Annotated in this window: 53 protein-coding genes, 1 tRNA gene and 1 pseudogene (2 of these 55 running past the window's edge); 31 read left to right on the forward strand and 24 right to left on the reverse strand. The window is 55.2% G+C overall.

Translation table 11 applies throughout. The features are described from left to right. On the forward strand, positions 1-150 hold the 3' end of the coding sequence (locus tag DSD31_RS03635; protein ID WP_113990833.1) for an ABC transporter permease. Its footprint begins 663 nt before the window's first position; 150 of the gene's 813 nt are visible here — the last part of the coding sequence; its start codon lies off the left edge, out of view; it ends in the stop codon at positions 148-150. Beyond that, entirely contained in the window at positions 137-760 is a 624-nt protein-coding gene (locus DSD31_RS03640; protein ID WP_015585706.1) for an ABC transporter ATP-binding protein, read from the forward strand. Before DSD31_RS03635 ends, DSD31_RS03640 begins: the two co-directional genes overlap by 14 nt. 29 nt (positions 761-789) lie before the next feature. Here DSD31_RS03640 and yghB read toward each other — a convergent pair whose 3' ends face one another. Together yghB and metC are read right to left on the reverse strand one after the other, a co-directional pair. Beyond that, the gene (yghB, locus tag DSD31_RS03645; RefSeq protein WP_004867712.1) at positions 790-1,449 is read right to left on the reverse strand and encodes a DedA family general envelope maintenance protein YghB; all 660 of its coding nucleotides are present in this window, start codon (positions 1,447-1,449) and stop codon (positions 790-792) included. A gap of 130 nt (positions 1,450-1,579) precedes the next feature. Continuing rightward, complete coding sequence (gene metC / locus DSD31_RS03650; protein WP_004867707.1) at positions 1,580-2,767, reverse strand: cystathionine beta-lyase; 1,188 nt, start codon at positions 2,765-2,767, stop codon at positions 1,580-1,582. A 250-nt stretch (positions 2,768-3,017) separates the two neighbouring features. Between metC and exbB the strand changes: the two genes are divergently transcribed. The 3 genes from exbB (at position 3,018) to DSD31_RS03670 (ending at position 4,812) form a co-directional block, all read left to right on the forward strand. Beyond that, positions 3,018-3,749: a tol-pal system-associated acyl-CoA thioesterase gene (exbB, locus tag DSD31_RS03660; protein WP_004867704.1), complete on the forward strand. Its 732-nt coding sequence runs from the start codon at positions 3,018-3,020 to the stop codon at positions 3,747-3,749. A 6-nt stretch (positions 3,750-3,755) separates the two neighbouring features. Then, positions 3,756-4,181 carry a TonB system transport protein ExbD gene (exbD, locus tag DSD31_RS03665; RefSeq protein WP_004867700.1) on the forward strand — a complete coding sequence of 142 codons (426 nt, stop codon included), beginning with the start codon at positions 3,756-3,758 and terminating at the stop codon, positions 4,179-4,181. Between the two features lie 136 nt (positions 4,182-4,317). Continuing rightward, entirely contained in the window at positions 4,318-4,812 is a 495-nt protein-coding gene (locus DSD31_RS03670; RefSeq protein ID WP_004867699.1) for a TIGR00645 family protein, read from the forward strand. Between the two features lie 39 nt (positions 4,813-4,851). Here the strand turns inward: DSD31_RS03670 and mgrA are convergent, their stop codons facing one another. Then, positions 4,852-5,892 (reverse strand): L-glyceraldehyde 3-phosphate reductase, encoded by a 1,041-nt coding sequence (gene mgrA, locus DSD31_RS03675; RefSeq protein WP_015585708.1) that lies wholly within the window; start codon positions 5,890-5,892, stop codon positions 4,852-4,854. A 147-nt stretch (positions 5,893-6,039) separates the two neighbouring features. On the opposite strand from mgrA, the gene yghX reads away from it, so the two are divergent. Together yghX and DSD31_RS03685 are read left to right on the forward strand one after the other, a co-directional pair. Further along, positions 6,040-6,927, forward strand: coding sequence for a YghX family hydrolase (gene yghX / locus DSD31_RS03680; RefSeq protein ID WP_113991375.1), 888 nt, complete (start codon positions 6,040-6,042; stop codon positions 6,925-6,927). 79 nt (positions 6,928-7,006) lie between these two features. Then, the gene (locus tag DSD31_RS03685; RefSeq protein ID WP_004867692.1) at positions 7,007-7,294 is read left to right on the forward strand and encodes a DUF2623 family protein; all 288 of its coding nucleotides are present in this window, start codon (positions 7,007-7,009) and stop codon (positions 7,292-7,294) included. A 34-nt stretch (positions 7,295-7,328) separates the two neighbouring features. On the opposite strand, the gene yghU is transcribed toward DSD31_RS03685, so the two are convergent. Both yghU and DSD31_RS03695 read right to left on the reverse strand, forming a co-directional pair. Further along, positions 7,329-8,195: a glutathione-dependent disulfide-bond oxidoreductase gene (gene yghU / locus DSD31_RS03690; protein ID WP_004867689.1), complete on the reverse strand. Its 867-nt coding sequence runs from the start codon at positions 8,193-8,195 to the stop codon at positions 7,329-7,331. Positions 8,196-8,311: 116 nt separating this feature from the next. After that, positions 8,312-8,872, reverse strand: coding sequence for a DsbA family protein (locus DSD31_RS03695; protein WP_113990834.1), 561 nt, complete (start codon positions 8,870-8,872; stop codon positions 8,312-8,314). Between the two features lie 95 nt (positions 8,873-8,967). Here DSD31_RS03695 and DSD31_RS26595 point away from each other — a divergent pair, with 95 nt between their 5' ends. The 3 genes from DSD31_RS26595 to DSD31_RS03705 all read left to right on the forward strand — a co-directional run bounded on the left by DSD31_RS26595 (position 8,968) and on the right by DSD31_RS03705 (position 12,304). Continuing rightward, positions 8,968-9,075 carry a hypothetical protein gene (locus DSD31_RS26595; protein ID WP_308411950.1) on the forward strand — a complete coding sequence of 36 codons (108 nt, stop codon included), beginning with the start codon at positions 8,968-8,970 and terminating at the stop codon, positions 9,073-9,075. A gap of 75 nt (positions 9,076-9,150) precedes the next feature. After that, positions 9,151-11,022 (forward strand): bifunctional glutathionylspermidine amidase/synthase, encoded by a 1,872-nt coding sequence (gss, locus tag DSD31_RS03700; RefSeq protein WP_004867682.1) that lies wholly within the window; start codon positions 9,151-9,153, stop codon positions 11,020-11,022. Positions 11,023-11,122: 100 nt separating this feature from the next. After that, positions 11,123-12,304, forward strand: a complete 1,182-nt coding sequence (locus tag DSD31_RS03705; protein ID WP_004867678.1) for an aminotransferase-like domain-containing protein — start codon at positions 11,123-11,125, stop codon at positions 12,302-12,304. A gap of 163 nt (positions 12,305-12,467) precedes the next feature. On the opposite strand, the gene DSD31_RS03710 is transcribed toward DSD31_RS03705, so the two are convergent. The 4 genes from DSD31_RS03710 to DSD31_RS03725 form a co-directional block, all read right to left on the reverse strand. Next, on the reverse strand, positions 12,468-12,656 hold the full coding sequence (locus DSD31_RS03710) for a hypothetical protein (RefSeq protein ID WP_113990835.1): 189 nt from the start codon (positions 12,654-12,656) through the stop codon (positions 12,468-12,470). A 182-nt stretch (positions 12,657-12,838) separates the two neighbouring features. Beyond that, on the reverse strand, positions 12,839-13,171 hold the full coding sequence (locus DSD31_RS03715; protein ID WP_004867671.1) for a hypothetical protein: 333 nt from the start codon (positions 13,169-13,171) through the stop codon (positions 12,839-12,841). A 134-nt stretch (positions 13,172-13,305) separates the two neighbouring features. Next, a complete protein-coding gene (locus tag DSD31_RS03720) occupies positions 13,306-14,688 on the reverse strand; it encodes an aspartate aminotransferase family protein (protein WP_113990836.1) in 1,383 nt (460 codons plus the stop codon). Positions 14,689-14,736: 48 nt separating this feature from the next. Next, a complete protein-coding gene (locus tag DSD31_RS03725) occupies positions 14,737-16,227 on the reverse strand; it encodes an aldehyde dehydrogenase (protein ID WP_113991376.1) in 1,491 nt (496 codons plus the stop codon). 538 nt (positions 16,228-16,765) lie between these two features. Between DSD31_RS03725 and DSD31_RS03730 the strand changes: the two genes are divergently transcribed. The 5 genes from DSD31_RS03730 (at position 16,766) to argE (ending at position 21,585) form a co-directional block, all read left to right on the forward strand. Further along, positions 16,766-17,695: a LysR family transcriptional regulator gene (locus DSD31_RS03730; protein WP_032718254.1), complete on the forward strand. Its 930-nt coding sequence runs from the start codon at positions 16,766-16,768 to the stop codon at positions 17,693-17,695. A gap of 344 nt (positions 17,696-18,039) precedes the next feature. Then, entirely contained in the window at positions 18,040-19,305 is a 1,266-nt protein-coding gene (locus tag DSD31_RS03735; protein ID WP_004867662.1) for a flavin-containing monooxygenase, read from the forward strand. Between the two features lie 29 nt (positions 19,306-19,334). After that, the gene (locus tag DSD31_RS03740; protein ID WP_004867660.1) at positions 19,335-19,757 is read left to right on the forward strand and encodes a RidA family protein; all 423 of its coding nucleotides are present in this window, start codon (positions 19,335-19,337) and stop codon (positions 19,755-19,757) included. A 9-nt stretch (positions 19,758-19,766) separates the two neighbouring features. Then, entirely contained in the window at positions 19,767-20,441 is a 675-nt protein-coding gene (locus DSD31_RS03745) for a DUF1028 domain-containing protein (RefSeq protein WP_004867657.1), read from the forward strand. Then, entirely contained in the window at positions 20,434-21,585 is a 1,152-nt protein-coding gene (argE, locus tag DSD31_RS03750) for an acetylornithine deacetylase (protein ID WP_004867651.1), read from the forward strand. The genes DSD31_RS03745 and argE overlap by 8 nt, the downstream gene beginning before the upstream one ends. A 181-nt stretch (positions 21,586-21,766) precedes the next feature. On the opposite strand, the gene DSD31_RS03755 is transcribed toward argE, so the two are convergent. Further along, a complete protein-coding gene (locus DSD31_RS03755) occupies positions 21,767-23,170 on the reverse strand; it encodes a purine-cytosine permease family protein (protein WP_004867649.1) in 1,404 nt (467 codons plus the stop codon). Positions 23,171-23,847: 677 nt separating this feature from the next. Beyond that, positions 23,848-24,450: a short chain dehydrogenase gene (locus DSD31_RS03760; protein ID WP_044349558.1), complete on the reverse strand. Its 603-nt coding sequence runs from the start codon at positions 24,448-24,450 to the stop codon at positions 23,848-23,850. Positions 24,451-24,549: 99 nt separating this feature from the next. On the opposite strand from DSD31_RS03760, the gene DSD31_RS03765 reads away from it, so the two are divergent. Beyond that, positions 24,550-25,440: a LysR family transcriptional regulator gene (locus DSD31_RS03765; RefSeq protein ID WP_048023358.1), complete on the forward strand. Its 891-nt coding sequence runs from the start codon at positions 24,550-24,552 to the stop codon at positions 25,438-25,440. 216 nt (positions 25,441-25,656) lie between these two features. Here the strand turns inward: DSD31_RS03765 and DSD31_RS03770 are convergent, their stop codons facing one another. Together DSD31_RS03770 and DSD31_RS03775 are read right to left on the reverse strand one after the other, a co-directional pair. Further along, entirely contained in the window at positions 25,657-26,802 is a 1,146-nt protein-coding gene (locus tag DSD31_RS03770; protein ID WP_015585718.1) for a trans-sulfuration enzyme family protein, read from the reverse strand. Between the two features lie 9 nt (positions 26,803-26,811). Further along, positions 26,812-28,188, reverse strand: a complete 1,377-nt coding sequence (locus DSD31_RS03775) for a pyridoxal-phosphate dependent enzyme (protein WP_160873388.1) — start codon at positions 28,186-28,188, stop codon at positions 26,812-26,814. 539 nt (positions 28,189-28,727) lie between these two features. Between DSD31_RS03775 and DSD31_RS03785 the strand changes: the two genes are divergently transcribed. The 3 genes from DSD31_RS03785 to DSD31_RS03795 are packed head-to-tail and all read left to right on the forward strand — an operon-like array spanning position 28,728 to position 30,939. Continuing rightward, positions 28,728-29,384 carry an amino acid ABC transporter permease gene (locus DSD31_RS03785; RefSeq protein WP_004867630.1) on the forward strand — a complete coding sequence of 219 codons (657 nt, stop codon included), beginning with the start codon at positions 28,728-28,730 and terminating at the stop codon, positions 29,382-29,384. After that, the gene (locus DSD31_RS03790) at positions 29,362-30,129 is read left to right on the forward strand and encodes an amino acid ABC transporter ATP-binding protein (protein ID WP_004867626.1); all 768 of its coding nucleotides are present in this window, start codon (positions 29,362-29,364) and stop codon (positions 30,127-30,129) included. Before DSD31_RS03785 ends, DSD31_RS03790 begins: the two co-directional genes overlap by 23 nt. 36 nt (positions 30,130-30,165) lie before the next feature. Further along, positions 30,166-30,939 carry an amino acid ABC transporter substrate-binding protein gene (locus DSD31_RS03795; RefSeq protein ID WP_113990837.1) on the forward strand — a complete coding sequence of 258 codons (774 nt, stop codon included), beginning with the start codon at positions 30,166-30,168 and terminating at the stop codon, positions 30,937-30,939. A gap of 9 nt (positions 30,940-30,948) precedes the next feature. Here the strand turns inward: DSD31_RS03795 and DSD31_RS03800 are convergent, their stop codons facing one another. Next, on the reverse strand, positions 30,949-31,809 hold the full coding sequence (locus DSD31_RS03800; RefSeq protein WP_113990838.1) for an AraC family transcriptional regulator: 861 nt from the start codon (positions 31,807-31,809) through the stop codon (positions 30,949-30,951). A 229-nt stretch (positions 31,810-32,038) separates the two neighbouring features. Between DSD31_RS03800 and DSD31_RS03805 the strand changes: the two genes are divergently transcribed. From DSD31_RS03805 to DSD31_RS03820, 4 genes are read left to right on the forward strand one after another with little or no spacing between them, the layout of a single operon-like run. Next, positions 32,039-33,877, forward strand: coding sequence for a DUF2264 domain-containing protein (locus tag DSD31_RS03805; protein ID WP_088883663.1), 1,839 nt, complete (start codon positions 32,039-32,041; stop codon positions 33,875-33,877). Then, positions 33,874-35,154: an oligosaccharide MFS transporter gene (locus DSD31_RS03810; RefSeq protein WP_015585721.1), complete on the forward strand. Its 1,281-nt coding sequence runs from the start codon at positions 33,874-33,876 to the stop codon at positions 35,152-35,154. Before DSD31_RS03805 ends, DSD31_RS03810 begins: the two co-directional genes overlap by 4 nt. Before the next feature lie 13 nt (positions 35,155-35,167). Then, positions 35,168-36,358 (forward strand): glycoside hydrolase family 88 protein, encoded by a 1,191-nt coding sequence (locus tag DSD31_RS03815; protein WP_044349572.1) that lies wholly within the window; start codon positions 35,168-35,170, stop codon positions 36,356-36,358. Between the two features lie 22 nt (positions 36,359-36,380). Further along, entirely contained in the window at positions 36,381-36,938 is a 558-nt protein-coding gene (locus DSD31_RS03820; RefSeq protein ID WP_015585722.1) for a DJ-1/PfpI family protein, read from the forward strand. Between the two features lie 124 nt (positions 36,939-37,062). Here the strand turns inward: DSD31_RS03820 and DSD31_RS03825 are convergent, their stop codons facing one another. The 6 genes and pseudogenes from DSD31_RS03825 to DSD31_RS03850 all read right to left on the reverse strand — a co-directional run bounded on the left by DSD31_RS03825 (position 37,063) and on the right by DSD31_RS03850 (position 43,099). Then, positions 37,063-38,073 carry a fimbrial protein gene (locus DSD31_RS03825; RefSeq protein ID WP_015585723.1) on the reverse strand — a complete coding sequence of 337 codons (1,011 nt, stop codon included), beginning with the start codon at positions 38,071-38,073 and terminating at the stop codon, positions 37,063-37,065. After that, positions 38,073-38,591, reverse strand: a complete 519-nt coding sequence (locus tag DSD31_RS03830) for a fimbrial protein (protein WP_044349574.1) — start codon at positions 38,589-38,591, stop codon at positions 38,073-38,075. The genes DSD31_RS03825 and DSD31_RS03830 overlap by 1 nt, the downstream gene beginning before the upstream one ends. Then, positions 38,582-41,116 (reverse strand): fimbria/pilus outer membrane usher protein, encoded by a 2,535-nt coding sequence (locus DSD31_RS03835; RefSeq protein WP_113990839.1) that lies wholly within the window; start codon positions 41,114-41,116, stop codon positions 38,582-38,584. The genes DSD31_RS03830 and DSD31_RS03835 overlap by 10 nt, the downstream gene beginning before the upstream one ends. Before the next feature lie 12 nt (positions 41,117-41,128). Beyond that, positions 41,129-41,808 (reverse strand): annotated as a pseudogene (locus DSD31_RS03840) (fimbrial biogenesis chaperone). A gap of 52 nt (positions 41,809-41,860) precedes the next feature. Next, positions 41,861-42,445 (reverse strand): fimbrial protein, encoded by a 585-nt coding sequence (locus DSD31_RS03845; protein WP_004867599.1) that lies wholly within the window; start codon positions 42,443-42,445, stop codon positions 41,861-41,863. Between the two features lie 51 nt (positions 42,446-42,496). Next, a complete protein-coding gene (locus DSD31_RS03850; protein WP_004867594.1) occupies positions 42,497-43,099 on the reverse strand; it encodes a helix-turn-helix domain-containing protein in 603 nt (200 codons plus the stop codon). Positions 43,100-44,406: 1,307 nt separating this feature from the next. Between DSD31_RS03850 and DSD31_RS26375 the strand changes: the two genes are divergently transcribed. The 5 genes from DSD31_RS26375 to DSD31_RS03875 are packed head-to-tail and all read left to right on the forward strand — an operon-like array spanning position 44,407 to position 48,925. Beyond that, complete coding sequence (locus DSD31_RS26375) at positions 44,407-44,733, forward strand: hypothetical protein (RefSeq protein WP_071359776.1); 327 nt, start codon at positions 44,407-44,409, stop codon at positions 44,731-44,733. Between the two features lie 44 nt (positions 44,734-44,777). Beyond that, a complete protein-coding gene (locus tag DSD31_RS03860) occupies positions 44,778-45,338 on the forward strand; it encodes a TorD/DmsD family molecular chaperone (RefSeq protein ID WP_048023375.1) in 561 nt (186 codons plus the stop codon). Continuing rightward, positions 45,328-47,604, forward strand: a complete 2,277-nt coding sequence (locus DSD31_RS03865; protein WP_075808223.1) for a molybdopterin-dependent oxidoreductase — start codon at positions 45,328-45,330, stop codon at positions 47,602-47,604. Before DSD31_RS03860 ends, DSD31_RS03865 begins: the two co-directional genes overlap by 11 nt. After that, positions 47,601-48,158, forward strand: coding sequence for a 4Fe-4S dicluster domain-containing protein (locus DSD31_RS03870; protein WP_048023379.1), 558 nt, complete (start codon positions 47,601-47,603; stop codon positions 48,156-48,158). The genes DSD31_RS03865 and DSD31_RS03870 overlap by 4 nt, the downstream gene beginning before the upstream one ends. Continuing rightward, the gene (locus DSD31_RS03875) at positions 48,158-48,925 is read left to right on the forward strand and encodes a dimethyl sulfoxide reductase anchor subunit family protein (RefSeq protein ID WP_048023381.1); all 768 of its coding nucleotides are present in this window, start codon (positions 48,158-48,160) and stop codon (positions 48,923-48,925) included. The genes DSD31_RS03870 and DSD31_RS03875 overlap by 1 nt, the downstream gene beginning before the upstream one ends. A gap of 255 nt (positions 48,926-49,180) precedes the next feature. On the opposite strand, the gene DSD31_RS03880 is transcribed toward DSD31_RS03875, so the two are convergent. Both DSD31_RS03880 and DSD31_RS03885 read right to left on the reverse strand, forming a co-directional pair. Further along, positions 49,181-49,256: transfer RNA gene (locus tag DSD31_RS03880), tRNA-Phe, on the reverse strand. Positions 49,257-49,361: 105 nt separating this feature from the next. Next, complete coding sequence (locus DSD31_RS03885) at positions 49,362-50,075, reverse strand: DUF554 domain-containing protein (RefSeq protein ID WP_069476430.1); 714 nt, start codon at positions 50,073-50,075, stop codon at positions 49,362-49,364. Positions 50,076-50,512: 437 nt separating this feature from the next. Here DSD31_RS03885 and DSD31_RS03895 point away from each other — a divergent pair, with 437 nt between their 5' ends. After that, entirely contained in the window at positions 50,513-52,669 is a 2,157-nt protein-coding gene (locus DSD31_RS03895; RefSeq protein ID WP_004867574.1) for an ornithine decarboxylase, read from the forward strand. 46 nt (positions 52,670-52,715) lie between these two features. Here the strand turns inward: DSD31_RS03895 and DSD31_RS03900 are convergent, their stop codons facing one another. Continuing rightward, on the reverse strand, positions 52,716-53,408 hold the full coding sequence (locus DSD31_RS03900; RefSeq protein ID WP_015585738.1) for a response regulator: 693 nt from the start codon (positions 53,406-53,408) through the stop codon (positions 52,716-52,718). After that, positions 53,398-55,041, reverse strand: a complete 1,644-nt coding sequence (locus tag DSD31_RS03905) for an ATP-binding protein (RefSeq protein ID WP_113990840.1) — start codon at positions 55,039-55,041, stop codon at positions 53,398-53,400. The genes DSD31_RS03900 and DSD31_RS03905 overlap by 11 nt, the downstream gene beginning before the upstream one ends. Positions 55,042-55,388: 347 nt before the next feature. Here DSD31_RS03905 and DSD31_RS03910 point away from each other — a divergent pair, with 347 nt between their 5' ends. Continuing rightward, positions 55,389-56,750, forward strand: coding sequence for a 2-hydroxycarboxylate transporter family protein (locus DSD31_RS03910; protein ID WP_104896466.1), 1,362 nt, complete (start codon positions 55,389-55,391; stop codon positions 56,748-56,750). Positions 56,751-56,767: 17 nt separating this feature from the next. Next, a protein-coding gene (locus DSD31_RS03915; protein WP_004867566.1) for a fumarylacetoacetate hydrolase family protein crosses the window boundary here: on the forward strand, positions 56,768-56,988 show its 5' portion. Its footprint extends 643 nt past the window's final position; the window shows 221 of its 864 coding nt (coding positions 1-221); its start codon is at positions 56,768-56,770; its stop codon lies off the right edge, out of view.

Below are 56,988 nucleotides of genomic sequence, written 5' to 3' on the forward strand. Positions count from 1 at the left end.
CCCATGGCGGTGTACCTGAATATTGCCAGCGGCGATTTTTCACTGGCGATAGGCTGCTCGCTGCTGCTGATTGCGCTGGCAGGGCTGTTGCTGGTGATTCTGCACCGGATCCAACGACTCTATAAAGCGAGAGAGTATGTTGCGCGTTGAAAATGTCACCACGCGGATTTTGCAGGGGATAAGCTTCCGCGTGCCGGAGGGACGCTGTGTGGCGATCGCCGGGCCGTCCGGGAGCGGCAAGACCACCATGCTGAACGCGATTGCCGGAGCGCTTCCTTATCAGGGAACGATTTATCTTGCCGGCCAGCGCCTTGACGACCTGCCGCCATGGCAAAGGCCGTGCCGCTATCTCAACCAGCGTCTTTACCTTTTTCCTTACCTGACGGTTCGCGGCAACCTCGCGCTGGCGCAGTACGCGGCGGGCCTTCCGCGGGTCAAGAAGGAGCAGATGGATCTGCTGGAAGAGATGGGCATCGCTCACCTGGCGGAGCGCTATCCGCGGCAGATTTCCGGCGGGGAGCAGCAGCGGGCGGCGCTCTCCAGGGCGCTGATCTCCCGCCCCAGGCTGCTGCTGCTGGACGAGCCTTTCTCAAGCCTCGATCGCGGGACCCGTGTCCGGCTATGGGAAGCGGTGCGTTCTCTGCGACGCCATGCGGTGACGGTGGTGCTGGTGACGCACGAACCGGAAGAAGCGGCGGCGCTGGCTGACAGGCGGCTGGTGTTACTCAACGGCAGGCTGGTTAGCGAGGGGGGAGAATAAGGGAGGGCCCCTCCCTTATTTATGCTTTATTACGCGCTGCAGAACTTTTTCTTAATGACCACTACCAGGGTACCCACCAGCCCGGCCACCAGCAGCGCGATTGGCAGAATCATCAGGCAGGTCATGACCTGGTCTTCATGTCGCTTCACAAACGGGATCATGCTGAGCGCATAGCCCAGACCGGTAACCACGCCGACCCACAGCAGCGCGCTGAGCCAGTTGAAGAACTGAAAGCGGCGGTTGGAGAGCCCGGAAATGCCGGCCATCGTTGGCAGCAGGGTGCGCACGAAGGCGAGGAAACGACCGGCCAGCAGCGCCAGAAGACCATGTTTATCAAACATACAGGTCGCACGTTGATGGTACTTCTGCGGCAGATGGGCGAGCCAGCCTTTAACGGTTTCGGTATTGCCAAGCCAGCGTCCCTGCAGATAGCTCAGCCAGCAGCCGAGGCTGGCAGCGGCGGTAAGGATGGCAAGAGTCGGCACAAAGTCCATGACGCCTTTGGCTATGAGCGCACCGGCGAGCAGCAGCAGGCTGTCCCCGGGTAAAAATGACGCGGGCAGCAGACCGTTTTCCAGAAACAATGTCATGAACATGACCAGATATACAACGCCCACGACCTGGGGGTTTGCCAGCGCGGCAAAATCATGTTGCCACAGGGCGGCGACAATCTCTTGAATGACAACCATGGACTTTCCTAAGTGGTACCGTATTTTTGACTAGTGTACTCCTGAAGAGCCCCGAACACCTTGATCTCGGGCGCAACAAAAGCGGCCGCCTTACGCAGAACGTCCGCTATTGTTGCCACTCGCTGCCACTTTACACGATACGGGAGAAGCCTGCCGCTAAATCCGCCAGCAGATCGTCAACATTTTCTAAACCGATATGGACGCGAATCAGCGTGCCGCTGAAATCGACTTCAGCTTCCGGACGAATTGAGGCGATTTGTTCCGGCTGGTTAGCCAGAATCAGCGATTCAAAACCGCCCCAGGAGTAGGCCATGCTGAACAAGCTGAAGTTGTCGAGGTATGCAGCAAGCTCGGCGTCGGTCAGACGTTTATTGAGGACAAAAGAGAACAGGCCGCTGCTGCCGGTAAAATCGCGCTGCCAGAACTCGTGGCCTTTGCTGCCCGGTAGCGCAGGGTGATTGACGCGCGCGACCTGCGGATGTTGCGCCAGCCATTCGGCGATACGCAGGCTGCTTTCATGATGCTGACGCAGGCGCACGCCAAGGGTGCGCAGGCCGCGGCTGGTCATATAGGCGGTATCCGCATCGACCATTTGCCCCATCAGGTAGGCGTTTTCCCGCAGCTGATCCCAACAGCGTGCGTTGGATACCGCGGTGCCGACCATCGCATCAGAGTGGCCTATCAGGTATTTCGTCCCGGCCTGGATGGAGATATCGACGCCAAAATCCAGCGCTTTAAACAGCACGCCGGCAGCCCAGGTGTTGTCGATCATGATAATCGCCTGTGGGGCAACGCGGCGTACGGCGGCAACGATTGCCGGAACGTCGTGAACTTCCATGGTGATAGAGCCGGGAGACTCGAGGAACACCACTCGGGTGTTTGGCTGAATCTGGCGGGCGATATCGGCGCCAGTCAGCGGATCGAACCAGCTGGTGGTGACGCCGAGCTTCGCGAGGATTTTAGTGCAAAAGTCCTGGCTGGGCTCATACGCGGTGTTAGTCATCAGGACATGGTCGCCCTGTTCAACGAAGGCCAGAATAGTATTGGCAACGGCTGCGGCGCCGCAGGGAAACAGCGCGCACCCGGCGCCACCTTCCAGTTCACACATGGCTTCCTGTAACGAAAAGTGGGTCAATGTCCCGCGACGGCCGTAAAACAGCTCGCCTTTTGCCCGGTTGCGGGTGGCGTGCTTTTTGGCTTCGACAGTCTCGAACACCAGCGATGAAGCACGCTGAATCACGCTGTTGACCGAGCCCTGAGTATATTTTTTACTGCGCCCGGCATTGACCAGCGCGGTATCAAGATGTTTATCAGCCATGTTTTTTTACCTGGTTTTATACGTCTGGACGTCTAAACTAACATGAATGGCCCAACCTGTACCGGGGAATGGCCGATACGGGCAAAAATTTTGCGAAATCCGCGGTCGGCCACTTTTTTACTGCGTAAGCGCAAGGAATCTAAACGTGATTTGCTGCACAGTGTAAATACTAATGAGAACCACTATCAATTCGATGCTTTTTTGATATTATTGTGCTCAGATTTTGTGATTGACGTCCTGGAGATTCAGCGTGGGTAATAATTTGATGCAGGCGGACCTGTCCGTTTGGGGTATGTATCATCATGCCGATATTGTCGTTAAGGTCGTGATGATTGGCCTGATTTTGGCGTCGATAGTCACTTGGGCTATCTTTTTCGGCAAAGGTGCTGAAATGCTCTCCAGTAAGCGCCGTCTCAAGCGCGAACAGCAGTTGCTCGGCGAGGCTCGTTCTCTCGATCAGGCCAGCGATATCGCCAGCAGTTTCCACCCGAAAAGCTTAAGCACCCAGCTTATCAACGAAGCACAGAACGAGCTGGCGCTCTCTGAAGGCGTCGAAGATAACGAAGGGATTAAAGAGCGTACCGGTTTCCGCCTTGAGCGTCGCGTGGCGTTCGTCGGCCGTTACATGGGCCGCGGCAACGGTTATCTGGCGACCATCGGGGCGATTTCCCCGTTCGTCGGCCTGTTTGGTACCGTCTGGGGTATCATGAACAGCTTCATCGGCATTGCGCAGACGCAGACTACCAACCTTGCAGTCGTTGCACCGGGCATCGCTGAAGCGCTGCTGGCAACGGCTATCGGCCTGTTTGCGGCGATTCCTGCCGTGGTTATCTATAACATTTTTGCCCGCATGATCGGTAGCTACAAAGCGTCGCTCGGCGATGTTGCCGCGCAGGTGCTGCTGCTGCAAAGCCGTGACCTGGATCTGAGCGCCAGCGGCGTAAAACCGGTCCGTACCGCGCAAAAATTACGAGTAGGTTAATGCTTTATGGCAATGCATTTTAACGAAAACCTCGATGATAACGGCGAAATGCATGACATCAACGTCACGCCGTTTATCGACGTCATGCTGGTGCTGTTGATCATCTTTATGGTGGCGGCACCGCTGGCGACCGTGGATGTGAAGGTCAACCTTCCGGCCTCCTCAAGTCAGCCGCAGCCGCGTCCGGAAAAGCCGATTTATCTGTCGGTGAAAGCGGATAAAACGATGTTCCTCGGCAACGATCCCATTACCGAAGAGAGCATGATCGGCGCGCTGGATTCGCTGACTGAAGGGAAGAAAGATACCACCGTCTTCTTCCGCGCGGACAAAACCGTGGATTATGAGACGATGATGAAGGTCATGGATACCCTGCACCAGGCGGGTTATCTGAAGATTGGTCTGGTGGGTGAAGAAACCGTAAAAGCGAAATAACCCCCCCGACGACGCTTCTCAGGCTGGCCATGCGCCAGCCTTTTTTTATGCCTGACGCTCAGCGGCGGGAGGTTGCAATCGCCACGGCGGGTTGCGATATAATGCCGAACGTTTTTTTGTTAACTCACAGGATCTTATGGAACGCTTTCTGGAAAATGCTATGTATGCCTCACGCTGGTTGTTGGCGCCGGTTTATTTTGGTCTTTCGCTCGGGCTGATTGCGCTGTCGATCAAATTTTTTCAGGAGATTTTCCACATACTGCCGCACATCTTCAGCGTGGGCGAGTCGGAGCTGATTCTGACGCTGCTGTCGCTGGTCGATATGACGCTGGTAGGCGGTCTGCTGGTGATGGTGATGTTCTCTGGCTACGAAAATTTTGTCTCCCAGCTGGATATCAATGAAGGTAAAGAAAAGCTCAGCTGGCTGGGCAAAATGGATGCCACCTCCCTGAAAAATAAAGTGGCGGCGTCGATTGTTGCAATCTCCTCTATCCATCTGCTGCGGGTGTTTATGGACGCGAAAAACGTACCGGACAACAAGCTGATGTGGTACGTCATTATCCACCTGACCTTTGTGCTGTCGGCGTTTGTGATGGGCTATCTCGATCGTCTGACCAAGGGTAAGCACTGATACACTAGCCCGCCGGCGCAGAGCCGCCGGGCAGGTGACTTATTTATCCGACGAGGTTTGCCATAAATTGAGCTGACCATCCGCGACGTGCTGGTCAATCTGCGCCAGCTCTTCTGCGCTAAACGTCAGATTTTTTAGCGCCTGTACGTTCTCCTCCAGCTGCTGTGGGCGGCTGGCGCCAATCAGCACCGACGTGACCCGACGATCCTTCAGCAGCCAGCTCAGCGCCATTTGCGCCATACTCTGCCCGCGGCTGTGGGCCATCTCCTGCAGTAAGCGCAGGCTGTTCAGATTTGACTCACTGAGCATATTTTCCGTCAGCCCGCGCGCTCTTTTCCCTTCGTAGAACATCCGCGAACCCTCCGGGATCTGCTGTAGATATTTACCGGTCAGCAGGCCCTGCGCCAGCGGCGTAAAGGCGATACAGCCGACGCCGTTCTCCTCCAGCGTATCCAGCAGTCCGCTGGTATCGACCCAGCGGTTGAGCAGGTTATAAGACGGCTGGTGAATAAGCAGCGGGATCTTCCAGTCGCGCAAAAGTGCGGCCATTTGCTGCGTTCGTTCCGGCGAATAGGAGGAGATACCGACATACAAGGCTTTACCGCTCTGTACCGCCTGCGCCAGGGCTGCGGCAGTCTCTTCCATCGGCGTATTTTCATCGACGCGATGCGAATAGAAAATATCGACGTAATCCAGTCCCATCCGCTGCAGGCTCTGGTCGAGGCTGGCGAGCAGATATTTTCGCGAACTACCGTTGCCATAGGGGCCTGGCCACATGGAATAGCCTGCTTTCGTCGCCACAATCAGCTCGTCGCGGTAGGCGGCAAAATCCTCGCGCAGCAGGCGGCCAAAGTTTTCCTCCGCGCTGCCGGGCGGCGGCCCGTAGTTATTCGCCAGATCGAAATGGGTAATGCCCAGGTCAAAGGCCTTGCGTAGCAGGGCGCGTTGGTCATCCAGCGCGTGACCGTGACTAAAGTTGTGCCACAGTCCCAACGACAAAAGGGGCAACTGCAGGCCGCTTTTACCGCAGTAGCGGTACTGCATGCAATCGTAGCGGGTGGCGTCAGCTAACCAGGACATGATCTCTCCTTATAAATTAAAACGTCGTTTCCATTTTAACTGGTATGGCACGCCGGCAGCGTTTGCTGGATCACAATGCGTAAGATTGCTGGCGTCACTGCGCGCTTATGCTTTGCTTAAAGGGGGTTAATTTCCGGAGAAGAGATGATGACGCGACAGACGGCGAAAGATTTTCCGCAAGAGCTGCTGGAGTACTACGACTATTATGCGCACGGCAAAATCAGCAAGAGGGAGTTTTTACAACTGGCCGGGAAGTACGCCGTCGGTGGCATGACCGCCCTGGCGCTGTTTAATCTGCTGAAACCCAACTATGCGCTTGCCGGGCAGGTCTCGTTTACCGACCCGGATATTCATGCGGAATATATTCGCTATCCTTCTCCCGAGGGGCACGGAGAGGTGCGCGGGTATCTGGTGGTGCCGACGAAATCAAGCGTAAAACCGGCGTCGGTGATCGTCGTGCATGAGAATCGCGGGCTGAATCCCTATATCGAAGATGTCGCCCGGCGAGTGGCCAAAGCCGGTTACATCGCGCTGGCACCGGATGGCCTGAGTTCGGTGGGTGGCTATCCCGGCAATGACGACGAAGGGAGAGAGCTTCAGCAGAAAGTCGATCCGCAGAAACTGATGAACGACTTTTTTGCCGCCGTCGCCTTTATGGAAAAACATCCGCAGGCGAGCGGCAAAGTGGGAATAACCGGTTTTTGTTACGGCGGCGGTGTGTGTAATGCTGCCGCCGTGGCGATCCCGGAACTGGCCTGCGCAGTGCCGTTTTATGGCCGCCAGCCGCCGATCGCGGATGTCGATAAAATCCATGCGCCGCTGCTGCTGCACTATGCGGAGCTGGATAAGCCCATCACGGACGGCTGGCCCGCCTATGAACAGGCGCTGAAGGCGCAGCATAAAGTGTTCGAGGCCTATATCTATCCTCAGGTGAACCACGGTTTTCACAACGACTCCACGCCGCGTTATGACCGCGCCGCCGCTGAGCTCGCCTGGCAGCGAACGCTGGCGTGGTTTGCCAAATATCTCGGCTAAAAAGGGCGGAAATAGCGCTGGCACTCGCTCAAAAAATCGCTATATAATTTTGTATATAACGATTGAGGGGGGGAAAGCGATGGATAACCATTTTGGCAAAGGTTTAATGGCGGGACTGAAGGCTTCTCAGGCTGAAAGCGCCAGCAACGCAGCCGGTTTTTGCGCGGATTATAAACGTGGGTTTGTCCTCGGTTATTCTCAGCGTATGTTTGAAAAAACCGGCGATCGTCAGCTTAGCGCCTGGGAGGCCGGGATCCTCACCCGCCGCTATGGCCTGGACAGAAACATGGTCATGGATTTCTTCAGGGAAGGGCATTCCTGTACCGCCATGCGTTACTTTATGGCGGGATACCGGCTGGAAAGTTAACTACCGAAGGCCGAAGCCTCCGGTAGAGGAGGCGTTATGCCTGGCGTTTGTCTTCGGTCAGGGTATCGAAGTCGCTGGCGCTGTGGCGTTCATGCAGCTGCTCGTTAAGCGGGCCGTTGGTCCGGTTGACGATACGCCCGCGTTTGACTGCCGGACGATTGGCGATGTCCTGCGCCCAGCGCAGGACGTTTTTATAGCTGCCGGCGTCAAGGAATTCCGCGGCGTTATACACCCCACCGAGCACCACATTGCCGTACCACGGCCAGATAGCCATATCGGCGATAGTGTACTCTTCCCCGGAAACATAGCGATTGCGGGCGAGCTGTTTATCCAGCACGTCGAGCTGACGTTTGGCCTCCATCGTGAAGCGGTCAATCGCATACTCGATTTTCACCGGCGCATAGTTAAAGAAGTGGCCAAAACCGCCGCCGAGGAACGGGGCTGCGCCCTGTAACCAGAACAGCCAGTTAAGGGTTTCGGTCCGCCCGGCGGGATCTTTAGGCAGGAAGAAACCAAACTTCTCAGCGAGGTACAGCAGGATGCTGCCGGACTCAAATACGCGCGTCGGCGGGGTGGTGGAGTGGTCGCTCAGTGCGGGAATTTTTGAGTTGGGGTTTACCTCAACAAAACCGCTGGAGAACTGATCGCCTTCACCAATGCGAATCAGCCAGGCATCGTATTCCGCGCCGCTCACGCCGAGCGCCAGCAGCTCTTCCAGCAGGATGGTCACCTTCTGGCCGTTGGGCGTGCCCAGGGAGTAGAGCTGCAGCGGATGTGAGCCGACCGGTAGCGTTTTTTCATGGGTTGCGCCGGAGACGGGACGGTTGATGTTGGCGAACGCGCCGCCGTTGTTTTGCTTCCACTCCCACACTTTAGGTGGTTGGTAGTTATTCTCTGACATGAGGACCTGCCTTTTTAGTGAGCCGTTGAGGGAGTGTAGCAGGAGATACTAAGCAGGTTTAACAGTGTGAGGCTTATTGGCCCCGGCCAGCGTCGCGCAACCGGGGCGAGGAGGACTCAGGCCATAATCCGCGCGGCCCATACGCTGATATCGTCGCTGCTGCCAAGGTCCGGCTGCACCAGACCGTTGACCATAAAGGTAGGCGAGACATGAATACCGTTCTGTCGCGCGTATTTGCAATGCCATTTAATTTCAGCCTGCAGCTCAGGGCGGGCGAAGGCCGTCGAGAGCAGAACCTGGCTATAGCGCTCAATGCGCTGGATTATCTGCTGCGGCGTGGTCTCCATATTCGGCCCGCTGCAATGGTCGGTAAATTCAAACTCTTCGCGATGGTCGGCGACGGCTTTTAACACCCTGTGCGCCTGCTCTCTGCCGTACGGAAGCGTCGAGGCGGCAAGAATGCAGCGCACGATGACGCCGGAGAAAAGATGCCACGGCTGCGACTGCAGGCGAATCTTGATGGTCACATTATCCGCGCCGACTTCGTCCAGTAGCTCGTCGAGCTTATTGAACGCCCGGACGGAAAACGGGCAGGTTGGCTCAAGGAAAACCTCAAAAGTGCGTGGGCCGTGGCCCCAGACCAGCGGTTGAGCCTGCAGATGCGGTTGTGCGCTCATAATCAACTCCTGACGTTGTCTCATTCTTCGTTATGATTCCCTGAATCACCCGGCTGTTGTCGACGGCAAGGCAACCTGAACTATTTCGGGGAGATATTACAAATAACGATATCACTTTTACCCAAAGGCGCCGGGTTATTTTCCTGCCGGGCACGATCGCTGAATCCAATGAGTGGTATCATCATTTCACCTCTGTCTGGTAAGTGCCTGTGGCAGGATAAGAAGAGGGAGTTTTGTTCCGCCAACTGCCCGGGCTGCATTAATTTGAGGTCAGGCTAATGAGCAAAGGATCGACAAGTAGTGATGCCCCTTTTGGTACATTGTTGGGCTACGCGCCGGGGGGCGTAGCAATTTATTCATCGAATTACAGCAGTTTAAATCCGCGCGACTATCCGGATGACGCGACGTTCCGCAGTTATATCGGCAATGAGTATATGGGGCACAAATGGCAGTGCGTTGAATTTGCGCGCCGCTTTTTGTTTCTCACCTACGGCTTTGTCTTTACCGATGTCGGCATGGCCTATGAAATCTTCTCCCTGCGTTTTCTGCGTGAAGTGGTCAATGACAATATTCTGCCGCTGCAGGCTTTCGCAAACGGCGCCCGCCGTCCGCCGATGGCCGGCTCGCTGCTGATATGGCAGAAAGGCGGTGAGTTCAAGCATACCGGCCATGTTGCGGTGATTACGCAGCTGGTAGGCAATAAGGTTCGCATCGCCGAGCAAAACGTGATTCACGCTCCGCTGCCGCAGGGCCAGCAATGGACTCGCGAATTAACGCTGGAAGTGAAAGACGGTTTCTACACCATCAAAGATACCTTTGCCGATACGGAAATATTAGGCTGGATGATTCAGACCGCCGATACCGAGCACAGCCTGCCGCAGCCGGTGCTGCCGGGTGAAGCGATGGCGATTCAGGGCGCGAGATTGCCGAATAAAGGTCAGTTCCGCGGTAACTGGCTGAACGAGAAAGATTCGCTGCAGAAAGCCTACGTGGCCGCCAACGGTCACTTCATCAATCAAGATCCCTATCAATACTTCACCATTACCGAAAGCGCCGAGCAGGAGCTGATCAAAGCGACCAACGAGCTGCATTTGATGTACCTGCACGCCACCGATAAGGTGATGAAAGATGACAATCTGCTGGCGCTGTTTGATATCCCTAAAATTCTCTGGCCGCGCCTGCGCCTTTCGTGGCAGCGACGCCGTCATCATATGATTACCGGCCGCATGGATTTCTGTATGGATGAGCGCGGGCTGAAGGTCTATGAATACAACGCCGATTCCGCCTCTTGTCATACCGAAGGCGGGCTGATCCTCGAACAGTGGTTGAAACAGGGCTACTACGGCAGCGGACACAACCCGGCGGAGAATCTGCTTGATGAGCTGGCGGGTGCCTGGAAACACAGCCGCGCCCGTCCTTTCGTGCATATCATGCAGGACAAGGATCTGGAGGAGAACTACCACGCGCTGTTCATCCAGCGCTCGCTCACGCAGGCGGGATTTGAAAGTAAGATCCTCTTTGGCCTTGATGAATTGCACTGGGATGCCGCCGGGCAGCTGATCGACGGCGACGGGCGTCTGGTGAACTGCGTCTGGAAAACCTGGGCCTGGGAAACCGCCATCGAGCAGGTGCGTGAAGTCAGCGCCGATGAGTACGCCGCCGTGCCGATCCGTACCGGACATCCGCAAAACGAGGTGCGGCTGATCGACGTACTGCTGCGTCCGGAAGTGCTGGTCTTCGAACCGCTGTGGACGGTGATCCCCGGTAACAAGGCCATTCTGCCGGTACTGTGGTCGCTGTTCCCGAACCACCGCTATTTGCTGGATACCGATTTTGTGGTCAACGAGGAGCTGGCGAAAACCGGTTATGCGGTGAAACCTATCTCTGGCCGCTGCGGCAACAACATCGATTTGATTGGTCCGAAAGACGAAGTGCTGGATAAAACCAGCGGGCAGTTTGTCGATCGTAAAAATATTTACCAGCAGCTCTGGTGCCTGCCGAAAGTGGATGGTAAATACATTCAGGTATGTACGTTTACCGTCGGCGGCAACTACGGCGGTACTTGTCTGCGCGGCGATGATTCGCTGGTAGTCAAAAAAGAGAGTGATATCGAACCGTTAATTGTGCTGAAAGACAGCGACGGCCGGTAGCCGGCAGCCCGGGCAGCGCCGTAAACGGCCTGTCCGGGCAACAAATCCTGCAAACACGATAAGTCACAAAGACAACAACAAGACAGAAAAGGAAAATAATATGCACGACAGGCGACTCGCCGTCCGCGCGGGTGAACTCAAGCCCTCCGCCGTCCGCGAACTTCTGAAGCACAGTAAACTGCCCGGCGTTATCTCTCTGGGCGGCGGGATCCCGGCTCCGGAGCTGTTTGATACCGAAGGTCTGAATCTGGCTGTGCAACAGGTGATGAGCGGGCGCTTCAACGATGCATTTCAGTATGGTTTGACCGAAGGCTACCCGCCGCTGCGTCAGGCCGTGAGCGAACTGTGTCAGGCGCGCGGCGTTGACTGCCAGGCCAGCCATGTTTATATCACCTCCGGTTCTCAGCAATCGTTAGATATTGTAGCCCGTACGCTGCTCGATCCGGGCGATGCGATTGTGGTTGAGCGCCCGACCTACCTGGCGGCGCTGCAGGTATTCCAGTTGGCGCAGGCCAATATTCTCAGCGTGGATACCGACGATAACGGGATGCTGGTCGAACAGCTGGCCGACCTGCTGGAAACGACCCGCGTCAAAGCGGTTTATCTGGTGCCCACCTTCGGCAACCCCGGCGGAAAAACCCTGAGCGAAGATCGCCGTCGCCGCCTGGTGGCGCTGGCGAAACAGCATGATTTTGTCATCATCGAAGATGACCCCTATGGCGAAATCAGCTTTACCGATGAAGTTCGCCGTCCGCTGTATCAGCACGCGGTTGAGCTGGGCTGTGAAGATCAGGTGGTCTACACCTCCACCTTCTCCAAAATTCTTGCGCCGGGGATGCGTATCGGCTGGATTGTGATGCCGGACTGGCTGGCGCAGCAGACGGTGATCGTTAAGCAGGCGGCGGATCTGCATACCAACATGCTGTCGCAGGTGATCACGGCGGAATATCTGGCGATGAATCGCCTGGATAGCCAGATCGCGCTGATCCGTGAGGATTATCGTAAGAAGTGTGTGGCGCTGGCGGATGCGCTGGAGTCGCGACTCGGGGAGCACATTGCATTCAGCCGACCAAAAGGCGGGATGTTCCTGTGGGCTCACTTCCGCTATTCGTTCGATACCATGGAATGGATGAAGAAAACGCTGGCAAACGGCGTGGTGTTTGTCCCTGGCGAAGCGTTCTATCACGATAATCCGGATACCCGTACGCTGCGTCTGTCCTACTCTACGGTCTCGGAAGAGGGGCTGATGACGGCCGTGGAACGTCTGGCGAAATCGCTGTAGCGATATAAATAACTCCGCGCCGCCGGGCGGCACGGAGTGTTAATCTGGTTTAGTCGCTTTCGGCGATGCGGTCATCGAGCCAAATCAGCATCAGTGAAGAGAGAAATGCAACGCCGAGTGTGCCAATAAATAGCCACATAAAGAATACCTCAGAGGGTTTTTATTATTTTTCTGCTTTGACCGGTGAGTGCTTGTTTCTGTTGATCATCGTGACTTTAGTCGCGGACTGGGAGGTGGCGAGCGTGAAGAAATCATCAGCATCAATATCAAAATTCAGCAGGATTTCCCTGTATTTCCCGCAGTGAATTAACTCTTTCGCTTCTTGCATACTACTTGCTGTTATTGTCGGCATCGTCTTATCTCGTGTGAAAACTGGTTAGCAAAGTAAGAGCTTGTGCATATCAGATCAACTCTTTTTTATCGCCGCCGGTAAGATCTGTTTTCCTTATTTTTAAAAGGGAAAAGCGCGGGCAGAATACCATTGCGGGACAGGGCCTCGCCATTGCCGTGCGGCCGGTGAATTCAAAAGAAGCGTTAACGCTGTTTTTCGCTCATCAGCTGGCGGCAGCGCTGCTGATCCTGAGCAATGCTCTCTTGTTCTTGTTGGCTGAGCTGCAGCCAGGTCTGACGCATACGTTCGCCAAGCGCCGGGATATAGTGGTTTTTGTGCAGCGCGTAATCGGCATTGCCGCCTTCGACAATATTTTCCATATCGCGCAGAAACGCCTGGCTATCCCGGTGGTCGATGACACAGAAAACCGAACGGTACCAGGCAATCTCTTCTTCGGAGTAGCGGGGCGTGAACCACCAGACAAGCAGCGCAATGAGCGCCAGCAGCGGAATGACAAAAGGTAATTTCTTCAGCATGGCGTGGTCAGGGAGAGGAAACAGGGGCGTAGTGTACCTGCTGCACAAACGGAATGTCATCCCGGAGGTCACTTTTACCTCCGGGCGAGCGGGTCAGGTGCCGTTAGCGCGGTTATTCGCTAACGGCAAAAGAGCTATAGCAGAACCACCTCTTTTGCGGTCCGGTCGATAGCGCGTTTGGTCTTCTCGACCAGTTCATCCAGTTCGCTGTGGCTGGCAATCAGCGCGGGAGCCATAATCATACGCCCCAGGGTTGAGCGGATAATGACCCCCTCTTCAAAGCCGATAGTCCGGCAGCGCCAGGCCAGATCGTTTTCATTGGCAAAGCGTTTGCGGGTCGACTTATCTTCGGCGAACTGCAGAGCGGCCACGAGGCCTGCGCCCTGGATTTCACCAATCATCGGGTGGTGGCTAAACACCTCACGCAGCGTTTTTTGCAGATACGGGCCGGTGTCGTCACGTACGGTGGTGACCCGGTTTTCATCGCGCAGCGCTTTCAGGTTAGCAATGGCAACGGCCGCAGCGACGGGGTGGCCGGAATAGGTCAAACCGTGGGCAAATACGCCGCCTTTCTCAACCAGCACCTCGGCCATCCGTTTGCTCAGCACCAGGCCGCCCATCGGAACATAGCCGGAGGTCAGCCCTTTAGCGATGGAGAGCGTATCCGGTTCAAAGCCAAAATACTGGTGCGCAAACCATTCGCCGGTTCTGCCAAAGCCGCCAATCACCTCATCGGCGCACAGCAGCACGTCGTATTGGCGACAAATACGCTGAATCTCCGGCCAGTAGCTCTCCGGCGGGAAGATCATCCCGCCGGCGCCCTGGAACGGTTCGGCGATAAAGCCCGCGACGTTCTCCGCGCCGAGCTCGAGGATCTTCTCTTCCAGCTGGCGGGCGCAGCGCAGGCCAAACTCCTGCGGCGTCAGGTTGCCGCCGTGCATATACCAGTAGGGCTCATCAATATGCGCCACGTCGGGGATCATCCCCCCCATGGCGTGCATGGCTTTCATGCCCCCGAGCGCGCTGGCGGCGAGGGTAGAGCCGTGGTAGCCGTTCCAGCGGCCAATCATCACCTTTTTCTGCGGTTTACCGAGTATCTGCCAGTAGCGACGCACGGTGCGGATCAGCACTTCATTCGATTCAGAACCGGAGTTGGTGTAAATGGCGTGGCTGTAGTGCCCGGGCAGCAGGCTGAAAAGCAGTTCGGACAGCTCAATCACCGTCGGGTGCGTGGTGTGGAAGAACATATTGTAATAGGGCAGCTTCGCGAACTGCGCTGCCGCGGCATCGGCCAGATCCTGGCGGCTGTAGCCCAGCTGGGTACACCACAGTCCTGACATACCGTCCAGATACTTGTTGCCGTCATTGTCCCAGAGGTACAGGCCTTCGCCGCGTACCATGACGCGCGGTCCTTCAGCGTTCAGCGCTTTCTGGTCGAGAAACGCGTGGATATGGTGTGCGGCATCCCCGCTTTGATACTCGGTAGTGGATCGCGTCGGGTGAATAGGGTAAGTCATGTTATCTCTCCTGTAAGCGGAATCAGTGCAAGGCGAGGCCGTTGCCTGCTAGCGAAACTGGAACCAGGTCGTTTTAAGGGTGGTGAATTTGTCGAAGGCATGCAGCGACAAATCCCGACCAAAACCAGACTGTTTATTGCCGCCAAACGGCACGGTGACGTCCAGCGCATCCACGGTATTGACCGACACCGTGCCGGCGTTAAGCCGTCCGGCAACCCGGTGCGCGCGGTGCAGGTCGTCTGTCCAGATCGACGCGGCGAGGGCATAAATATGGTTATTAGCCAGCTGGATGGCCTGCTGTTCATCATCAAAGGGGATAGCGGCAAGCACCGGGCCGAAAATTTCATCTTTCCACAGCGACATCTCTTCGTTCACCCCATCCAGCAGCGTGGGCTGAACGTAGTTGGCGATCCCTTCAATCTCGACCTCACGGCCGCCGGTCAGCACGCGTGCACCTTCCTGTTGGGCCGAACGGATCGCGCGTATGACCTTTTGCGCATGCGCTGCGCTGACCATCGCGCCCATTTTGGCCGTCGGATCAAAGGGGTGAGACGGTGCCCAGGCTTCCATTTTGGCCTGTACCCGGGTGATAAAGTCGGCATAAATCGCGCGTTCTACCAGCAGCCGTGAGTTGGCGGAGCACACTTCGCCCTGGTTAAAACAGATACCGAAAGCGGCTTTCTCCGCCGCCAGGTCGAGATCCTGGCAGTCAGCAAAGACGATGTTGGCGCTTTTACCGCCGCACTCCAGCCAGACCTGTTTCAGGTTTGACTGCGCGGAGTAGGTCATGAAGGCCTTGCCGACCGCGGTCGAACCGGTAAAGGTGATGACATCAATATCGTTATGCAGCCCAAGCGCGGTGCCCGTTTCTGTGCCGAGACCGGTGACGACGTTCAGTACGCCTGGCGGGAGACCCGCCTCGAGCGCCAGTTCACCCAGACGCAGCGCCGAAAAAGGCGAATTTTCTGAGGGTTTGAGGATCACGCTGTTCCCGGCGGCCAGCGCCGGCCCGAGTTTCCAGCAGGCGAGATCGAGCGGAAAGTTCCACGGTACGATTGCCGCCACCACGCCGACCGCTTCACGAGTGAGGGTGGCGAGCGACCCTTTACGCGTGGGGGCGACCTCGGCGTAAATTTTATCGACGCTTTCGGCGTACCAGGCCATGACGTGCGCCGCGCCGGGAATATCCATATTCAGCGCATCGTTGACCGGTTTCCCCATGCTCGCACTTTCAAGCAGCGCCAGCTCTTCACGGTGTTCGAGAATCAGCGCGGAGAGCCTGAGCAGCACGGTTTTACGTTCCTGCGGCGGCAGACCGGACCAGACGCCGGAGGCGAAGCTGGCACGGGATGATTTTACTGCAATATCAATATCGTCAGCTTGCAGCGCCGTCACCGCGGCGAGCACGCTATTGGTCGCCGGGTTGATGGCCGGGCAGACTTTACGGCTGATGGCGAGGTAGGGACGACCATCGACGATCGCGTGGCTGATAAAGCGTTGCTCCCGCAGTTTGTCCTGCCAGAAATTTCTATCACACATACCAGACATGCGCCTCTCCCTTGATATGTTGCTTGTTTGTTATTGATTTGTTGCTATTGATTCATGATGCAGGAGGAGGCAGCGACGAGAAAGGACTAAAAATCTAGGTAACCTCTATAAAAAACGTAGCTAGTCCCGGGGAGGGGATAATTCTCAGGGGCGCGCGGGGCGGTTATTTCTGTGACGGCATTCATAAAAATCACGCGGGTTATTTTTTAATGGTTTGTATTTAAAAGGATATTATTTTTATGCTTCGGTTTTTTGAGCACAGCTGCTGCTGTCTTTTAAATATATTAAATATTGTTTGATTTAATAACAGGTAATGAAAAAAAGATGAATGACCCTTATTCCTTGCGATCTGAGGCCGCGGGCCTGTCGTTGGCTCGCAGCTTTCCTGCGCTTTGTCTGTTAATTTTCTGTAAAAATACGACCCGCGTCGGATTGTTGATCTTTTTCCGCTGGCGGGGTTGCGGGCGACGGGGAGCATCGTTTAAAGCTATTTAGCTTATCTCTCTGAGAATAAAAAATAAGGTGTCCCATGCCCCATTTCACCCTGAAGCAGCTCAAATACTTTGTTGCCGTTGTCGAAGCAGAGAGTATTGCGGAAGCCTCCAGACAGTTACATATCGCCCAGCCGTCAATTTCCATTGCGGTGAAAACCCTGGAAGATATGTTTGAACAGCAGTTTTTTATTCGCCACCACGCGCAAGGGGTGTCGATGACCCCCAGCGGGCAACGCTTTTATGAAAAGGCGAAGGAGCTGCTGCGGCTTTCGTATCAGTTTGAGCAAAATTCAAAAGCGGATAATGAACTGGTCTCCGGCATTATTTCACTAGGCTGTTTTGAAACGGCGGCGCCGCTCTATTTACCTTCGCTGATTGCCGGATTTAAAAAGATCTATCCCGATATCACCCTCAAAATTTGCGATGGTGAGCAGCATGAAATTACGCACGGTCTGCACCGCGGGCGTTTCGATCTGGCGTTTCTCTACGATCTTGAGCTGGATACCGCGATTCACACCGAAAGCCTCAATGCACCGCAGAAGCCTTATGCTCTGCTGCCGGCACATCATCCGCTGGCGCAGCGAGCGACAGTGAAACTCTCCGAGCTCAATAACCTGCCGATGGTCCTGTTGGACGTGGTGCCAAGTCGAAACTATTTCATCAGTATTTTCAAAGATAAAGGGTATAATCCTCAGGTTGCCTACAGCTCGCCGTCTATTGAGATGGTGCGCTGCATGGTCGGCCAGGGGCTGGGTTTTTCCGTGCTGGTAACCCGCCCGGTTTCCGACATGACCTACGATGGCCAGCAGGTGCGCTGCGTGGAAATTCAGGACGAGATGGCGAACTCCACGCTGGTGATGGCGCACCTGCGCAGTAGCGAGCCGACCAAACCGACTAAACTGTTTATGGAATATTGTCGCCATGCGGTACTCAGCCCGGCGGACATTGATGCGCGGGTGGCGTAAATTCAGCGAAGAATAAGAGACGGCTCGTACTATTGCGGGCCGGGTCACTCTCTGACGGTGATATTAAATATAAAAAAACGAGTCTCTGAATATATTTTTTATAGGCTTGATGGCTTGCGATTTCTTTTTTATGAATAATTGGCTGCTCGCCGGATTATCTTTTGCCGTTAATCTCCCGCAAATAATACTTTTATTCATTAGATTCAAGATGCTGCGCTCTGCATCACTATTTTATTCTCAGGTTCTAAATTTATAATAATTTACCTGCTTGTTACGGTTTATTAACCTCGGTCCTGCGCAGTGGTTTATTCCTGGCGATTGAACACCATTCGAAGGACACATTTATGACCGTAGAAAAAACGAACATTGATACGTTGATTGTTGGCGGGGGTCAGGCCGGTATTGCCATGAGTGAGCATCTGACGAAGCTGGGGATCTCACATCTGGTTATCGAGAAAAACCGCATCGCTGAAGCCTGGCGAAGCGGGCGTTGGGACTCGCTGGTGGCGAATGGTCCGGCGTGGCACGACCGTTTCCCGGGGATGGAATTTAAAGGGGGGAATCCCGATAGCTTCATTCCCAAAGACGATGTGGCGGAATACTTTGAAGATTACGTCAGGGCCTTCAATCTGCCGGTGCGTACCGGCGTTGAAGTTAAAAGCGCGGTTCGCAACAGCGGACGACCGGGGTTTACCATTGAGACCACGGAGGGCGTTATTGAAGCCCAGCGTATTGTTGCCGCGACCGGGCCGTTTCAAAAACCGGTTATTCCACCGATTGCGCCAAAAGAGAGCAGCCTTCATCAAATCCACTCCGCCCGATACTACAACCCGCAGCAGCTTCCTGAGGGCGCCGTGCTGGTCGTTGGCGCGGGCTCTTCCGGCGTGCAAATTGCCGACGAGCTTCAGCGTGCCGGCCGCCGGGTCTATTTATCCGTCGGCGCGCATGACCGCCCGCCGCGCGCATATCGCAACCGGGACTTCTGCTGGTGGCTGGGGGTGCTGGGCATGTGGGACGCCCCCGCCAGCGCGCCGGGCAAAGAGCATGTCACTATCGCAGTCAGCGGCGCCCATGGCGGGCACACCGTGGACTTCCGCGAGTTGGCGCATCGCGGCATCACCCTGGTCGGGCTGACGAAAGCCTTTGAATCCGGGATGGCGACCTTCCAGCCGGATCTGTGCGACAACATTCGTCGCGGGGATGAGAACTACCTGGCGCTGCTGGATGCCGCAGATGCCTACATCGCGGCCAATGGCCTGGATCTACCGGAAGAACCTGCCGCCCGCGAGTTTTTACCTGATCCGCCGTGCATGACTTCGCCGATCCTCTCCCTGAATCTCGCGGAGGCGGGGATCGCCACCATTATCTGGGCGACCGGCTACGCGGTGGATTACAGCTGGCTCAACGTGAATGCTTTTAATGAGCAACGCCGTCCGCAGCATCAACGCGGCGTCTCCAGCGAACCCGGGGTCTATTTTCTCGGATTGCCGTGGCTGTCGCGCCGGGGGTCGACCTTCATCTGGGGCGTCTGGCATGACGCAAAACACATTGCTGACCATATTGCCACTCAGCGTAAGTACAGCCAGTACCAGGCCGCCGATCGGCGCTGAACGTTCGCCCACTAAACAGGATAAACAAGATGCCAACGCATACCCGTATTCGCATGTTTAATACCAAAGAGACTTACCCTAATCAGAGCCTGGATAACGATTTATGCCAGGCGGTTCGCGCCGGGAATACCGTCTACGTGCGCGGTCAGGTGGGAACCGATTTTGCCGGTAACCTGGTCGGATTGGGCGACCCGCAGGCTCAGGCCGAGCAGGCGATGAAAAACGTCAAACAGCTGCTGGAAGAGGCCGGAAGCGACCTGTCGCACATCGTGAAAACCACGACCTATATCATTGACCCACGTTATCGTGAGCCGGTGTATCAGGAGGTGGGTAAATGGCTGAAGGGGGTGTTCCCGATCTCCACGGGGCTGGTGATTTCAGCGCTGGCGCAGCCGCAATGGCTGATGGAGATCGATGTGATTGCCGTCATTCCCGATGATTTCGTGAAGTAAGGAGCGACGATGACCTTTTCTATCGCAGCATATTGCCCGGAAAGCGGGCAGTTTGGTATTGCGCTCAGCTCCTCCAGCATTGCCGTCGGCGCCCGCTGTCCCTGGCTACAGGCCGGGGTGGGGGCGGTATCCAGTCAGAACATCACGTTACCGGCGCTGGGTCAGCTGGCGTTAGCGCAACTGGAACAGGGATTCGCGCCGGACATCGCGTTGCGCAGGGCGCTGGCGGAGGACGATTTTAGCCGCTACCGGCAGATCATCGCCATTGACGCCAACGGACAAACCGCCGCCTTCAGCGGCGATAAAACCCTTGGTATTTATCATGTTGCCGAAGGAGAAAACTGCATTGCCGCTGGAAATATGCTGGCCAGCACGGCGGTTATTGAGGCAATGGTGACGGGTTTTCAGCAGAGCGAAGGCGAAATGGCGCTGCGCCTGCTGGCCGCGCTACAGGCCGGTCTGGCCTGCGGCGGTGAGGCCGGCCCGGTTCACTCTGCGGCGGTGAAGGTTGTGGATGACTATTCGTGGCCGCTGGTGGATTTGCGTATTGACTGGAGCGAGGAGGATCCCATTGGCGAGCTGGCCGCGCTCTGGCAGGCCTATGAGCCGCAGATGCAGGCCTATATCACGCGCGCGCTCGACCCGCGGGAGGCCCCCAGTTACGGAGTACCGGGCGATGAATAATGAGGTGAAGTCGATACTGGCAACGCTGCTGGCTTTTGATACCACCAGTCGCGAATCCAATCTCGAGATGATCGATTACATAAACCGCTTTCTGAGCGGTTTTGGCATTGAATGCCGGCTGTTCTACGATGACGACGGCAAAAAAGCCAATCTTTACGCCCGCCTGGGGCCGCCGGGGCCGGGGGGCGTAATGCTCTCCGGCCATACCGATGTGGTTCCGGTTGACGGCCAGCGCTGGACGGTCCCTCCTTTTGCACTCACCCTCCGCGATGGCCTGTGCTACGGGCGCGGCAGCACCGACATGAAGGGCTTTATCGCCTGCGTGCTGGCCTCTGTTCCCGCCTTCCTCGCACAGCCGTTAAGCATGCCTCTGCACCTGGCCTTTTCCTATGATGAGGAGGTGGGATGTCTCGGCGTCCGCAGTCTGGTGAACCATCTTAAAGCCTCAAAGGATAAGCCCGCCCTGTGCATTATCGGTGAGCCGACGGAGATGCGCCCGGTCTACGGCCATAAAGGCAAACTAGCCATGCGCTGCCATATTCACGGTAAGGCCTGCCATTCGGCCTATGCCCCCGATGGCGTGAATGCCATTGAGTATGCGGCGAAGCTGATTACCCGCTTAGGCGTACTGGGTGAAAAGCTGGCGCTCAGGCAGGATGCGCGTTTCGACCCGCCGTACAGTACCGTTCAGGTGGGGCTGATTACGGGCGGCGCGGCGCTCAATATTGTGCCTGAGCGCTGCCAGTTCGATTTTGAAATCCGCCATTTGCCGGATGTGTCGCTCGACGAGACGCTCACCGGGCTGCAGGCGTATGCCAACGATGAACTGGTGCAGGCGATGCGCGCGGTGGCGGCGGAGGCAACGATCCGCTTTCAGCCGCTCAGCCAGTATCCCGGTCTGCTGAGCGATCCGCAGTCGGCCTTTGCCGGTTGGCTGGCGCAATGGGCGGGAAATGATACCTTCTCCACCGTCGCCTTTGGCACGGAAGGTGGGCTGTTTGACGAAGCGGGCGTGGCAACGCTGATTTGTGGGCCGGGAAGTATGGAGCAGGGACACAAGCCGGATGAATTTATTGCTCTGAGCCAGCTGGATCAATGTCTGGCGATGCTGGATAACCTGCGCCACTGGATGGCGGCCTCCTGAATCTTTTGCGCCCGGACCCGGGCGCATTTCCACAATCCTCTTTTCCCGCATTTTTTCCGTTATCTCTTTTCGCTGCGGCCGTTCTTTATTTCGCCGCGGTCTTTTCCTGTTGCCCGTGGCGGAATAAAAAAAGCTCCGGAACCTGTCCGGAGCTAAATGATGACTGAGGGAATATATTGCTTTAAATTTTCTCTTTCGCAAAGGCCATCTTTTTGACCGTCTTCGCTCTGGAGAGGTAATAATAGACAGGAGAAACGACCAGCAAACCAATAATCCATGATAAATCTGCCCCGCCAAATGACAGCGCAACAGGTCCGGTATAGATCGCCGTCGACATAAACGGCACTTCCACGGCGATTCCCAGTAAATAGCAGAAAATAGCCGTGGCATTAAAATAACCGTAGATTCCGCCATCGCGTTTAAAGAAGGACTCAACCTCATATTCGCCATGGGCGACCAGGTAGTAATCCACCAGATTAATCGCCGTCCACGGCACCAGCACATATAACAGCACGGTAATAAAGTTGGTGTAGATTAATAAAAAGTTTTCCTGACCATAGATCGCCAGTGATATTTCGAGAATCATCGTGAGGATGGCGGTGATTATTCTGGCGCGGGCCATCGGCGACCAGCCATCAATAAAAGTCTGGCCCAGGGTCAAGGTGCAGAGAACTCCGCAGTACAACATCATGGAGTTTGTGGCGGCGATCCCCAGCGCCAGTACCACAATGACTACGGCGCCCATTCCGCCGGTTAGATCGATAATGCCCTGAATAATATCATCATTACTAATACAGACAGCCACCAGCACGCCGAGGACCATCGGCAGGTAGGAGCCTAAAATGCAGCCAAAATAGCTGGCATAAAAAACGCTTTTATCGTTGGTGCTGTAGGGCATATAGCGTGAATAGTCAGATACATAGGGGGCATAGGCCAGCTGCCACAGCGCCGCAATGGATACCGCGCCGAGGAAGCCAACCTTGTTGAAGCCGCCGCGATCGAGGAAATCGACCGGCAGGCCGTGCACAAACACGATCCACAGAAATGTGGCAGCCAGCACAATACCGGAAATCCACGACATAATTCTGGCGTAGGAGTGGATGATTTTATAGCCAAAGATGGTGGCGAATAAACTGAGTGCCCCGACGACAATAATCCCGACGTCGGAGTTCATCGGCTTATAGATAGCGTGCATTGACTGCCCGCCTAATACCAGGCTGGAGGCAGTAAATCCGATATACATTAATACCACGATCGATACCACCAGTACCGAGCCGTAGGAGCCAAACTGCCCCTTAGTTTGCACCATTTGCGGCACGCCGAGCCTCGGGCCCTGCGCCGAATGCAATGCCATAAAAAGACCGCCAACCAGGCTGCCGATAAGCAGGGCAATAACGGACCAGAAAAAAGAAAGGTGGAAAATGGTCACCGACATGGCACCGGTGATCACGGTTAATAACATGATATTCGAGCCGAACCAAATGGTAAAAAGATCGCCGGGTTTACCGTGCCGCATATTAAGAGGAATAGGTCTTATAGTATTACTTTCGAGGTTTTCAACGTGAACGGATTGAGGTTTAGTCATGGTGCTCTCTCATCACTGTAGGGCTAAATCAGCGTTAAATGGATATTCCAATGAGGAGTACAGCTAATCTACTCATCATAACATTTCGTTTACTATTGTCACAATCTCGTATCATTTTGGAAATTATTAAAAATGTCGAACGTCGATATAAAAAAAATGCTTTACCTGCATCCGCCATCCTGAATCAACGCGCTGAATAAACCGTCAAATCTATTTTTTAGCGATTTATGCTGCTTTAATTGGGATTTAATAATTAACCCGCTGGAAGGCTATTTTCAGGCAGATAAAACTCCGTGGCGGTGGCCATTGCCTGGAATGATTGGTTGTACCGTCGAATGAGAAAGGCCTGATAAATATGTGGAAAAGCGATCGTGCCAATATTAAGCAATGATATTTATACGGGAATACCACTTACACCATGTAAATCAGTCTGTTACACCATGATGTGCGATGATTGAGGTGTTGAAAGGATGGCGAAATGGAATATATTGTGCGCAGCACTGCACCATGAAGTGCATTTATCGGGAGTGTGCAGTAGATCAATATTTACAACACGGAGTGTTCTCTTTTCTCTTTATCTTGTCGTGAATGTCGCTGCTGAAAACGGCCGTCATCCCCGGTGTAATAGCCGGGGATGACGGCCTCTGCCCGGGCAGAGGCTGACGGTGCTCTCGCGGTCAGTAGCCGACGGTGTACACCCGGCCGCTCTGTATCCCTTCCACGCTGCGGCGATAGGCCTGGGCAACGGCGGCGGCAGGGACGCTGGTGAAGCCGGGGAAGAAACCGTCATACGCGGCGAGCGACTCCGTTAATACGGTGGGGCTTATCAGGTTGATACGGATCCCGCGCGGCAGTTCGCAGGCGGCGGCGCGGACAAAGCCCTCCAGCCCGGCATTCACCGTTGTGGCGTTGACGCCCTGGGCAATCGGTTCATGGGCCACAATGCCGCTGATAAGCGTAATCGAACCGCCTTCATTGAGATAATGCTGCCCGGTTAGCGCCAGGCGGATTTGCCCCAGCAGTTTGTCCTGCAGGCCCTGGTTGAAATCCCGGTCCGTCATGGACGCCAGCGGGCCAAAGAACAGATTGCCGGTGGCCGAGACAATCGCATCGACCCGGCCGACAGTTTCAAACAGGGCTTCGACGCTCGGCTGAGAGGTGATATCCACCTGAAGATCGCCCTGAGTGCGACCTACGCGAATGACTTGATGTTGACGGCTCAGTTCTTCGGCGACGGCGCGCCCGACGGTACCGCTGGCACCAATAACGACGATTTTCATGGCTGACTCCTGATCGGTTGTGAGCCTCTATTCTTTAATGAAACAGTTATCGGATAAACTGGCTAAAAGTTAGATGATTACTAACCAGAGGTTTGTAATATGGATAAGCTACGCGGAATGGAGACATTTATTGCCGTGGTGGAGTGCGGCAGTTTTACCGACGCGGCATCGCGGCTGGAGATGTCGGCGGTGATGGTCGGCAAATATATCGCCCTGACGGAGCGAGAGCTGGGCACCCGACTGCTTGAGCGCAACACCCGGCGCCAGAGTCTGACCGATGCCGGGCGCGTCTATTATGAAGAGGCCAAACGGGTACTTGAACAGGTTGCGATTGCCGAAAGCTCGGTCGAACGATTGCGACTGGCGCCGGCCGGGACGCTGCGCATCAGCGCGCCGACCTCTTTTGGCGCCTGCGTGATTGCGCCGCTGACCGCCTCTTTTTTACAGGCGTGGCCGGATGTTCGCATCGAACTGGATCTGACTAACCGGATGGTCGATCTCGTCGATGAGGGCTTCGATCTGGCGATCCGTATTGGTGATATTCACCACACCGATCTGGTGGCGAAATATCTCTGTCCATATCGGATGGTGATTTGCGCCGCGCCCGCTTACCTGGCTCGTCACGGCACGCCAGTCGTACCGGCGGATTTGGTCGATCACCTTTGCCTGTCCCATACGGTGTGGACGGCGCGTAATGAGTGGACATTGCCGGGGGCGCAAGACGCGGTGCGCTGGAAGCGCGATGCGATTCTGCGCTGCAATGATGGTTACGGCCTGCGCATGGCGGCGATAGCCGGCGCCGGGCTGCTGCTCCAGCCTGAGGTCTTACTGAGCGCGGCGCTGGCCAGCGGCAAACTGGTGCGCGTGCTGGAGGCCTATACCCCGCATCCGCGCCCGGTACATTTACTCTGGCGGCAGGATCTTCGCCCGCTGCCGAAGCTGACCCGCTTCGTAGAGCATGTGCTGAAAGAGGGAAAAGGCTATTTATGAACGACGGTTAGCGGGCCGGCTATTTTAAGGTCGTTCGGGCGAACGCTGGCGCACCCGCGTGCGGCCTGCCAGGATTCCGTAGACCCGCGCCACAAAACGTTCCTTCTCCCAAACCACCGTTGACAGACATCGGCATACATCAGGCAAATCCACACTACGCCATGAAAATCTGCTGGCCTGCCGTGACCAGCATGATTCCGGCGGCGGATTTCTTGTTCAGTCACGCAATGCGTGCTGCCAGTCGGCGATCAGATCCTGCGGATCTTCAATCCCGACGGAGAGACGGATCAACTGAGGCGTGATGCCATTGGCCAGCCGTTGTTCCAGCGGAATTGAAGCATGGGTCATGCTGAACGGTTGGCTGACCAGGCTCTCCACGCCCCCCAGACTCTCTGCCAGAGTAAACAGCTTCAACCTGCTGATGACCTGCTGCGCATAGATATCATCGCCTTTCACCACCACTGAAATCATCCCGCCCGGCAGCGCCATCTGCCGGCGCGCCAGCTGATGATGGGGATGCGATGCCAGCCACGGGAACCAGACTTTTTCCACCTGCGGCTGCTGTTCAAGCCATTCGGCGAGGGCCAGCGCATTGCTGCTGTGACGTTCCATACGCAGCGCGAGAGTCCGGATACCGCGAAGCGTCAGGAAGCTGCTGAACGGGTCAAGTACGCCGCCCAGCGCATTTTGCAGATAGCCCAGCTTCTCCGCCAGTTCGCGATTGTCACCGACGACCGCCAGCCCGGCGACAACGTCGGAGTGGCCGTTCAGGTATTTGGTCGCCGAATGGACCACGATATCGAAGCCCAGCTCAAGGGGGCGGTGGATGACCGGCGAAGCAAAGGTGTTATCGGTGACGCTGATAATATTGTGCCGACGGGCAATCGCCGCGATAGCGCTGAGATCCGCCAGCTTCAGCAGCGGGTTGGTCGGGGTTTCAACCCAGATCATGCGTGTATCCGGCTGGATAGCGGCTTCAAGAGCGACCAGATCGTCGGGTTTGACCCAGCTTACCCGCAGCCCCGCGCTGTGACGGCGGACGTTCTCAAGCAGGCGCCAGGTCCCGCCGTAGACATCATCGACGGCCACCAGATGGCTGTCTTTATCCAGCAGCTCAAGGACGGTGGAAATCGCCGCCAGCCCTGAAGCAAACGCGTAGCCGCGGCTGCCGCTCTCCAGCTCGGCAATCGCCGTCTCCAGCGCGTGGCGGGTCGGGTTGCCGCTGCGTGAATACTCATAGCCGGTATGCTGCCCCGGCGCGGGTTGGGCAAAGGTGGAGGTGGCGTAAATCGGCGGCATAACGGCGCCGTGCCCATCGTTAAAGACGCCGCTGTGTACGCTCAATGTATGTAAATTTTTCATCTTTCATCCTTAGTGTTCAAGTCGGTTGCGCCAGGTCGTCAGCACATCGCTGCGGGTGATGAGACCCAAAAAGCGTTCGTTGTCAGCGATAACGGCCACCAGGCCGCGATCGAAAATGGCTTTCAGTGCGCTTTCCGGCGCGTGTCTATCCAGCGTTTCTACGTTGCGGGTCATCGCTTCGCCAACGGGCAGTGAAAAGCGTCGGCTGTCGCCCTTGACGTGGCTGATCAGATCCCACTCATCGACGATGCCGACGACGCGGCCGTTTTCCAGCACCGGCAGCTGCGAAATGTCATACAGACGCATGCGCGCGAGAATGGCGGCGAGGGTGTCGTCCGGAGCGGCGGTAACGGTAGCCCCTTCATCGTGGCGTAGGGCGATAAAATCGGTTAAATCGCCGCGGGTCGGCCGGCTCAGTAGGCCCTGCTGACGCATCCAGTCGTCGTTAAACATTTTGGAGAGGTATTTGTTGCCGCTGTCGCAGGCGAAGGTGACCACGCGTTTAGCACTGGTCTGCGCCCGGCAATAGCGCAGCGCGGCGCTCAGTAAGGTGCCCGTTGACGAACCGGCAAGCACCCCCTCGGTTTGTAAAAGCTGTCTGGCGGTGGCGAACGCTTCGCCATCGCTGATGCGATAGGCCGTTCGGACGCCATCCAGATGGGCCAACGGCGGGATAAAATCTTCGCCAATCCCTTCGACCAGCCAGGAGCCTGTTTCACCGTAGCGCCCGGTTTCAACCTGGTCGGCAAGGATCGAGCCCGCCGGGTCAGCAAGAATAAATTGGGTTTTTGGTGAATGTCTGGCAAACCAGGCCTGCAGGCCGCCGAGGGTTCCCCCGGAGCCGACGCCGACGACGATGGCGTCGATATCGCCGTCCAGCTGATCGTATATTTCGGGCGCGGTAGTGGTGGCGTGCGCCAGCGGGTTGGCTTCGTTATTGAACTGGTCAATATAGAACGCGCCCGGGGTTTCCTCCGCCAGGCGGCGCGCATAATCCTGATAATAGGCGGGGTGGCCCTTATTCACATCCGAGCGGGTGAGGAGCACTTTGGCTCCCAGGGCGCGGAGATGGAAAATTTTCTCCCGGCTCATTTTGTCGGGAACCACCAGCGTCAGGGCGTAATTTTTTTGTGCGGCGATAAGCGCCAGTCCCAGACCGGTGTTACCCGCCGTCGCTTCAATAATGGTACCGCCGGGTTTTAATTTACCCAGCCGTTCCGCCTCGTTGATCATCGACAGCGCGACGCGGTCTTTGATCGACCCGCCGGGGTTCTGGTTTTCCAGCTTTAAAAACAGGCTGCAGGGGCCGGTATCCAGCTTATGCAGTTGAAGCAGGGGAGTGTGCCCAATAAGGTCGCTAATGGAGTGAAAAACTGACATAACTATTTGCCCATTCGTATCGAGATATTTGAATGGTAGGTCTGCAAAATTGGTATTTTAAAGAATATTTGTCCGGCATTAAGAGCGAAATGGAATATAAGATGCTTTTTAGCCGTCCGGAGGGAAAGCCTGTTAGCCGCCTGGGCGTGTTGATTTCCAGATAAGGCCTTTTTTGCCGTATTTTTCACCGAATTATCGCTTTTCCGGCGGCGCTTATCTTTATTTCGGCAAAGGGTTGTCGAAAATATTCCATAGGCTGACAGGCATTGTTATGGCTGGTTAATATTATTTTCGCCAGCTGCGCTAATTCACCGGCAGCATCAGCGACGTGCCGCAGCTGCGGCAGCAAGAAGTCGCGGTCGGGCCGCGCAAAGCACAAAGTCGGCTATTTAATGCCGGTATTGATACATGCTGAGGCGATGTTCTGCATGATAAGCTCTTTTAATAAGCTGCTCCCCGGAAAGGGCAGTAATAAAAAGTGCTGGTTTGCAAAAAGGTGATATGTGCCGGAATTTATTTCATTAGCAATAAGCTCGTTTTGGCCGATGCTCTATGCCGGGCTGGTTTTTACTATCCCCATTACGTTAATTTCATTTTCCCTCGGTCTGCTGCTGGGGTTTATCGTCGCGTTGATTCGTTTATATGGCCCGGCGCCGTTGAAAAGCGTGGTGCGTTTTTATGTCTGGATTATCCGCGGCACGCCTTTGCTGGTGCAGCTGTTTCTGATTTTTTACGCCCTGCCCAGCGTCGGGATCACCCTTGATGCCTTTCCGGCCGCGGTTATCGGCTTTACCCTGAACGTCGGCGCCTTTACCTCGGAGGTGATCAGGGCGACGCTGCTGTCGGTCGCCAAAGGGCAGTGGGAGGCCGCGCATTCTATTGGCATGAGCTGGGGGCAATCGCTGCGTTATATTATTCTGCCGCAGGCGGCGAGAGTGGCGGTGCCGCCGCTGTCGAACACCTTTATTTCCTTAGTTAAGGATACCTCGCTGGCCTCGGTAATTACCGTGCCGGAGCTGTTTTTAGCCGCCCAGCGTATTGCCGCCGTCACCTATCAGCCGCTGATTCTGTATAGCGAAGCGGCTCTGCTCTATTTATTAATTAGTTCGGTCTTATCATATTTACAGTCCCGGCTGGAATTACGTTTAGAAAGAAATACGCTGGTAAAGGAAGAACATCATGATAACGCTGTCCGGACTTGAAAAGAGTTTCTCCCGCCAGAAGGTGCTGCATGATATTTCACTAACGATTCCTGAGGGCAGCGTGACGGCGCTGATTGGCCCATCGGGCAGCGGCAAAAGTACATTATTACGCTGCATTAATTTACTGGAAATCGCGCAGGCCGGGAAATTAACGATTGGTAATGAGGAGATTATTTTTTCTCCCGCCGCGGCGCCAAAAAGAAAAGACGTTCGGCGTATTTGCCAGCAAACCGGCATGGTCTTTCAGAACTTCCAGTTATTTCCGCATCTGTCGGTGCTGGAAAATATTATGCAGGGGCTGGTGGTGGTGCAGAAATGGCCCCGTGAGCGGGCGAGGGCGCGGGCGGAAGCGCTGCTGGCCAAAGTCGGGCTGGCGCATAAACGCCATGCCTGGCCGGCGATGCTCTCCGGCGGCCAGCAGCAGCGGGTCGCCATTGCCCGGGCGATGGCCCCCTCGCCGAAAGTGCTGCTTTGCGATGAACCGACCTCGGCGCTGGATCCTGAGCTATCCCAGGAAGTGATTGCCGTTTTGCGCCAGCTGGCGCAGGAGGGAACGACGATGCTGATGGCGACCCACGATCTTCGGCTGGCGGCAAATATTGCCAGCCAGGTGGTGTTCCTCGAATCCGGCCAGATTGTGGAGAGCGGGACTTCGCGGGACATTTTTACCCGGGCAAAGAAAACGCGTACGCAGCTTTTTATTTCCACGCTGACCGAGACGTTTCCCGATTCCTGGGAAATTTAAAAAAATAATCCGGCAATTCAGATAAAGGAGTGAATGATGAAAGTATTGATGAGCGCATTGCTGGCTACCGCCATTCAGCTGAGCGTGACGCACGCGGCCTGTGCCGGGGAAAACCTGGCGCAGATAAAATCAGCGGGGGTATTTAAAGTGGGTACCGAAGGGACCTTCCCGCCTTTTACCTATCATGATACCTCCGGCAAGCTGGTGGGGTTTGATGTCGACATCGCGCGTGAAATTGCCCGCCGGATTGGCGTGAAAGCGGAGTTTGTCGAGGGCAAGTGGGACGGTCTGGTGGCCGGGCTGGACGCTCACCGCTACGACGCAGTGATTAATCAGGTCTCGATCACCCCGGAGCGTCAGGCGAAATATGATTTTTCGGTCCCCTATATCACCCCGAAAGCGGTACTCATCGTGAATAACAATAATCAGGATATTCACACCTTTGCAGATTTGAAGGGCAAAAAGTCCGCCCATACGTTAACCAGCAACTACGCGCAAATTGCCCGTGAAAATGGCGCGGAGGTCGTGGGAACGGATGGCTTTGATCAGTCAATCGCCCTGGTGTCACAGGGGCGCGTGGATGCGACCATCAACAGCAACCTCTCGTTCCTCGATTTCAAGAAACACAAGCCCGACGCGCCGGTGAAAATCGTGGCGGAAAGAACCGATGCCGAACAGGAGGCGGTGCTAATCCGCAAAGGGGAACCGGAGCTGCGCCAGGCGATCGATGCCGCCATCGCCGATATTCGCGCCGACGGCAGCTACCAGCGAATTTCCAGCCAGTATTTCGGCGCGGACGTCTCGAAGTAGCCCCGCGGGCTACGTGAGCACGCTGTTTCTGGCCAGACTCGCCTTGCGGTACTGCAGCGGCGTCTGGCCCATCATCTTCCTGAAGCAGGTAATAAAGTAGGTGACTTCGCTAAACCCGACTTCGGCCGCAATCTCATCAATACTGACGGTGGTGTTACGCAGGAGATCGCAACTGCGCTTTATTCGGCGCGTCAGCAGATACTCGTGGATGCTGCCGCCCGTTTGCTGGCGGAATATGCGCGAGGTGTAGCTGCGCGACAGGCCCAGCGCCTGGGCGAGTTCATCGAGCGAAAATTTGTGGGCGTAGTGAGCCTCCACCCAGCTCATAATCCGCGACGCGACCGTCTGCTGCCGGGGAATACATGGCTCGGGCAGCGCGGGGAGAAAACCCATTATCTGCATCACCAGAAAGGCAACCTCACTGGTGGCGATCTGCCCGCCGTGATACAGCCCGTCAAATTGCGTCAGAATTCTCTCCATGAAAGGGCCGTGTTCGCTGAGGTCGTAAATTTGTGCCGGCGCATTGCTGGCGGCAAGCGTGGCAAACTGGGCCTGATGGCGCGCAAACCCCCGCATAATGCTTTCAACCACCGACTGTTCAATATGCATCGTGGTGCGGTGGTAGGGATTTTTCTCGCTGTGGTCGACCTGGACTTTGTGCAGGCGAAACGGTGGAAAAATAAACATGCGTCCCGGGCGAGCGGTGTAGTGCTGGTTATCTACCACCACAATGCCATAGCCGCTGGAGATATAGAGGAATTCCACGCACTGGTGCCAGTGATAGTAAGACGCGCTGGTTGAGCGCAAGCGGTTAAAAGAGATCGCCCGGCTATCGAGTGTGATGCGTTCCAGTCGCTGCGGTTCACTCATTTTTCCTCCAGGACAATAGATTTAAATTTTTACGCCATCATTTGCAATTTATCCCCCCGTCTGCGTGAAATATCCAGCAAAAATGAAATGGCGGTTTAATTTTGTGATTGTGCTCACTTAGCCGCACAAATAAAAGCGACTATTCTTCCTCCTGTTGACGTATAAACAATTTTATAAAATCGAAATAACAATAACTTATCTAATTCTCGTGTCATGACGGGAGGACCTTTTGCAACCTGAAAATATTCATCTGACCAACCCTTTAAGAACCCGCAACGACCTCCGGCAGCTGGTTAATGAGCTGCTGAATGCCGTGTCGCCCAATTTTAAAAATGATGCCAGCCGTGTCGATCTGGCGAATTTCACCGCCCATTACGGGCAACAGGTGGCGAGTATGGAAACCTTCTCGCGTCTGCTGTGGGGCGTCACGCCGCTGCTGGCCGGCGGCAGCGAGCCGTCACAGTTTTCTTTCTACCTGCAGGCCATTAAAAACGGCACCAACCCGCAGCATGCCGATTACTGGGGAGAAGTGAACCCCTACGATCAGCGCATCGTGGAGATGGCCGCCTATGGTCTGCTGTTAGCGCTGGCGGGCGATCGCGTGCTGGCGCATTTCAACGAGCAGGAGAAAACCCATCTCTGGCGCTGGTTAAAACAGAGTGAAACGCAGGCGATCCCGGACAATAACTGGCACTTCTTTCCCATTCTGGTACAGGTCGGTTTTCATCACGCCGGGATGCCGACTAATCCTCAGGTGCGGGAAGCGCATTTTAGCGCCATGGAGGGCTACTACCTGGGCGACGGCTGGTATTCCGATGGCCCGGACAGGCCGCGGGACTATTACATTTCGATGGGCTTTCACTTCTACGGGCTGATTTACGCGAAGCTGATGGCCGATATCGACCCGCTACGCTGCGCAGAACTGCGTCATCGGGCGCTGCTGTTTTCCGCAGACTTTATCCATTTTTTTGCCGACGACGGGGCGGCCGTGCCGTTTGGTCGCAGCCTGACCTATCGCTTTGCTCAGGCGGCTTTCTGGAGCGCGGCGGCTTTTGCCGGGCTGGAGGCGTTCTCCCCGGGAGTGATCAAGGGCATCGTCCTGCGCCATCTTCGCTGGTGGCTGAAGCAACCTCTGTTCGATCGTGATGGCGTGCTGAGCGTGGGCTATAGCTACCCGAATCTGATCATGGCGGAGGATTACAATGCGCCGGGTTCTCCCTACTGGGCCCTGAAAACCATGCTGGTTCTGGCGATGGGTGAGGATGATCCCTTCTGGCTGGAGCCGGAGCTGCCGCTGCCAACGATCGCCGCGCAGCACAGCATTAAGCATGCCGACCAGGTGCTGGTGCATCAGACCGATCACCTGTGGATGCTGACCTCCGGCCAGCTTGAGCTGAATAACTTCGTCAATACCGAAGCGAAATACTGCAAGTTTGCCTACTCCACGCGCTACGGATTCACCATTGAGCGCGGGCGCTATGGGTTAAGTCACGCTGCGCCTGACTCCATGCTGCTGCTGTGTGAGAAAGATGATTACTGGCGCGGGCGGCGCGACTGTGACGCGGTGACGACTGCCGATGGCATGATTTATAGCCGCTGGCGGCCGTGGCGCGATGTGGTGATTGCAACCTGGCTTATCGCGATGGGCGACTGGCAGCTGCGCGTACATCGAATCCACACTGCCCGCGCGCTTGATACGGCCGAAGGGGGATTCAGCGTGCCGAACCGCCCCCTGCCTCAGGTGCTGGACGGGGAGGGCGGGTGCCGGATCATCACCCCTGCCGACACGTCGGCCATTCTCTGCCTGAGCCCGCAAAGACGCTGCGGCGAGGCGATACTGACGCCGCCCAACAGCAATCTGCTGTTTGCCGAACGCGCGGCGGTTCCGGTGTTACGCGGTGATTTAGCACCAGGAACTCATCTGTTGTTAAGCGCGGTCTGGGCGGGGAATCCCGACACCTTTGCACCGCAGGGTTGTCCGCAGGCCTTCATTGGCGATGATGCTGTACGCTTCGTGACGGCACAGGAAGAAAAACATCTCACGCTGTCCCCGGAGAACGTCCTATGACCCCTTCATCCTCTGTGCGTGGCGCACAGTACAAAATGAGCGCCTTTATCTTTCTCTACTTTTTTACCTGGTCCTCCAGCTTTGGCCTCTACGCGCTGTGGCTGAGCCAGAAAGTCGGCCTCGATAGCATCACTATCGGCAGCGTATTCGCCATCAACGGCGTGTTCGCGGTGATCCTGAAGCCGGTCTACGGCTACATCATGGATAAGATCGGTATGAGCAAATGGCTGCTCTATTTTGTCTGTGCCGTGTCGGCCCTGATGGCGCCGTTCTTTGTCTTCGTCTATCAACCCCTGCTGCAAAGCCACACGACGATCGGCATCACCCTTGGCGCGCTCTATTTAAGTCTTGGCTGGTATGCGGGCGTCGCGGCATCGGAATCCTATGCCGATCGTTTTAGCCGGCTGTACGGCCTGGAGTTCGGCCGTATTCGTATGTGGGGATCGCTCGGCTGGGCGATGGCCGCCTCCGTTTCCGGGCTGCTGTTCAACTTCTCGCCGCTGGCTAACTTTCTGCTGAGCAGCAGTACATCGCTCCTGATGCTGCTGGTGTTAATCAGCCTGAAAATTGGCGATGAGCAGCTGCGTAATAACAGCGTGATTTCAGCGAACAAAATCGTTTTTAGCGACGTGATGCAGTTACTGAAAAGCCGCAAATTCTGGATGTTCAGCCTGTATGTCGCCGGTGTCGCATGGATGATGTTTATTGCTGAGCAGCAGTTTCCACGCTACTTCGTCTCCTTTTTTGCCACCAAAGAGCAGGGGAATGCCTGGTATGGCTACCTGAGTACCGTGCAGTCCGGGATGGAGTTCGTGATGATGATGTTCATTCCGCTGTTGGTGAATCACTACGGCGCAAAACGGGGGCTGCTGTTCTGCGGCTGCGTTGTCGGGGCCAGGCTGATCGCTTCGGGCCTGACCAGCGATCCGCTGATCATCTCGATTATTAAACCGTTTTATGGCGTCGAAATCGCGCTGTTGCTGATTTCGGTCTTTAAATACATTGCCGAGCACTTTGATCGCCGAGTCAACGCCACGATGTACCTGCTGGGTTATCAGGCGATGATCTACGTGGGTTCAATTGTGGTGGCGCCGCCGGCGGGCTACCTCTACGACAAAATCGGTTTTGAGCATACCTATCTGCTGATGGGCAGCTGCGCCCTGCTGTTTACCCTTATCTCCGCTTTTACGCTTTCGCGCTGCCGCTCTACATGGGACGCATCGCGACTTTTTTCCCCGGCGCTGGACACCAACCCGGTTGAACCGGCCAAACATTAATTCAGGAGTTGTTATGACCAAAAAGGTGATTACCGAAGCCCTCCGTCCCGTCGAACTGTATCAGGTCGACCGGCTGGCGCTGCGCCAGAAGCTCGACGATGCGCTGGCCAGAGTGACCCGCAAGCTCGATAGAAATATTGTCGCATTTGGCGATAAATTCCCGGGCGAGGCCTGTGAGAACGGGATCTGGCCACGCTCTGAAAACGTCGAGTGGACGACCAGCTTCTGGCCGGGCCAGCTGTGGCTGGCGTGGGAAATGAGCGGTAATCCCGCCTATCGCGAGGCTGCCGAGCGCTACTTGCCCTCTTTTGCCCGGCGCATCGAGGAGCGTATCGATACGGCGACGCACGATCTGGGGTTTCTCTATACCCTCTCCTGCGTCAGCGCATGGCGACTCACCGGCAACGAAGCCGCCCGCCAGAGCGCGCTGCTGGCCGCGGAAACGCTGATGGAGCGCTATAACCCGACGGCCAGAATCATTCAGGCCTGGGGGGATCTGAACGACCCCGAACAGCAGGGGCGGATGATCATCGACTGCAATATGAATTTACCGCTGCTCTACTGGGCCAGCGAGCAGACCGGGGACCCGCGCTATGCGCAGGCGGCCACGGCTCATGCGCAACAGGCGGCGCGCTATATCGTGCGTGAAGACGCCTCGACTTACCACACCTACTACATTGACGTGAACACCGGCGAGCCGCGTTTTGGCAACACCCATCAGGGCTATAGCGACACCTCCTGCTGGTCCCGCGGCCAGGCATGGGGCATCTACGGCTTCCTGCTCAGCTATCGCTATACCGGTGATAAAAATATGGTGGAGCTGTCGCGCAGTCTGGCCCACTACTTCCTGAACCGCCTGCCGGAAGATGATGTGTGCCACTGGGATCTGGCCTTGCTCGGTACCGACGCGGTACGCGACAGCTCGGCGGCGGCAATTACCGCCTGTGGCCTGCTGGAGCTGGTCAACGCGCTGCCGGCGCTCGATGAGCATCGCGCGCATTACGAGGAGATGGCGTTGCGTATCGTCCAGTCGCTGACCGATAACTATCTGGCGACCGACGATGACCCGACCGAAGGGCTGCTCAAGCACTCGGTTTATCATATGGGCAGTGGAAAAGGGGTGGATCAGTGCTGCAGCTGGGGTGACTACTTCTATCTTGAAGCACTGGTACGCCTGCGCCAGACCTGGTACTCGTGGTGGTAAGGGCGGAATGGAGAGAGAGAACATGAAAACGGTAGCCGTTTTGTTGGCCCCGGGCTTCGAAGAAGGGGAAGCGATTGTCGCAATCGATGTTTTACGGCGCTTGAATATCCACGTACAGACGATCGCCTGCGCGCAGACGCGGGAGGTCGTCAGCTACCACGCTATTCCGATGATAGCGGACAGTACGCTGGCGGAAAGCACAGACCAGACTTTTGACGCGGTGATCCTGCCGGGCGGGCCAGAAGGGAGCGTCTCTCTGGCCCAAAACGAGCAGGTTATCGCCTTTGTGCGCCGCCACGATGAACTGGGCAAATATCTCTGCCCGATTTGTTCCGCCGCGGCGCGCGTGCTGGGGGGCAACGGCCTGCTGAAAGGCCGCCGCTATGTCTGTTCCGGCGAGCTCTGGCGGCAGGTGACCGACGGCGTCTATGTTGACGCGGATGTGGTGGAGGACGGCAATCTGATTAGCGGCCGGGGGCTCGGGAAGGTGTTTGATTTTTCCCTGACGGTGGCGGCGCGTCTGCAGGGCGATGAGGCGGCGGCCCGTGAGCATGCGGAGCATATCTATTACCGCTGGTAGCGTAGGGCAGGGAGCGTGCCGGTTGTCAGGTGCGCTGAGGTGAGCAAAAACGGGCCCGGGCGATGTCCCGGACCTTTGCGTTCACGCTTATCGTTTTACTCACCACGCATAGTGGGCGGACCGCTCACTGGTAGGAAAAGGTAATACTCGCTAGGGCATTGGCGGAGCCTGGTACCAGAGGACCGGTACGAACGTAGCGCGCCTGAAAGGGCAAAGAGAGCGCCTGCACTGCCGTGGTGGTCTCGATAAAGAACTGATTGGTGGTGCCCGACGCTGAGCTGTCTGGCCCCATCATCAGCGGACCGCTGCCGTTGTAAAAGAACTGAACCCCCACCCCGGAGGCGGTGGAGTCGCCGGTCAGGGTCACGGTGGAGGAGGTGTTTGATGGCGTCGTCTGATCCGTCATTACCGCATAGAGCGCCACCTGTTCGTCGCAGGTGAGGCTGACGTTAAATGCGCCTGACGGCGAGGTATCGCCCACGTCGGGTAGCGTACGTACATCAAGGGTACCCAGTTCGACACTGGCGCTGTCTGTGCCGACCGTACAGCCGCTGGCCGTCACCGTCACGGTGGTCGGGTCAATGATCACCTGAGCGGTTTTGGTTTCGTTGTTATACGCCGTCAGGATGGCGGCATTAATGGTCGGGATGGCGTAGACGCCCGTTTTCAGCGCACTATCGGTTTTGATGTAGGTCAGCTTCGCCGACCAGCCTAAATCAAACGCCATGCCGCTGGTGCCCTCGGCGGGATAACTTTGGGTCACCCCGTTCTGTAACGGTATGTAGGTCGAGCCGTTGAAATCTTTCAGGCCAAGAATATAGCCGATTCCGGGAACCCCGGTTGCAAAAACGGTGTAGTTTGCGCCATCAACGTTGACCGAGAGTCCGGCGAGAACCGCGCTGCTGCTCGGTTCGAGCGTGCCTTTGCTACAGGTAAAAATATATCCGCACCAGAACACCTGTTGCACGCTGACCGTGGCGATCCACGTCGAGCCGATGATGTTGCCAGGGACGACGGAATCGGCAGGGCCGGTATAGGTCATCGGCTGCGGAGAGAGCGTAATATCGGATTTCCAGTTCAGGGCAAAAACGTGTGTACTGGCGCACAGCCAGCCGATAAGCAGTAAAAAACGCATCATTGATACTCCGTAGTCCAGGTGGCGAAGGCTGACACTTCTCCGGTATTGACGGCGGCCCCCGTGGCCACCAGTCGCGCATAAAAGGTCATCTGTACGCTTTCATCTCCCGAGATACCGTAGGCCGTGGTTTGGCTTTCCAGCGGCACCTGAATGCCGTCTTTATCGAGGATTTGTACCGCGACTCCGGTTGCGCCGCCGTCTGCGACCTTAATCAGCTGCGGGTTGAGTTCGTCCGGCGTGCCGCTAAAGCGGATCTTCGCTCCGGTAAAGGTGGGGCCGCACTCTTCCAGTTTTAATGTGAAGGCGCTTTTGATATTGCTCACCGCACCCGCTTCGCGAAACTGCTTAATACCGATGGTGCCCAGCGGAACGCTCTGTTCTTTGGAATCCGCGGAGACGATGCAGGTATTGCCGATTAAATGACCGCTCACCGAGACCAGAACGTCATAGCCGTAAGCGGGGACAGTCAGGACAACAAACAGCGCGATAGCGGGCAGGCGGGTTGTTACTGGCATATCACCTCCTGTGAATAGAGGCCGGTGCGGGGGTTATAGTCCTGCTGACGCAGACGATATTTAACGCTGCAGCTTTTGCCGCTTTCCTGTCCCCAGACGGCGTGCAGCGTGCCTTCAAGAGGCAAGCCCGGCAGATACAGGCTGCCGGCATCGCCAACGATACTGCTGGTTTGCTCATCGGCAAGCGATACCACGGCGCCAAACGGTAGCACCTCATGGTGGCGACGAATGACGAACAGGGCTTTAGCCCCCTGGCGCGTGACCATAGTGGCCCGCACCAACGCGCCATCGGTCGGCGTTTTGCTGACGATGGCGTTCTCCAGCTCAACGTCATTTCCGGCGGTAGTGACATCCAGCGCCACCTGATTGACGCGATACGGCGTGGCATAGGGGATCACCGCATAGCCTCGGCTATCGGTTTTGATGCCTTTATGGTTGAGCACCGACACGTTGCCGGCCCCCGGCGCTTTGATCAGAATATTGGTGTTTCCCAGCGGCTGGCTCAGCGTCAGACCATCTTCATGAAGAACCGCGCCGCCGCTCATGCCGTAGCTCAGGTTGCGCGAGTCGCGGGAGTAGCTATAGCCCATGTTGTAGTCTCCCCATGGACCTGCGTACTGTAAGGCGGTATCGGCGCCGTACTGTTGCTGCGCGCTGTAACGCTGATTGACGCTATAGAACACATTCTCCATACCGGGCAGGTAGCCGCTGAGGCCAGCGCTATTGCTCGCCCCCGTTGAGCCGGCATGCGTGGTGGTGAAGCGTGCGCGGGTCGCCAGCTGTGGCGTGCCAAAAGGGACGGAGAGCGACAGGGCGAAGATATTTTCATTCTGGTTAGCGAACAGGTTGCCGCTGCGTTGAAAACTGACGCCAACGGCGACATGACGGAACATGGCATTCCACGCCAACTGTATGCTTTGCGTCTTGTCAGGGGTATGCCAGTAGGTTTGCTGATCCCATGACAGCGAGAGCGAGCCGAATCCGCCCATCGGCTGCGACAGCAGCAGCTGGTTTTTCGCTTTGCGCAACAGATGCAGGTTATAAAGATTCTCATAACGGGTAGTGACGCTACCGTCAGCCTCGACTACCTGTTTTGCTACACCGCCCTTCATCCCTTTGTAGGCCGTATCGCTGAGGGTATAGAACCCCTGAGTAGAATAGCGCAGCGAATAGAAATTAAAGCGCGTGCCAAAGTCGTTGAGCCGTTTGCCGTATCGCAGGCGCAGGGAATCTCCGCTGTAGCGACGCTCGTTCGCCAGCCTGCTGTTCGCGTGAGTGACATCCAGCGAGTAGGCGCCAAAGCGCCCGAGATTTTGCCCTACGCCGAGCGCCAGCCCGCGATAGTTTGCAGACAGCTGCGCGCCGCCGTAAAAAGTGAGGCCGTGCTGCCAGCCGTAAAATAGTTCGCTTTGGGCGAACGACGGGGAGTCCTGATTGCCGACGGGACGAAACTTCCCGGCATTGAAGGCATACTTCAGCTGTCCGGAACGTACCAGGTTCGGTACGCTGGCAAACGGAACGGTGTACTGGGTTTTGCTGCCGTCGCTCTCCTGAATGGTCACGGATAAATCGCCGCCCGATGAAGTGGGGTAGAGATCTTTCAGGATGAAGGCCCCGGCGGGGACGTTTGTCTGATAAATAATGTTACCGTTCTGCCGTACGGTTACGGTGGCATTACTCCGTGCGATACCGCGAACTTCCGGCGCGTACCCACTCAGGCTGGCGGGCAGCATATTGTCATCTGTTTTCAGCGTTACGCCGCGCAGGCCTACGGCATCAAAAAGTTGTGCGGAAGTGTAGGTCTCTCCGACGTAGGCCTGAGCGCTCAGAGCGGGGATATCCCGTTGGAGCCAGGTTTGCACGTGGGTAAGCTTATTGCTCTGTTTAGTCCACGTGGTGTAATCGCGCAGCCGCCACGCCCCGAGGTTCACGCCGCTGTTCAGGCTGGCGAAGAGCTGGCGATCGCGGATCCGCGTGTCGCCGCGAAACTCATTCCTGGAACCGTTGACGATATAGTTCATCCACGCGGCGTGGATACCATACTCCCAGCTTTCCTGGCTGACATAGCCCCTTGGCAGATTACGCATAACGCTCTGCGGCAGGCTGAAACTGAGGGCGAGCGTTTTCTGGTCGAAATCAAAGCGGGCGCCCGGGAAGAGCGCGTCTAAAAAATAGCATGGCCGGGCCAGCGGCAGCGCTTCGTCTTTGGCCTGACGGCTATCGATACCCAGCGCAGCTATTTGCGCTGGCGTGACGCAGGGCAGGGCTTCGTCTTGCCCCTTGCTCCGGTTGATGCTGAACTTCACGTTGCCGGTGAAAGCGTAATTGTTATTAATATAAACATTAATATTGTACTCGCCGGGCGGTAACGCATTTCGCGCATTAACCCATGAGAGATCGGCGATGTTCTCGTTCTCACCGCTGAGGAAAGCAGGATTAAACTGCAAATCACTCTCTGCGGCGGCGACATGCTGTATGACCACGGCATGGACCATGGCCATGGCGCAAACGGTTTTTGCTTTCACACGGTCATACCTTTATTTTTGAGTTAGCGACACGCTGTTGATGGGCGTCCAGGCGCCATAATCATTGATGGTCTGGTAGCTTGCTGTACTTGCCCGAGCGAACGACTCCGCCAGGGTTATGCTTGCCTTTGGCGGCACCATTACCGGTTGAACAGGCTTGCCGTCGATTTTTAAATTGATGGTGGTGAGGTAATACGGCGTTGTGTTATTGAGCGTGACTTTTCCGGCGCGATAGTGGGCGGTTATTTTTTTCCACGCCTCGTTAACATCGCCGATGAGGCCTGCCGGGCGGTAAAAGACTTTTATACGGTTTGCCGAAGCAAATTGCAGAGAGTTGCCGGACGTATTGTGACTCTGCTGCGGAATCGCTTTGACCGTCATCCAGTAGAGCGTTCCCGGTCCTGCGGCAGCGATTTGCCGTTGAACATCATTTTCACCGCGCTTTCGGACGCGGGCTTTAAAACATACAGCGGAGGCGTGATGATAAAATCATTCGAGCGGCTCCCTTGTTCATTCTCGATCCACGACTGGATAAGGAAGGACGAATCGGGGTGGGTATTCCTGATTTGCAGCATCGACTGGGTGGTGGCGCCTGAGTAAACCATTCGCGTTGCGCCCAACCCCACTCCGCCTGCATGCGCTGCCGATGAACACAGCGCGGCGGCCAGACAAATCCATGTTAATGAGCGCATAGTGCCTCTCCTGATAGTGAGTCGGGCCTGGCCTTCTGACCAGGCCAGAAGATTACGAATAGGTCACGGTATAGGTCGCAACGGCGCTGGCATCGCCCGCAGTGGCATTACCCTGCGGCGAATAGTATTTCGCGCTGAAGTTCAGGGTGTTTGAGCCACTACGCAAGACGACAGGCGCTGCGGCTTCACCCAGTCTCACGACGTTCCCCTGTTCGTCATACAGACGAATGGCGACATTTTGCGCGGATGCGCTGCTGCCGTTAGAACCGACGGCCAGGCTATCGGCATCGGCGTTGTCCGGCGTGCCGGTAAAGGTCACTGCAACGGTGGTGGCCGGGATAGGGTTCTCTTCCGTTGAGGCGGAGGTATCGGCGATTTCGCAATCCTCAAGAACGATGGAGAAGGCTTTTGCCGTGCTGGCTTCGCTACCGGCAGCGGCGAGCGTAGCGGTACGGACTTCCCCCAGATTGACGTCAATATTGGCACTGTTGGCGCTGATGGCGCAGGCAGAAGTGACGACGCTGCCGTTGAAGTTGACGGTGCCCCCGCTGGTGCCTGCTGCCAGCGCTGAGCCGAATGGCAGCAAAGCTGCAACGCCTAATGTCAGCAACATTTTATTATTTACACGAGTCTTCATTATCTTGATTCCATAGTTTGCTATTAAGGGACGGTATCTGAAATGACGGGGTTAGCTGGTTAAAAAGACCAGCAGGTCCGTCTTATTTCTGAGACCTAGTTTTCTTATCGCTGAGTTTTTTAAGGCGCTGACACGGCGATATGAAAGCTTCTCGAGTTCGGCGATGTAACGTATATCCAGGCCATTGCGAATTTTTTTTAATACTCGCCATTCGCCTGGTGTCAGTGATAACGCCACGGGTTTGGTTTTCGGTCGATAGCGGCTATCCACCATTTTTAATAAGTTGGCTCGCCAGTGATAAATCGGATCCTGTAGCGAGATATAGGCGTCAATTTCACCATGTACCCACAGCAAAGAGTTCGCCGGGGTAGAATACATACAGACAAATACCTCCGGATAATTCGCCTTGATTTTTTTGATGTAGCTCAGGCAATCAAATCCGGCATGATATTTTTCAGCGCCGGAGACAAAGAGAATATCTATCGAGGTCGTTGTTAAGAGGTTATCAAGTAGCGAATAATCACTATCGGACGTTTCTATCCGAATATCAGGAGTAATACCTTGTAATAATGTGACGATGCCACAACGGGCAAAGCGGTCACCTCCTATTAAGGCAATGTTATAATTGCTTTTTAATTCAAGTTTATTCGCCATGTTGTTCCTTAACTGATCATCATGAGGTGCCGTTGTATCGGTATGGCTGATATCACCTTCGTCGTGGCTTTATGATTTCGTTTAACTGTCACTATACCCGCAGGGAAAGTAAGGTAATCTGAATTAATCTTAATTTATTTTAATTATGAATGAGTCTTGATCTATCAATGTGCTCTATGGAACGCGTCCGTCTCACTTTTTAGCTGTCACGACAATGATACTGTGCTGCGGAACGTGTGACGTTGAACGGTGTTGGGTTGGAGCAAAGTTAGTCTGCGGCAGTCCGAAAGTCTGGTTTCTGATACCGGACGCCCGCTGACATCGACCCTTATGACGGTTTTCACCGGGCGGCATTGAAAAGAGTATGAAATCAATTTATTGATTTAATTTGTTTTATATTGTCCTGACGGGCATTTGCGATGTGCGGACCTGAAGGCTTGGACTGACTGACCAGTGTGGCTGTTTTTTGTACGATCTGAATCTACTTAAGAAGCGACTTAAGAAAAAATAAGAACAAAAAGGCCTGCGTCAGTCTGGCGCAGGGCATCTTTATGCGCCAATTTTAAAATAACCAGATGTCGGTGTTAGACTGCTCCGGGTATTTAAACCGATTGCGAAATTCACCGTCACTGCATATCACCCGCTATGTTATATCAGCACGAATTATCAGGTATTTGTTGTTTGTCAACCCTCTCTGCCCTTTCATTGTCTTCTCCGCATATTTCAGGTATCGCCGTGTCGATATTGTTTTCTTTGACCTGATCCCGACTTGATGTTCTGTCAGACGATAATAACCGGGCAGCATCATTGATAAACGGAGGGAAACCTGTCGTTAGCCCATTTATTCCTGTGCTCGCCACTGTTTCTGAATATGGCTGGCCTGTCCCTGTTTGTTTTACCGATGAGTACATCATCTGATGCTGAAAAAAGAAGCGAACTGATACCGTAATAGAGCGGTTTAGTGTCTGAACAGGAGGTTTTTTAGTCTTGCAGGTTCATAAGATTGAACGATAATTTCAATTGTCAGCAAAGTGAGAGCCTGAGTTTGTATTTTAACCCTGGGCCAGATTCTCGACTGGTGATGTGATTTTAGATGTAGTGTCTTATTAGTAAATCGGGATAAGTGGTTTTTGGTTTGTTAGCATCTTTCGGGTATTTATTTGCATGCATATTTTGCGGGCAGGGAGCAGTATGTCTGAAATACTGACAGGGAGTGTTTTCTGACAATTGAATGTGAATAAAGTGAGAGGTTTCTGGCGATTTATTAATAGCAATTAAGTCTTTCGTTAAATTAAAAGGATTGTTTTATGAAACTGAATAACGTTTTTTCTGCTCTGGTACTGGCGTCGGGTCTGGCTACTTTTGGTGCGCAGGCCGACCAGGGGAGTGGTATGGGACTGGGGATGACCGGTTTTGCAACTGATATTCGATATCGATTCTCCGGCTTAATCTTTCTGCGCAGAAAGTCTGCGAGGCTGACTCTTATTAAACTGAATCTCATTTGCATTATGCCTGTTACAGACGTTCGCGTCATTTTGTTACACAGATTACAGAATAAGGAAAATCAGAATTTTATCTTCTGGCTTTCGTTTCTGAGTCAAAGAAATAACTATTCTCGAACTCTTAGAATTTAACTCTTTGTAGTTATATTTTCAAATGAATGTAATGGCGGGTTTTTATGGTTGATATGCATGAATCACTGATGCCTTTTGAAAAGACGGGTTTGCTGTTCCGCAACTTTTTTGCTTATGGCGAGAGTCACTATCTTAAACAGAATTGGTCTGAACTCTCTTTTTCGCCAACGGAGCTGAATGCAAAACAATGGCTTGAGGTTGAGTATGATTTCAACCGTTTGTTTGTCGGCCCTTCGGCCCTTCTGGCTCCTCCATATGCCTCCGTTTATCTTGGCGATGAGCCATTGGTTCTGAGGGCTACTACGCTGGATGTTCGTGAATTGATGCAGACTTTGGGAGTAAAGGTAAATCGTGATGAAAATACTCCTGACGATCATATTTCTTATGAACTGGAATTAGTTGTTCTGCTGTTAATGAATGTAAGGAGAAATGCTGGATTTTTACCTTTCCTGCAGCGGTTTTTCTCACAGCACTTAACGCTGTGGGTGCCTGTATTTATCGAGAAAATAACAAATAACGCCAGTACAGCGCTGATGCGTAAGGCTGCGTTGGAATTATCACATTGGTTTGACGAATTAAAAACGAGAGTATGCTATGAGCAATGAGCCAAATAATCTAAATCGACGTTCCTTTATTAAAGGATTAATTGCAGCCGGAACCCTCACCGTTCTACCAGGAGGGCTTCTCTCTTCACGCTGCGCGTTTGCTCAGCCTCCGATCCCCTTTAATCCGAAAACGTATGATGTTTATCGCAATGCCTGCCCGCGCAACTGTTACGACACCTGCAGCCTGAAAACGTGGGTCAAGGACGAGGTGATCACTTTCGTGGACGGCGCGACGGAATCCACCTACACCAGCGGTGCGCCCTGCGTGAAAGGACTGACCTATCCACGTCGCGTATACAGCCCCGATCGCATCAAATATCCGATGATTCAGGATGGCCGTGGTAGCGGCAACTGGCGACGTATTTCCTGGGATGAAGCGATGCAAAAAATCGCTCACAAAATGTTGGAAATCAAAAAGAAAGACGGCTCAATGCTTGGGCTGGCGCTGTCGAAGTATTCCGGCAACCTTGGGGTGATGGGCTATGCCGTGGAAGGAATGATGTCATCACTTGGATACACTACGCGATTCGCCGGCACCCCCTGCTGGCCTGCCGGAATTGATGCGCAGAACTATGACATGGGCGATATGTGGTGCAACGATCCGGAAGATTTTGTGAAGGCAAAGTACATCATCATCTGGGGAGCAAACCCCGCCTGGTGCGCTATGCACAGCATGAAGTACATCTATCAGGCACGGGAGAAGGGGGCGAAAGTGGTCGTCATCGACCCACTGTTAACCCAAACTGCGGCAAAAGCCGATTTATATCTGCGTATACGCCCTGGCTCAGATGGCGCGTTGGCGCTCGGCATGTGCCGCTATCTGCTTGATAACGGGCTGGTAGATCGGGATTTCGTTAATAACTATTCACACGGCTATACCGAATTTGAAGCGTACCTGCGTCAGCAGGTGACCGTTGAGTGGGCAGCGGAAATTTGTGGGCTATCCGCGGACGTGATTCGTACTCTGGCGGAAGAGTTTACAAGGGCTAAGCCTTCGACAGTGTGGATTGGCTACGGGATGCAGCGGCATGTGAATGGAGGCGTAAATGTCCGCGCAATTGACGCCTTTGTGGCGATGACCGGCAACATCGGTCTGGAAGGAGGCGGCGTACGTTACGGTCATCTGCAAACCTGGGGATTCAACTATGCGCTGATGTCGCACAAACCACCTGCCGGATCTATCGGCATAAAAGGTGCTGGCGGCCCGGTCGGCGAGTTTGTCAGCGATAGCGCAGAGGAGAGTGAATATTCCGATCGCGCGCTGAACATCAACCAGACGGCGCAGGGCATTCTTGATGCCTCCGAACCACCCGTTCGCCTGCTGTGGGTGGCGTCAAAGAACCCATTCGCGCAGGATTTCGACCGCAACAAGATGGAAAAAGCGTTCGCTAAGCTGGAGATGGTGGTGGTAGTGGATCAGTTCTTCAATGAAACCGTCCAGCATGCGGATATCGTGTTACCCGTGACGACCACCTTTGAGCAGTGGGATGTCTGTTCGTCGTACTGGCACTACTGGTTGTCGGTCAACGAACCGGCCATTAAGCCGCTCTACGAGTGTAAAAGCGACCCGGAAATTGCGGCGTTACTCTCTGCCGCCATCAATAAAATCGAACCCGGCTCCTGCACCTTCCCGCAGGAATTTAACCCGAAGAAATGGCTGGACGAAGAGTTCAACGATGAGCTGGCCACACAGTTTGGTATCCGTAACTGGGAAGATCTGCTCGCAGGGCCGCATAAAGCAAAAATGCCGAGCACGGCAGCCTGGTACGATCGCAAATTCAAAACCCCGTCCGGCAAATATGAGTTCAAGTCAGAACGCTGTGTTGCCAATGGTCATACGGCACTGCCGGAGTATAAAGAACCCGCGAAAAGCGAGTTGCCATTTCATCTGTTTACCCCCCATCTGCAATACGGCCTGCATTCGCAATTTGTTAATCTCGACTGGATGCAAACCTTCTGGCCAGAGCCGTTTGTCTATATGCATCCGCTGGCGGCGAGCAAGAAAGGGATTGCGGAAGGTGACAAAGTAAGAGTGTTTAATGCCGCAGGCGACGTTGAGCTGAGAGCAAAAATTACCACCAATGTCCCTGAAGACTTCCTGGTGATGTACGAATCCTGGTTTAACAAGCTGAGTTACAACGTACAAAACGTGGTGATGGATACCCCTGCGGACATGGGGAAAATGGCAACCGGCGCGCCAGGTGCCGCTATTCATAGCCAGTTTGTGGATATTTCCCATGCGACAGACAAAGGAGTAGCAGCATGAGGCGTGCATTTTTAGTCAACAGCGATAAGTGTATCGGCTGCCGTGGCTGCGCGATGGCCTGCAAAAGCTTCAACCAGCTGGAGCCTGAACGTTTCTGGCGCTATGTCTATCCGTTAGATAGAGAAATTTATCCACATGAAGAACGCGCTTTTTACTCACTGGCATGTAACCACTGTGAGCATCCGGCTTGCGTCACTGCATGCCCGGTAGAGGCCTATACGCGTCGTGAAGATGGTATTGTGGTACACAATCCCGAGCACTGCATTGGCTGTAAAAACTGTATTCGCAACTGTCCGTACGGTGCGCCTCGCTTCAACGAAGAGACGCAAAAAGCGGAAAAATGCAGTATGTGTTACGAACGTCTGGATATCGGTATGCAGCCAGCCTGCGTCAATGCCTGCCCTGTAGGGGCATTGACGCTTATCGATCTGGATACCGATCCGTTGCCAAAAAACGCCGTTCAGTATCCGCCGGGGTATCCACATATGCCGAAACTCAATCCGGGCACGCGCTTTATTCTGGCCCGTCAGCCTCAGCAGCCGGAGGTCAAATAATGGAACATTATGAACTCCCGTTGGTCATTTTTACGGTGCTCAGTCAGATGTCGGTGGGTATGGCGTTACTGCTGACCTGGGGAACGCTGCGCGGTACGCTGATTACAACACGCATGCACTGGCTGGTGACAGGGTTGGTGCTGGCCGTGGCGTCCATTGCGGCAGTCTTACATCTGGCGCATCCCGATCGTGCGTATGACGCATTGCGCAATCTGAAACATGCGTGGCTGAGCCGGGAAATTCTTGGCGCGACGCTGTATGGCGCTGCGACGGGCGTTACTTTCCTGACTAAAGGGAATAAGGTTTCTGCTGTTATCACATCTCTGCTGGGCGTGGTACTGGTGGCGGTGCAGGGGATGACTTATGCCGCGCCAGCAATGGTCGCGACCGCCAGTGGTGTAACCATGCTGCTGTTCTTTATTACCGTCTGGGTGATGGGCTGCGCGGTGCTGCCTTTGTTGACCGCTGGCACTGCGTTGGCTGCGTTGCGCCAGGGTATTCTGGTTTGTCTGGCTGTGTTGATTGCCGCACCATTGATTTGGCTGAGTGGAGGAGCCGTGATGCAGATGACTGCGCACGCATGGCTGACATCACCAGCATATCTTGTGGGTTTGCTGTGCCTTGTCGTGGCTCTGTTGGTGAGCTGGCGTGGAGAAGGGCCGGCAAAAACGGTGTTTGTGCTGCTGTTTGTTGGCATGATACTGAGCAGAATGACTTTCTTTGGCGACACGGTAAGTACAATCGTCAATATTGGTCACTTGTACTGATAACCGACAGTTGGTGACTATCACCAGCCCTGTCGGACTTTTCCCGGCAGAGGGGGATGGTTTGTATGGTATGGCCTGACTATCCCCCTGACTTGCTCTCCGTTGATTAATACACCGCGATGTTAGTTATATCTCCATTCGGCGCTGGCCCCGAAGGGGTGAGCGGCGTGCCGCGAATAATCGAACGAAGTTCGATGGAGAGTCCGTATTGCAGAAAGCAAAAAACCAGCCCTCAGGCTGGTTTCTTTAAATAAGTGGTGCCCGGACTCGGAATCGAACCAAGGACACGGGGATTTTCAATCCCCTGCTCTACCGACTGAGCTATCCGGGCAACGGGGCGCATTAAAACCGATTCGCCTCGCTTCGTCAACGAAATTTATTTAAATCGATGCAGACTGCACAATCTATCACCAGTTTGAATTAAAAGCACCCGTTTTCAGGTGAAAAAAAGCGTCCAGGCCGCTGAAATCGGCATCGCCAGAAGCAGGGCTGGTAGCATGTTAACCACCGCAAACATCTTAATTCCGCAGATGCGCAGCCCGGTCGCCAGCAGCAGCATGCCGCCGACGGCGCTGAAGTCGGCCATCATCATCGGCGTGGTGAGCGGCATGATCAGCGATGCGCAGGCCGCCAGCGTGAGCTGGATCAGCAGCATCGGTACGCAGATAGCTGAAACGGCAAATCCCAGCGTGCAGGCGAAAATCGTGGCGGTGAAAAAGTCGAGAAAGGCTTTGGCGATCAGTATGCTGGCATCGCCGGTCATCCCTTCACGCATGGCGCCGAAAATCCCGGTGCCGCTGGCGCAGAACAGAACAATAATGGCGACATAGCTCTGAATAAACGACGTATTCAACTGCGCCTTTTTTTTGCCCGCTGGCGTGAGCCACTGCTGAAGCTTACTGACCAGAGTATTGGTGCCTTTTTCCATATTGCAGGCTTCGCCAAGCAGCGTGCCGACCAGCGTGGAGAGTACCATCACCGGCAGGTTGGCGCATTTCACGACCAGCAGGATACCAATCCCCAATGAGGCCAGACCAAAAATAGAGGTCATCGATGTCCGAATCCGCTCCGGCAATCGTTGGCTTAACAGCGCGCCCAGTACGCCGCCTAAAAGGACCGCGCCGGCATTAATAAAAGGTCCTGTCACCATTAGCAGTGCTCCTGTTCATTATCCCTGACAACGGCATCATTATGACCCGAAAGCAGGGTAAAGGCCTGCAAATCCGTCGCCTGTTTGCATACCGATTTCATCTTGCGCAGCTATGTCAAAGGTGACATTATTGCGCGAATTTTCTTCTCTTCAACGATGAGGCCGCCGATGATCACCCCATCCGTACATCAGCATTGCCGCTGCGCGCAGATGCGTAAGCCGTCTCATCTTGCTACTCTGCATTCTGATTCCCTGCCCCCCATGCGGTGAAGGCAGCGCATGCTCACTGCAGGACAACAGTAAGATCGGACCCGGTCTGCTTTTACTGATGTCTGGCGGTCGGAGCTGGAATCCAGTCGGACCCTGACATTTCGTTGGGCAAGGCATCAGCGCCTTGCCTGAAGCCTTTTACTCTCCGGAAACGGGTATTCGCGCTAATGAAATCAATGCACATTGCCGCCAGCCACGCGCTGGTCTCTCATCTCTCTACCCACCGTCGCGTGGTGGCGCTGGACAGTACTGATTTTACCGATGTGGCGGCAGTCGTCATTACCGCAGCGGACAGCCGCAGCGGCATCCTCTCTCTGCTTAAACGCAGCGGCTTTAACCTGCCGGTCTATCTGCTGACCGATAGCGACATGGCAAAGCCAGACGGCGTGACGGCGATCATCGGCGGGAAGGAGCAGGAGTGGCTCGAACTGGAAGCCGCTGCCTGCAGCTATGAAGAGAACCTGCTCCCGCCGTTCTTCAATACCCTGACGCAGTACGTCGAGATGGACAACAGCACCTTTGCCTGTCCGGGGCATCAGCACGGTGCTTTCTTTAAAAAACACCCGGCGGGCCGCCAGTTTTTTGACTTCTTTGGCGAGAACGTTTTCCGCGCCGATATGTGCAATGCCGATGTGAAGCTTGGGGACCTGCTGATCCACGAAGGCTCGGCGAAACATGCGCAGAAGTTCGCGGCGAAGGTTTTCAATGCCGACAAAACCTATTTTGTCCTCAACGGCACCTCGGCGGCGAATAAAGTGGTCAGCAACGCGCTGCTGACGCGCGGCGACCTGGTGTTGTTCGACCGCAACAACCATAAATCTAACCACCACGGCGCGCTGATTCAGGCGGGGGCCACGCCGGTCTATCTCGAAGCATCGCGAAATCCGTTTGGCTTTATCGGCGGTATCGATGACCACTGCTTTGATGAACACTACCTGCGTAATCTGATTCGGGAAGTGGCGCCGGAAAAAGCCGATGCGCCACGGCCGTTCCGCCTGGCGGTCATTCAGCTGGGCACCTACGACGGGACGGTCTACAACGCCCGTCAGGTGGTGGATAAAATTGGCGGCCTGTGCGACTACATTCTGTTTGATTCCGCGTGGGTCGGCTATGAACAGTTTATTCCGATGATGGCCGACTGCTCGCCGCTGCTGCTGGATCTGAATGAAAACGATCCGGGCATTTTTGTTACCCAGTCGGTGCATAAGCAGCAGGCGGGGTTCTCGCAAACGTCGCAGATCCACAAAAAAGATAACCACCTGCGCGGGCAGGCGCGATTCTGCCCGCATAAGCGGCTGAATAATGCCTTTATGCTACACGCTTCCACCAGCCCGTTTTACCCGCTATTTGCGGCGCTGGACGTGAACGCCAAAATCCACGAAGGAGAGAGCGGCCGCCGGCTGTGGGCGGAGTGCGTGGTGCAGGGGATTGAAGCGCGCAAGGCGATTATCGCCAGTTGCAAAATGATTCAGCCGTTTATTCCGCCGGTTGTGGCGGGTCGCCCGTGGCAGGATTATCCTACCGAGACGATTGCCCGCGAGCGGCGTTTCTTCAGTTTTGAACCGGGCGCCCGCTGGCACGGTTTTGACGGTTATGCCAGCGAGCAGTACTTTGTCGACCCGTGTAAATTGCTGCTGACTACCCCGGGCATTGATGCCGAAAGCGGCGAATATACCGGGTTTGGTATCCCGGCGACCATTCTGGCGCACTACCTGCGTGAGAACGGCATTGTGCCGGAGAAATGCGACCTGAATTCGATCCTGTTCCTGCTCACCCCGGCCGAGAGTGCGGAAAAAATGGCCCGCCTGGTGGCGATGCTGGCGCAGTTTGAACAGCATATCGAAGCCGACACGCCGCTGGCCGACGTACTGCCGACTATCTATAACAAATATCCGGTTCGCTATCGCGATTACACCCTCCGCGAGCTGTGCCAGGAGATGCATGACCTGTATGTCAGCTTTGACGTGAAGGATCTGCAAAAAGAGATGTTTCGTAAGCACAGCTTCCCGCGCGTGGTGATGAACCCCCAGGATGCCAACCGCGAGTTTATTCGCGGCAACGTTGAGCTGGTGCGGTTAAGCGAGGCCGAAGGCCGGGTCGCCGCTGAAGGGGCGCTGCCGTATCCGCCGGGCGTGCTGTGCGTGGTCCCGGGAGAAGTCTGGGGCGGGGCGGTGCTGCGCTATTTCCTGGCGCTGGAAGAGGGCGTCAACATGCTGCCCGGTTTTTCACCCGAGCTGCAGGGAGTATATAGCGAGACGGATTCTGACGGCATCAAGCGGCTGTACGGCTATGTCCTGAACCAGGCGGCTATGCGCCTTTCTTAATACCGGACCCTCTCCCGCAGTGTGTCGGGAGAGGGAATGCGGTGGCTCAGCCCGCGCTATGTCTGTACATTCTGCGCGGATGGCCAATTTTACCGTATTGCATCTCCACGCTGAGAAAACCGCTCTCCACGCAGTGTTCCAGATAGCGGCGGGCGGTGGTTTTACTCAGTCCCGTCGCGCTCGCGACTTCGTCCACCGAAAAGCAGTGCAGCGTATGGTGGCTAAAGAGATTTTGTACCCGCGCCAGCGTATTCCCCTCTATGCCTTTGCTGCCGTTATCCTGACGGTAGTTTTTCGCCTGCAGTTGATACAGGGAGTCCACGTTTTGCTGATCGACAATCTTCCACACCCGCTGTTGTTCAGCGAACTGCATAAAGCGCTCAAGTGACTGGTTAAGACGCTTCCACGATACCGGCTTGAGAATGTAGTCGAACGCGCCGTTGCGGATCGCCAGGCTACAGGTATCCATATCGCTGGCGGCGGTGATAAAGATGACCGAACAGTGGGTACCTGCCAGCATCGCATTGCCGATAAGCGTAATCCCTTTCCCGTCCGGCAGGTAATTATCCAGCAGCACCAGCTGCGGTCGCTTACTCTCAATTTGCGTCTGCGCGTCAGCCAGAGATGACGCAATGCCCACCAGCCGCAGGCCCGGATGTTTGCCAATCAGCTCCGCATGCAGCAGCGCCAACGCGTGCTCGTCTTCCACGATCAGTACATCGATAAGTTCATGTTGCATAGTCGGTCTCTTCCAGTTCCAGTTCCTGTTCCGGGCACCAGGCGCTTCCCGTGGCGGGAATAAACAGTGAAAAAATCGCGCCGCGGGGTATATTGTCGGCGACCTCGATCGTCCCGCCAGCCTGGCTGACATAGCTGTCGATCAGGTACAGTCCGATGCCGTGGTCGCCGCAGGTTTTGGTGGTGATGCCGCGCTCAAATATCCGCTCGCGCAAGGCCGGCGTAATGCCGACCCCCCGATCGGCCACTTCGACGATCAGCTCTTGCGCATTCAGCTTGATCAGCACCTCTACCGGCTCGTGCGGCAGCGGCGCGCGCTGCGTCGCTTCAATGGCGTTATCCAGCAGGTTGCCGATAATAGAAATCAGCTCTGCTTCGGCAAGCGGTGCGAAGGGGCTCGCCATCCGGCAGGCCGGATCGAAGCTCAGTTGCACCCCTTTTTCGCGGGCGCGGGAGGCCTTGCCTAACAGCAGACCGCACAGCGTTGGCGAATGAAAGCGCGACGAGATAAAGTCCAGCAGCTCCTGGGCGTGTTCTGACTGGGCCTGAATATAGTGAATGGCTTCCTCATAGCGCCCCATATGCAGCAGGCCGGAGAGCGTGGTCATGCGGTTGAGCTGCTCATGGCGCATGATGCGCAGATTGTCGACGTAGCGTTTCACCTGGCTGAGCTGAGCGCTGAGGGTGTCTATCTCATTGCGATCGCGGAAAGTTATCACCCAGCCCTGCAGCGAGTCCTCCAGCATGATCCGTACGCGGCTGGCGATCACCGTCAGATCGTTGAACCGACAGATCTCATCATGCGTGTCCCGTTGCAGCATCGTTTGCGGTGAGAAGAAGGGGACGGGGGCGATCACCTGGCCGATCGGCTGTCCGCGCAGCTGTCGGGCGGGCTGATTCAGGCCCAGCAGCTTCCGCGCCGCCTGGTTGATCACCTCGATCCGCAGATGGTCATCGATAGCGATCACCCCTTCGTAGATCGACTCCATCATCGCCTTTTGCTGGCGCACCAGCAGACCGATTTCACGCGGCTCCAGCGAGAAAATCTGCTTCTTAATGCTGCGGGTAAAAAACCATGAAAACACGAACAGGGCCACGAGCAGCAAAACGGCAGCGAGCAGAATATTGACGGCTTTACTGACGGTAATGGTGTCGAGATAGCTGGTGAGATAGCCCACGGAGACAATACCCACCACCTGGCCGTCCTCGCTGAATATCGGGGCTTTGCTGCGCAGCGAAATCCCCAGACCTCCCTGGCGAATGGTGGTGGTGGTTTTGCCCTTCAGCACCTCCTCGTTATCACCACCCACGAGCAGAGTGCCGACCCGGTCGGCGAACGCCGAATGAAACAAATGACGACCCTGATTATCGCCGACGACAATAAAACTGGCGTCACTGCGTGCCGCTATTTTATGCATGAAATGAGTGATTGCGCTAATATCCTTTCTGGCGACATTTTCCCGTAATACAGGGATGATGGCGATCTCTTCTGCTTGTATTTTTGCCCGCGTACTCATTTCCATATACAGCTGTTTTTCGACATCAATATAATAATAGCCTCCCAACAGCACGAAGAGTACTGAGAAAAAGGCCGTCAGTGAAATGAACAGCTTTATTTGAAATGACACTTTCATCGCTATCACGCTGGGTATCAATGGAAGTGGCTAATATATCATCTTTTTTCCGGCTGGCATCTGCTTTGCCGGAAACTTGTGATCCTTTGCACAAGCGCTCTGCATAAGGAAAATATTGCTGCCGCAGCAGATCTTAAATTTACGTTAATAAATGTTATTTGTTTGTTCGTTTTAGAAAATAAACCATAAAAACCACGCCAATAAATAAACTATGAATCACATTAAATAAAAGAAACCATTAAAACCATAGCATCCATTAAAGTTTCGGTTTTAATATGCTGATCCTCACATTAAGTCTGCTTTGGGCACATTAAGCTGCCTGCACAAAATAACCAAGGGGCTTAATAATGAGCACAACTGACGATTCTTTCTCTGTTACCCAGGACCCAATTGATATTCACAAACCTTCGCTCAAAGAGCGCTGGTGGCATATTATGGATAGCTGGAAAGTAGGGATTATTCCTTTACCGCTGTTTGTTCTTGCCGGACTGCTTATCGCCATCGACTGTCTGGGGGGGAAGTTACCGAGTGATATCGTGGTGATGGTCGCCACGCTGGCGTTTTTTGGTTTTGCCTGCGGCGAATTCGGCAAACGTCTGCCGATCGTCGGCAAGCTCGGCGCGGCGGCGATTTGCGCGACGTTCATCCCTTCGGCGCTAGTCTACTACGGCCTGCTGCCGGATGTGGTGGTGGAGTCCACCACCAAATTCTACAAATCCACCAATATTCTCTATCTCTACATCTGCTGCATTATTGTCGGCAGTATCATGAGCATGAACCGCACCGTGCTGATTCAGGGCTTCCTGCGCATCTTCTTCCCGATGCTGTGCGGTGAAATTGTCGGCATGATCGTCGGCATGGGGGTGGGGCTGGCGCTCGGCCTCGAACCGTTCCAGATCTTCTTCTTTATCATACTGCCGATCATGGCGGGCGGCGTGGGCGAAGGCGCGATCCCGCTGTCGATCGGCTATGCGACGTTGCTGCATATGGATCAGGGCGTGGCGCTGGGACGCGTCCTGCCGATGGTGATGCTGGGCGGCCTCACCGCCATTATCATCTCCGGCTGTCTGAACCAACTCGGCAAACGCTATCCGCACCTGACCGGTGAAGGCCAGCTGATGCCAAACCGCGCGAATACCGATGAAACGGCCCCCCAGCCGGCCTTCTCCGGAAAAGTCGACGTTACTACCATCGCTTCCGGCGCGCTGCTGGCGGTACTGCTGTATATGCTGGGGATGCTGGGCCACAAGCTGATTGGTCTGCCTGCACCGGTCGGCATGCTGTTCATGGCGGTGCTGGTGAAACTGTTTAACGGCGTCTCCCCGCGCATCCTTGAAGGTTCTCAGGTGGTCTACAAATTCTTCCAGACTTCTGTGACCTATCCCATCCTGTTTGCCGTTGGCGTCGCGATCACCCCGTGGCACGAACTGGTCGCTGCTTTCACCGTCAGCAACCTGCTGGTGATTATCAGCACCGTCTCTGCGCTGGTGGCGACCGGTTTCTTCGTCGGCAAAAAGATTGGCATGCATCCGATTGATGTCGCCATCGTCTCCTGCTGCCAGAGCGGACAGGGCGGCACCGGTGATGTGGCGATTCTGACCGCCGGCAATCGTATGAGCCTGATGCCATTCGCCCAGATTGCCACTCGTATCGGCGGCGCAATTAATGTCTCGGTCTCGCTGCTGATTCTCGGCAACTTCCTTGTTTAAGTTTTCAGGAAACAACAATGAAACTCGCAAGCTTTATCTATCAGGACATTCGCAGCTTCGGCATCGTCAAAGCCGAAGGGATGATTGATTTAGGTCGTCGTCTTGGCGATCGCTACGGCGACCTCAAGGCGCTGCTGCAGGGTAACGGCCTGGCTGAAGCCAGCCGCTATCTCGACGACGCGGTGGATGTGCCCATGGCGGGCGTGACCTTTTTGCCGGTGATTGAACAGCCGGAAAA

The sequence above is a fragment of the Klebsiella sp. X13 genome, assembly GCF_003323835.1.
In the GTDB taxonomy this organism is placed as follows: Bacteria; Pseudomonadota; Gammaproteobacteria; order Enterobacterales; family Enterobacteriaceae; genus Klebsiella; species Klebsiella ornithinolytica.

Coding starts and splice junctions, on each gene's coding strand:
- yghX (WP_113991375.1), top strand. CDS start 6,040: ATGACGCGACAGACGGCGAAAGATTTTCCGCAAGAGCTGCTGGAGTAC.
- DSD31_RS03705 (WP_004867678.1), top strand. CDS start 11,123: ATGCACGACAGGCGACTCGCCGTCCGCGCGGGTGAACTCAAGCCCTCC.
- DSD31_RS03905 (WP_113990840.1), bottom strand. CDS start 55,041: ATGAAAGTGTCATTTCAAATAAAGCTGTTCATTTCACTGACGGCCTTT.
- mgrA (WP_015585708.1), bottom strand. CDS start 5,892: ATGTCCTGGTTAGCTGACGCCACCCGCTACGATTGCATGCAGTACCGC.
- exbD (WP_004867700.1), top strand. CDS start 3,756: ATGGCAATGCATTTTAACGAAAACCTCGATGATAACGGCGAAATGCAT.
- argE (WP_004867651.1), top strand. CDS start 20,434: ATGAATAATGAGGTGAAGTCGATACTGGCAACGCTGCTGGCTTTTGAT.
- DSD31_RS03640 (WP_015585706.1), top strand. CDS start 137: ATGTTGCGCGTTGAAAATGTCACCACGCGGATTTTGCAGGGGATAAGC.
- DSD31_RS03820 (WP_015585722.1), top strand. CDS start 36,381: ATGAAAACGGTAGCCGTTTTGTTGGCCCCGGGCTTCGAAGAAGGGGAA.
- DSD31_RS03875 (WP_048023381.1), top strand. CDS start 48,158: ATGGAACATTATGAACTCCCGTTGGTCATTTTTACGGTGCTCAGTCAG.
- DSD31_RS03845 (WP_004867599.1), bottom strand. CDS start 42,445: ATGAAGACTCGTGTAAATAATAAAATGTTGCTGACATTAGGCGTTGCA.
- DSD31_RS03850 (WP_004867594.1), bottom strand. CDS start 43,099: ATGGCGAATAAACTTGAATTAAAAAGCAATTATAACATTGCCTTAATA.
- DSD31_RS03715 (WP_004867671.1), bottom strand. CDS start 13,171: ATGCTGAAGAAATTACCTTTTGTCATTCCGCTGCTGGCGCTCATTGCG.
- DSD31_RS03725 (WP_113991376.1), bottom strand. CDS start 16,227: ATGTGTGATAGAAATTTCTGGCAGGACAAACTGCGGGAGCAACGCTTT.
- yghU (WP_004867689.1), bottom strand. CDS start 8,195: ATGTCAGAGAATAACTACCAACCACCTAAAGTGTGGGAGTGGAAGCAA.
- DSD31_RS03755 (WP_004867649.1), bottom strand. CDS start 23,170: ATGACTAAACCTCAATCCGTTCACGTTGAAAACCTCGAAAGTAATACT.
- DSD31_RS03735 (WP_004867662.1), top strand. CDS start 18,040: ATGACCGTAGAAAAAACGAACATTGATACGTTGATTGTTGGCGGGGGT.
- DSD31_RS03885 (WP_069476430.1), bottom strand. CDS start 50,075: ATGGTGACAGGACCTTTTATTAATGCCGGCGCGGTCCTTTTAGGCGGC.
- yghB (WP_004867712.1), bottom strand. CDS start 1,449: ATGGTTGTCATTCAAGAGATTGTCGCCGCCCTGTGGCAACATGATTTT.
- DSD31_RS03795 (WP_113990837.1), top strand. CDS start 30,166: ATGAAAGTATTGATGAGCGCATTGCTGGCTACCGCCATTCAGCTGAGC.
- DSD31_RS03710 (WP_113990835.1), bottom strand. CDS start 12,656: ATGCCGACAATAACAGCAAGTAGTATGCAAGAAGCGAAAGAGTTAATT.
- DSD31_RS03825 (WP_015585723.1), bottom strand. CDS start 38,073: ATGCGTTTTTTACTGCTTATCGGCTGGCTGTGCGCCAGTACACACGTT.
- DSD31_RS03800 (WP_113990838.1), bottom strand. CDS start 31,809: ATGAGTGAACCGCAGCGACTGGAACGCATCACACTCGATAGCCGGGCG.
- DSD31_RS03895 (WP_004867574.1), top strand. CDS start 50,513: ATGAAATCAATGCACATTGCCGCCAGCCACGCGCTGGTCTCTCATCTC.
- DSD31_RS03760 (WP_044349558.1), bottom strand. CDS start 24,450: ATGAAAATCGTCGTTATTGGTGCCAGCGGTACCGTCGGGCGCGCCGTC.
- DSD31_RS03745 (WP_004867657.1), top strand. CDS start 19,767: ATGACCTTTTCTATCGCAGCATATTGCCCGGAAAGCGGGCAGTTTGGT.
- DSD31_RS03765 (WP_048023358.1), top strand. CDS start 24,550: ATGGATAAGCTACGCGGAATGGAGACATTTATTGCCGTGGTGGAGTGC.
- gss (WP_004867682.1), top strand. CDS start 9,151: ATGAGCAAAGGATCGACAAGTAGTGATGCCCCTTTTGGTACATTGTTG.
- DSD31_RS03730 (WP_032718254.1), top strand. CDS start 16,766: ATGCCCCATTTCACCCTGAAGCAGCTCAAATACTTTGTTGCCGTTGTC.
- DSD31_RS03740 (WP_004867660.1), top strand. CDS start 19,335: ATGCCAACGCATACCCGTATTCGCATGTTTAATACCAAAGAGACTTAC.
- DSD31_RS03720 (WP_113990836.1), bottom strand. CDS start 14,688: ATGACTTACCCTATTCACCCGACGCGATCCACTACCGAGTATCAAAGC.
- DSD31_RS03695 (WP_113990834.1), bottom strand. CDS start 8,872: ATGAGCGCACAACCGCATCTGCAGGCTCAACCGCTGGTCTGGGGCCAC.
- DSD31_RS03900 (WP_015585738.1), bottom strand. CDS start 53,408: ATGCAACATGAACTTATCGATGTACTGATCGTGGAAGACGAGCACGCG.
- DSD31_RS03815 (WP_044349572.1), top strand. CDS start 35,168: ATGACCAAAAAGGTGATTACCGAAGCCCTCCGTCCCGTCGAACTGTAT.
- DSD31_RS03790 (WP_004867626.1), top strand. CDS start 29,362: ATGATAACGCTGTCCGGACTTGAAAAGAGTTTCTCCCGCCAGAAGGTG.
- metC (WP_004867707.1), bottom strand. CDS start 2,767: ATGGCTGATAAACATCTTGATACCGCGCTGGTCAATGCCGGGCGCAGT.
- DSD31_RS03870 (WP_048023379.1), top strand. CDS start 47,601: ATGAGGCGTGCATTTTTAGTCAACAGCGATAAGTGTATCGGCTGCCGT.
- DSD31_RS03865 (WP_075808223.1), top strand. CDS start 45,328: ATGAGCAATGAGCCAAATAATCTAAATCGACGTTCCTTTATTAAAGGA.
- DSD31_RS03910 (WP_104896466.1), top strand. CDS start 55,389: ATGAGCACAACTGACGATTCTTTCTCTGTTACCCAGGACCCAATTGAT.
- DSD31_RS03685 (WP_004867692.1), top strand. CDS start 7,007: ATGGATAACCATTTTGGCAAAGGTTTAATGGCGGGACTGAAGGCTTCT.
- DSD31_RS03670 (WP_004867699.1), top strand. CDS start 4,318: ATGGAACGCTTTCTGGAAAATGCTATGTATGCCTCACGCTGGTTGTTG.
- DSD31_RS03785 (WP_004867630.1), top strand. CDS start 28,728: ATGCTCTATGCCGGGCTGGTTTTTACTATCCCCATTACGTTAATTTCA.
- DSD31_RS26375 (WP_071359776.1), top strand. CDS start 44,407: ATGAAACTGAATAACGTTTTTTCTGCTCTGGTACTGGCGTCGGGTCTG.
- DSD31_RS03830 (WP_044349574.1), bottom strand. CDS start 38,591: ATGCCAGTAACAACCCGCCTGCCCGCTATCGCGCTGTTTGTTGTCCTG.
- DSD31_RS03810 (WP_015585721.1), top strand. CDS start 33,874: ATGACCCCTTCATCCTCTGTGCGTGGCGCACAGTACAAAATGAGCGCC.
- DSD31_RS03860 (WP_048023375.1), top strand. CDS start 44,778: ATGGTTGATATGCATGAATCACTGATGCCTTTTGAAAAGACGGGTTTG.
- DSD31_RS03770 (WP_015585718.1), bottom strand. CDS start 26,802: ATGAAAAATTTACATACATTGAGCGTACACAGCGGCGTCTTTAACGAT.